This window comes from Sphingobacteriia bacterium (assembly GCA_017304685.1).
Classification (GTDB): domain Bacteria; phylum Pseudomonadota; class Alphaproteobacteria; order Rickettsiales; family 33-17; genus JAFKLR01.
The window spans coordinates 634,386-692,056 of the sequence record JAFKLR010000004.1 but is presented as its reverse complement, the minus strand read 5'-3'; the positions used below and the strand labels follow the sequence as shown (position 1 = coordinate 692,056).

The following is a 57,671-nucleotide window of genomic DNA, read 5'->3' as shown; positions in this document are numbered from 1 at the left end:
CAACAACCTGTACAACAACATTATGCACCACAACCCCAACCTGTAAATCAGGTTTCAGCTTACGCTCCCCAGTTGAATTCGCCAGCAATTAATATTAATAGCATTTCTAATAATAATCATACTGATGTTGTAAATGTAAAAGATCATTTAGGCAGAACTCCTATTTTCTACGCTGTAATGAGTCAAAATATTGATGCTGTTAAAGAGCTACTTAATAAAGGTGCTAAAATTGATCTGGAAGATGCTACAGGACTTAAACCTGCTAATTATGCTCGTGCTCTTAATAATGAAGAAATCATAAACGCTTTAGCTGAACATTCAATAAAGCAAGCTACTCAGAATATGGGTCAAAGCACAGCTAAACCTTTACCTCCTACTCCTCCTGCTAAGGCTCGCACTTCTACTACACCGCCAAAACCTGCACATATGGAAGCTCACCGAAATAAAGAAGTACCTACTTCTAGCTTAGGTAATTTAGCTCCTAAACCGTGCCCGACATTTAGATCGACAAATGAGGTAGGTAAAAAAAGTGGAAATGAACACGGTCATTAATTAAATATAACTGGGTAATATTCTTATTAAATATTACCCTTACCCTTCTCTTTTCTTCCATACAATTCTAATATTTCTTTAGTATCAAAAATCATTTTAATAACTTATAAATAATTCTATTGATTTAATGTTTTAACATGATTATTTATATAAAATACAACTTACAATTGATTACCTTGAGACTAAAATGCAAATTAGCGAAGAATTGAAAAATCAATATGAAAAGATTAGATTGAACAAATTAGATAAAGTAATAGTCAAATTTAAATTATTTTTAATATTAAGCGCAGTCCTTATTTTTAACTTATCTGTTATAAACTTTTACTTAGAACTCACGCATATTAATTATATTCATAATTTCTTTCTATATATAAGTTTTCTATGTTATCCCGCCATCTTTATACGATTAATTGAATTGAGTACTTTTGCGAACAGTAAGACTAAAATATTATGTTATCTAATTAATCATTTAATATTATTAACTATATATATCTTTAGTATTTTTAATTTATTCGCAATATTATTTGTTGACTCTACATCCATTGGAAATTCAAGTTTTCTAGAAAAGAAAAACCTGATTTTATTAATTCTAGTTTTACCTTTTGCTATATATTTTTTTATTAAACTATTAAATCATCTTTTTTATTTAATAAATCTATACAGAAAAGGGGAAATAACTTTAGCAAATATATTATCAATCTCAACTGATACTCAAAGAGACATTGCTGTAAAAGTTCAATATGAATTTATGGCAAAAGAAATAATATATAATCATTTAACTTACTTACCACATTCGCTTGTATCTCAATATATGACAGGCAAAAAAGAATGGTATATTGTGTACAATCCTTTAACCCCTACCCAACATCTATTAACTTAATAAAGTAGATTTAAATGAAAAAATATAAAAACCCTCAACATGCAGAACCCATTATTAACCCTATTTTTATTTGTCCCTTAGAAGAAAAATTTACTAATGAAATGTTTAAAGAGCAGGCAAAGGAACAAGGTTTATCAATAAACGTACCGAATGATTCAATCATGCATGGTATATTAGATATGAGTTTTGAAGCTTTAAAGGAAGCTCCTACAATAAAAGGTTTAAAAGGACTTGGAGTTGTATCTTATTCATTAGGCAGTTACTCATATTATTTAGATGAAAAAGATCTATATGGTCATGCTAATGCCGAAAGTATAGGGCATACTGTTACACAAGTTGCTTTTAATGCATCTGTTTCTACGGCAATAGGCACTGCTGTAAAACATTATGCTCCAAAATTATTTAAAATTACAAATGCAACCCCATATGGTATAGTAGCAGGTGTTGTAACCAGTGTAGGACTTGACGCAGTTATTAACGGCAAAAACGTATATGACAGATTGATAAGAGGGAAAATTGAATCAATTGGTGGCTTTTCTAAATTTTTTGCCTATAATCAAATTAAAACATTTTCCTCTGAAGACTTAGAATATATTTACTCTAAGAATATTACATTAGTTGATAAAACCCCTGTCCCATATAATTTTTATAAAAAAGGTATCTGCCCTGTACCAAAATTAATTGATGGTAGTTATTTATTAGGTAATTTATCGCATGACAAAAATGTAAGTAATAACTCCAACTTTGCTTATAAAATTATTTCGGATCCTACTTCCCCTTACTATCCTGATTATGTAAAACATGCATTTAATACTCCTTCAATTAGTTTATCAAGCTATGATAAGCTTTCATCTAGTGTAGGAAGTAATAACATCTGTACTTCATCCCAGCCTTCCGTTGTATGCGCTATGCCTAAAAATTTTGACTTTAGTAAAGCTGCATCTATTTCTAATTTAGGTGGTCATCAACATCATTCCTCTGCAAGTTCAAATAATAGCGCTTCAAAAGAATGTACCAAGTCTTCCTCAAGTATTCATTGCTCTTACGATAAATCTTTCGCAGGTTCATTTCACCACGAACATCACTCCTCCCATTCCTCTCACTCTTCACATTCTTCATCAACTTGTCACGATAGTTTTAGTGATAAATGTCATACAAATCATGATTGGGGTTTTTAAATGGGTCTTTGGTAATGATAAACTAATTATTAATCTTAATATTAATTAATATATAAAAAGGATATAAAATGAAAACCTTAATTACTTTAGTAACTATCTTAGTAGTATTATCTTTAGTTAGTTGCCAATCTTTAACTAACCATAATGAAATTACTGGTTATTTTAAAAAAAACTCTCAAGGTTGGGTATGGGTAGAGCAAACTAACCAACAAAAAATTGGTATGTTAGAAAATTATGAATCTTTGCCTACTGATCTTTTAGAAAAAAATAGCTATGCTCAAAATGAATTGAATAAAAAATTAAAAAATGTTTATGCTGACCCTACAGTTCAAAATATGCAAAATTACTTTTTATATGAAAAATATATAATTAATAACGGAGTAGATTTGAACACTAAAGAAGTTAATAATAAAGCAAAAGAATTTATAAGTCTTTTAAGTAAAGATCATGATTTTCTATATTTTACAATGAATAACTGCAAATTTTGTGTAAAATTTTATCCAACCGTTGAAAAGGTTGCAGCTAAACATGGTTTTAATATTGTAACTATTTCATCAAATGAAAGAACAAATAGTTATTTTAAAAACGCTGAATCAAATGTGGAATTATATAATCAACTAAATGTAAAAACAGTCCCGGCTTTATTTTTAATTGAACGTTCTACACAATCAATATATCCACTTACTCGTAGCAGTTCAGTTTCAAAAAATGATTTAGAAAAGAATATTATTTTAACTTTAAAAGGCAAAAAAATTAAAAGCGAATAATATATAATTTAATTATATAAAAGCTAGTGGCTGAGTTTATTAAATTTACTTTTGATTACCTAATTCCTGAGGTTTAAATAAATTCACTAAATCGTCTTTGAGGGTTTTAAAGGTATGAGTAGATATTGAGCTTTTTTCTGTAACAATATCTGCTCTTTTTTTAGCTTCAGTAATAATTTTGTTGCAGTTAGCAATCCTTTCTCTAACCTCTTTTATCATGCGTGGAATATCTTGTTCAGGAAACATTGTAGGAAGCCCATCAGTTTTTGGTATATATTTTTTACATTCTTTCGCAAATTCTTTTATTTCACTTTCAAAGCAATTTTCTTTAGATGCTAATTCTTTAAATTTATCTATAACTTCATCTGGCCATGCACGATTAACTTTTACAAACAAATCGTGAGTATAAGTATCAATTATTTTTTCCTTCAATGTCGCTGAAAATTTTCTATCAGCAATAAAATTTAAATTCTCTTCATTATTAAAGAAATGTTGAAGCTCATATTGCCTACCATTATAAACTCCAAGGCCTTTATTAATTTCATTAACAATTTTTTCGTAATCTTTTTTAATTTCAATATAAAAATTTATTTTACTATTAAAATCGCTAGAATCTTTAGAGCCATCTACTATAACTTTTAATGATGCTAGTGTAGAGCCAAAAGCCTCCGGGTTATTTTTCACAAATTCAGGATCAATTTTACTATTTTTTAATTCTAACTGATAAAATTCTTTTAATAATTCTATATCTTTCGTTCTTTTTATAAATTTTTGTAATTGAGGTTCTGATAGTTTTAAATTTGCTTTCTCAATTAATCCGGTAACATAACTCGCTAACCCTTTTGGATCAATAAAGTTTCTTACATTATCATATTCAATTTCGTTTTTTTTACTCATAAGAATATTAGCACCGATTGCAGTAGGTATGACTCCTAATAATCCTACTGCCGATAATATTCCAAATATTAGAGGTGAAGAAATAAAAGCAAAAGGTATGGAAATTGCACCTACTAAACCAAGTGCTACTGATAAAATTATTAAAGTAATTCCCCATCCTAAATATTTTTTTTCTTTAGGGGTCATATTACGACCAAGTCTTTTTTGATGCTTATTTAAATAGTCAATTGTAGCGGCTCTATATTCAAGTAATGGATCAATCAATTGATTCACAAATTGCTCATCACGATTAAATTTATACATTAAACTCTTTTTTAATTGTTGGATTTCTTGCTCATTCAATTCTTTTTTTATTGGATATTTATGCCCAAACAATAAAGTATCAAGGTTTTCAAGAAAATAATAATCTTTAACAGCAGTTATCGAGTTTAAAAAAGGTGCAAATTTACCTTCCGAATCTAATTCTTTTATTTTTTTACAAGCGTAATTTATTTGTTCATTAGATATTTCAGAGATTGAATTCAAATTTTCTGCTTTACTTAATTTAAACCAATTATTTGGATTACTATTAATATATTCGACATATTCATTATATGTGTCTACTATAGATTTATCATCATATTCAATTTTATTATAAAACTCATTTAATTGCTTTTTTGTTTGTGAATCAGCATACTTCGCACTATTCATAGCATTTTTATAACCTGCAAAAGCAATAAATTCGATAAGCTTTTTTATCTTTTTTTCTTTATCAGTAAGTTTTACTGTAACCATTATAATACCTAATATTTTTCTGTTGTATTAATATTTTAACATAATTTTAAAGCTATTTTTATAGAAATTTACAAGAAATTAGGCTTAAAATTAATTTTTATATAACAATCAAATGCTTATAATGATTTCGAATAATAAAAAAATATATTAAGACCTTACATGTATAGTTTGATACTCCCAAACTTTTATTTAAGATTAATATTATTTTTGATTATTTACTTCTTGTGATTTAGATAATGCTACAAGGTCTTTACTAAGCTCTTTGAATGCATAATCTGATATTAAGTTATTTCTATCTCTAGCATTCGCTCTTTGTTTAGCTTCAGCAATAATATTATTACAATTACCGATTCTTTCCCTAGCTTCTATTATTAAATTTGAGATATCATCAATATTCATATTACTAGACACATATTGTTCACATTCCTTAGCAAATTGCTTAATTTCATTCTCAGAATAGCTTTCTTTAGAAACTAGTTCTTTAAACTTATCTATTAAAGGATTTGGAAATTGATCACTCACTTTCATAAACTTATTATAAGTGTATGCGTCAACTATAATCTCTTTTAATGTTTCTTCTAATTTATTATTGGATATTAAATAGGCAATTTGTTCTTTGCTAAACGGCCCTTCGCCATCACCCCTTAACTTGAAAGGCTCTTCTAAACTTTTATTAATTTCCTCTACTATTTTTTGATAGTCTTTGATAACTTCAATATATAATTGTGATTTATTATTAAAATCTTTGGCATCTTTAGAACTATCAACAATTGTTTTTAACGCTACAATTACAGATTTATATATTTCCTGGTTATTTTTTATGAATTCCATATTGATTTCACTATTTTTGAAATGAACTTCATAAAATTCTTTTAATGAATTTATACCCTTCGTTTTTCTAATAAAATTCTGTAATTGCGATTCTGATAAATTTAAATTATTACTTTCTATTAAAGCGCTAATATATCTAGCCAAATTTTTAGGATTTATAAAAGCATTTACACTTCCTTCGTTAATTTCTCTAACTTTAATAAAGTAATGTTCAGGTCCTATTACAATAGTAGATATCCCTGAAAGTACACATGCAACACCTATTATCGCTCCTTTTTTTAGGCTAGCTGCTAACATTATATCAAGAGCTGAACCTGGAATTAATAAACCCGCTTTTAATGCTACTCCTATATTATAAACAGGAGTAAACATAATTACAGGAGCAATTATTAAAAGCACAATTGAAACTATTATACATACAATTCCTAATATATAATATTTTCTTTCTTCAGGCGTCATCTTATGCCCTAGTTTTCCTTTACGCTTATTTAAACAACCTACTGTTGCTGCTCTATATTCTAATATTGGTTCAATTAATTGATCAACAAACTGGTCATCACGCTTAAATATTTCTTTTAATCTTCCTTTTAATTCATCAATATCTTCTTGTTCTAATTTTTCTTTAATTGGGTACACATTACCAAATATTATTGCATCAAGATTTTCAAGGTGCTTAGGATTTTTGAAAGCTTTTATTGAATTTAAAAAAGGCTCAAAATTACCTTCACTATCTAACTGTTTAATTTTACTACAAGCAAAATCAAAACCATATTCTGTTAAGTGCCATTTTGAACATTTAGATATATCATTAACAGTATTTAATTTGTAACCTTCAGACTGGGGCTCATTGTTATAATATTTAACGAACTCATTATATATTCTTACTATTGAATTTTTATCAATTTCTATTTTATTATAAAAATCCTTTAGTAATTCTTTATGATTTTTATCTCGATTCTGCTCCATACATTCTATAAGTTCTAGATAAGCAACAAATTCAATAAGTTCTTTTATTTCTTTTTTATTTGCTGAATGCTTTTCCTTTGACATATCATAACCTAATTTTTACAAAAATATAAATGCATTAACATAATTTACAATTATTTTTATATAAATTTGTTAAAGTAGAACCTAAACTAGGATTTTGACAGTAAAGACAATTATTTATGACAAATTCATTAACCATTAAAAACCTTGACCAATTCACCTAGTTTTAATATCATAATTAACCAAATATTAAGGTATACCATGGTAGCTCTTCCTGAAATAAAACGTCACAAAACTCATAAAGTAAAAGTTGGCAATGTCTATGTTGGTGGCGACTCACCTATTGTGCTTCAAAGCATGACAAACACTGACACTGCAGATGTCGAATCATCTGTTAAACAAGTTATTGAACTTGCTGATGCAGGATCTGAAATTGTACGTTTAACCGTTAATAATGATGAAGCTGCTAAAGCAATACCTTTAATTAAAAATAAACTTTTATCTTTAGGTTATAATGTACCCCTTGCAGGATGTTTTCATTATAATGGCCATAAACTTCTTACCGATTACACAGAACTTGCTGAAAGTTTAGATAAATATCGTATTAATCCAGGAAATGTTGGATTTGGTGAAAAAAGAGACAAACAGTTTGAAGTTATAATTAACCTTGCAATTAAACACCAAAAAGCAGTTAGAATTGGCGTGAATTGGGGGAGCCTAGATCAGGCACTCTCTCAAAAATTAATGGACGACAATGCTAAAAGTAGTAATCCTGTTGATGCTGATAGTATACTTAGAGAAGCCTTAATTATGTCCGCTCTTACAAGCGCTGACAAAGCTATTGAATTAGGTTTAAAACCAGAACAGATTATTCTTTCTTGTAAAGTTAGCCGCCCGCAAGATTTAATAGCAGTTTATAGAGAACTTGCTAATCGTTCAAATTACGCTTTACATTTAGGCCTTACAGAAGCAGGAATGGGAGTTAAAGGTATTGTTGCAAGTACTGCAGCTTTATCGGTACTTTTGCAAGAAGGAATTGGGGATACAATTAGAGTTTCACTTACCCCTCGTCCTGGCGAACCAAGGTCACAAGAAGTTATAGTTTGTAGAGAAATATTACAATCATTAGGATTTAGAACCTTTACCCCGCAAGTAACAGCTTGCCCTGGTTGTGGCAGAACTACTAGCACATTTTTCCAAGACTTGGCCTTAAACATTCAAACCTTCTTAGATTCTTCGATGCCCATTTGGAAAGAACAATACAAAGGAGTTGAAAACTTAAAAGTAGCTGTAATGGGTTGTATTGTAAATGGCCCTGGTGAAAGTAAACATGCAGATATTGGTATAAGTTTACCTGGGACTGGTGAATCACCTACAGCACCGGTATTTATTGATGGTGAAAAGGCATATACCTTACGCGGCGAAACAATTGCCGAAGAATTTAAAACAATAGTAGAAAACTACGTTAAAGCTAAATATAGCCAATTAGAAACAGCCGATATTTAATAATTATTTTTTTATTATATCGTTCTTTTCTTTATTCTCTTTTAATTTAGCAGTGCTCATTGAAGTGCTTTTTGAGTTTTGCTGTGAATCATCTATTTTCATTTTATCATTTAAAGTTTTCATCGACTCTTTTAAAGCCTGTTTATCGTTAGTTTTATTTTGAGGCTTTTTATCATCAACTTCTTTTAAACCCTGAGATTTAAGAGATTGAGCTTTATCCATCACTTCTTCAATCCAATGAGGCTTTGCATTCTTCCTGTCGTTTTCTATTTTTTCAAAGGTAGCTTTTGTCTCTGTTCTAAGGTCTTCCATAAATTTTTTAGAATCTTCATGAAATTGTTGAATTTTTTCTTCCATTGTAGGTTGAGAAGCTTTATAAGCATTATATCTTTCAACCGATTTATTTACTCTATCTTTTAAAGCATTCATTTCAGCTTTTCTTTCATTAGTAAAACCTTCAGTTTGAGCGAGCCTATCATAAAAATTTGACTGTTCCTTTGGTTTATTACTTTGTTGTGGTTTAATTTGCTCAGGTAGCTTTGTAACTGTTTCTTGACTTTGAGATTTCTGAGGTTGAATATTTTTTTTAGGTTCAGTTAATTCAAGGGTTGTTATTGAATTTTCAATTTTACCACTTTTTACCTTAATTTCCGTACCTTTTCCTACACCTTCAATATTTTGTGCATTTGAAACTTCAACTTTTACATCCATCCCTAATGATTTAGTAATATTTTCTAATTGTTTTACTGTAGTTAAAGCTTCAGGTGTTTCAAGACCTTCAATCATTTTAGTTAGATTACTACCTTTAATAACATTATTCTCAACTGCTTTATGCACTTCATCAGTTTTACCCTGGTCAATTTTGTTTAGTAAACTATTCTTAGCGAATTTTTGAATAGAAGTCATTTGACTCATATGTTCATACATTGGTACTCCACGCGGAGGATTATTCATATTTTCAAGTTGATATTGTAATAATTTTGAAGCTGCCTGTTCATTTAATTTTGGTTGAATTTGAGTAAGCTTCCATATGGCTTCAGTATCTTTTTTATTAATTAAACTTTCCATAGCTTTACTTGCTACTTCTTCAGAAAGATATTCTTTCTTTTTATCATCAAAGTATTTTTTGTTATTCGGATCTAAAAAATCATTTAGAACAGCTTGACGATCTTTCATTCCTTTATTAGTTTGATCAACAGCTTCTAAAAATAATTTTTCTCTTTCCTTTTGGCTTAATTTTGTAACTTTCATAATATTACATCTATATTAAAATTTTTACTTATATATAATATTATAAACTATTTTTTATATAGTAACTAGTATTTTAAGTTACTGTTTTTTGATGATAAAAGAATTTAATGATAGGAAAAGGTAAGGGTCTAATACTAATTTAGACCCCGATCAAGGACTAACGTGTTAAATAACATATACTACTAATAATTATTAAACTTATCATGCTTACGCTAATAAACTTAAAATTAATTTTAGCTACTTTAACTTTACTGATTTTATTATTTCTCATTCTTATACTCCTTTTCACTTATAAAAACTTGATTAGGAACTTAAGTTTTGCGGTTAATGTGTCTTTAATATGTTTTGGGATGCAATTTGGAATTTAATAGTTATAATTTCTTGCCTACCCTTCCTAATTTTTTATACTAATATAATTCAGAATACTTACATAGTTTCTTATAATAATTTTAAAACTTTAAATTTATTCTAAACTTAATAATCTACGCTGATATTAAAATATTAACATAACTAAAATGTAAGGTGTATATAATTTTTAATTAAATTCATCTCACACTATTTAAACTACTGATTGACATAAATTAATAATTTCAACTTACCGTTTAGCTTTACTATTTTCTAAAATTTCTTTCATCTTATCTTTACTAACAGTAGAGTTTTTAGAGGTAGTTTTCTTTTTATCAACCTTTAATTTATCAATTGATTTAACCAGTTTTTCTCTACTTTTCTCACTTAAGCCACTTTTTAAATCCTCTAATATTCCTTCAAATTTTTTCTCATCTACTTTTTGGGAAGTTTTTACAAGGTTAGACGTAATTTTTTTAGCTTTACCCTTTTCAATATCTTTATCTAAAGATTCAATAGCAAGTCTTTGAATTTTTGAAATTTTGGCAATATTTTCTGCCGCGGTTAATGGATCAAGATCATTATTAGAAAACTTTTCTAAAGAATACTGAAGTAATTTAGTAGCAGTTTTTTCACTCAATTTAGGTTCAGCGTTCATAAGTTTAGTTAATAAATCTAAATTATCATTTTCTATTGCCATATTTATGGCTTTATCCATAATTTTAGGAGAAATAAATCCTTTCTTATTAAAATTAGCTACATTTTTTGGATCAAAAAATTTATTTAAAATATCGTGATCTTCTTGCCTAACTGCTTTTAAAAACACTTCCTGTCTTTTACTTTGTGATAATTTATTTATATCCAAACTATCATAACCTAAATCAACTAAATTTCTTAACCCTTCAGATAAACTAACTTTTTTTAAACAACCTGCTTTATCAAGTAATTTTTGTAATTTCTCTGGATGGATATTTTTAGTATTTACAGTTTTTTCAAAAGGAATTTTAATCGCATCTTTTACTCCATATCTTGCTTCGATTTGTTTGTTCATTTGAACAACTGTTGCAATTATTCCTTCTGCAACCATTTGCGAACAGAATTTTTTATCTTTTGTAGAAATATCTGAAAAATATTGTTCATGAATAGCTGCATCGTTTCTTTTATGTTTATAAGGATTTAATTTTCTAAAAGCTTTCACCACTCCTAAATCTTTGATGCCCGCCATAAATCGCATTTTATTACTGTTTTCAACTTCAGAAAAATTACTCTTTAATTGTTTGTGCATTTCATTTTGGTTATATTGAAATACATCATTTAATTCTTTTATATTCAAACCTTCTTTCTGAAGTTGATTTTTAATTTGTGGTGAAATTAAACTAGTTACATCAACTCTGTATACGTCACTTTCAACTAAATCTTTCATTGAAGCTTGAGTTTTTGCATATTCACTATAAATTTCGGAAACTTTTAAATTATCATCTTTTTTAACTATATTTGCAGCATGCTTATATTTTGATACAAATTTTTTAGTTAAACCAATTTCTGCTTCATAAGATGAACCAGGAATTCCTGGTTTAAATTTTTTATCTCTAAATTCTTCTGCTTTACTAATTTTAGTTAAAGTGACATCACCAGTATTTAATGATTTGGTATATTCCTGATTAACTTGAGCAATTGTTTCCTTAAAATTAATTATCATATCCATATATTTATTATTTATTGGTACATCTCTATCTTTAAATTCGTTTATAAGCTCACTCATATCATCTAAGCGATCGATATAACCTAAATCAGTAATTGTAAGCTTCTCATTATTTTTAATTTTATTAGCTATTGCTTCATATTTTTCTATTTTTTGTACTTTAAAACTAAATGATCTTGCTTTATCAATTCCACCTTTATATTTAGTTACAAAGTAATTATCTTTTTCTTTAAGTACTTTTGAAAGCCTGTTATTAAAATCTTTATCGCCTGCGATTTTATTTAGCATTTCACCTACTAATTCTTTTTCAGAGGAAGTTAAATAACGACCTTTATTTAAATGATGAAGGCATTTAATAAATTCTTTCTCTTTAGGTGATAATAACTCTCCTTTTCCTCTTTCATTGCTTAATTTTATTTCGCTATTTAATTCGTTTAACTTATTATCCGCTAATTCAGCAAGTTCCTTTATATCAAAAATTTTTTGAATTAAGGGATCAGCCATACTATTCGATCTAGCTACTTTTAATTGCGCTTTTAAATCTGATTCACGCGCATCAAAATATAGTTCGGCTATTTCTAATATTTCTCTATCGCTTTCTTGTAATGGCGCTTTAAGATTTTTAAAATATTCCTTATATTGAACAAATATTTGATCGCGTCCAACTACATCTTCAATACCTAGTTTTCCAACGTTTTTAACATCAATATTATAAGGCTCCTCTTCAGACGCTTCTAATACTTTAGTTACTTCTTTAAGAAATGTTTTGGTGTTTTGAGAATCATATTCTAAGAATTCACCACGTGAGGAAAAAAGATTTTGTTTAAATATTTCATATCGTGGAAGGTTTTTATAGTCATCTTGTTTTTGTTTTAATTCATAGTAGCTTTGCTCATCGAAGCCGTGCATTTTTATCAAAGCTTTTTTTAAATTATTTTCAATAATCTCTTTAGAGTCAGTATTTTTTAACCCCTGTTTAGAAAATGCTGAATGCAAATCCTCAGAGAGATGATTTATAATGACATCGATAGTTGCTACATTTCTAACAATTGAACCGCCAAGGCGCTTTAATTTATTTTGAACTAAATCTTCTGCTTTTTTCTGTATTTTAGAATTAAGCTCATTATTTAAAGTAGTAACCATTTCAATAACCTAAACTTATTACATTTATATTAATATTTTAACATATTTTATATATATGTAATAATTTATTATAGGCAATTATAGACTTATAAATTTAAGCTATTGATTTTTAGAGCTTTAAATTATTATTTATTCTCTTGGAAGCTTAACATTCCAAAGATCTTCAATTTTATAATGTTCTCTAATAGGTTGTTGAAATATATGTATAATTATATCAAAGCAATCCACTAACACCCATTCTGCTTCGTCTAATCCTTCAACGTTAACAATAGTTTTATAATTTGTTTTCATGTGCTGTGCTATTTTTTCACCAAGTGTTGCCACATGCTTTTTATTCAAACCTGTTGCTACAATCATAAAATCGGCAAAATCACTTTTTCCTTTTAAATCAACAACTAGGATCTCTTCTCCTTTTTCATTATCGAGTAAGTCTTTAAGTTCATTAGCTAAATTTAATGTATTATTTTTCATATTTTCCTCTTTATTTTTCTTTATAAGGTGATGGTATATTCTTTAAAGCTAATATTTTCTCTTCTAATCCTTCCATTATTAATGCATCTTCTTCTATTTCATGATCATAACCTAATAAATGTAAAGTCGAATGAACCATTAAATGGATAAAATGATTCTTTATAAGCTTATTCTCTTCCCTTGCTTCTTTTTTCAATGTATCGACTGATAGTATAATATCACCGAGTAATATATAGTTATTAAATATATATGAATCTACAGATTGCTTAAGTAAATCATGCGCAGGGAAAGAAAGCACATTTGTAGGTTTATCTTTGTTTCTATATTCCCTATTTAATTCCTGTATATATTTATCATCACATATCGTAATTGAAAGCTCAATTATATTAGCTTTTTTAAGTTTATTAGATGTTTTAATTGTAAGTTTTACAATATCATCTACTAACTTTTTGTAACCGCTAATTATATCAGAAATTTTAGTTTTACTAATATAATCAATACTTAGTTCAAGCATCTTCCTTAACCAATTCTGCTGCAAGTGAATTTGAAAACAATTCAGAGATTTTTACATCTAATATTTTGCCTATTAAATTAGTTTCAGATTTCACATGAACTGATTGCATATATGGAGTTTTTCCAACATATTGCCCGTCATATTTACCAGTTTTTTCAAATAATACTGGCATAATAAGACCTATAGAATTTTTATTAAACTCTGTTTGTTGGAAGCTTATAAGTTCTTGAAGTTTTGCAAGTCTTTCTGCTTTAATCCTTTCAGGAACTTGGTTATCCATTATAGCGGCAGGAGTTCCAGGACGTTTGCTATATTTAAATGAGTAGCTTTGAGCAAAATTTACATGGCGCACAAGATCCATTGTATCTTCAAAATCTTGGTCAGTTTCTCCAGGGTAACCTACTATGAAATCAGAAGAAAAGCTCAAATCTGGGCGTGCTTTTCTTAAATTTTCTATAGCATAAAAATATTGTTCTCTTGTATATTTTCTATTCATATCCTTTAAAATTTTATTTGAACCGGACTGAACAGGTAAATGTAAAAACGGCATTAATTTTGGTTCACTTCCATGAATTTCAAAAAATTCTTCATTAATGTCACTAGGATGCGAAGTAGTGTATCTAATACGTTCTAATCCACTGATTTTAGCAAGTATTTTTATAAGTTTTGGTAAGCTTATTTCGCCTTCAGTTGAAATTCCATGATAAGCCGATACATTTTGACCAAGTAATGTAATTTCTTTAGCCCCTTGCTCAACTAACCTATTTGCTTCCCTATAAATCTGTTCAACTGGACGAGAAAATTCTGCGCCACGAGTGTAAGGGACGATACAATATTTACAAAATACGTCACAACCTTCTTGTATAGTTAAAAATGCTGAAAATCCTTGAGGAGCTGCTTCTTCAGGAAGCGCATCAAATTTTGAGTCTGAAACAAAGTCAAGATTTATAGCGTGTTTATCGTGATCACGGATAATTTTTGTTACAAGTTCTGGTAAGGTTGCAAAAGATTGAGGACCTACTACAATATCAACAAAAGGTGCTCGTTTAAAAATTTCATCACCCTCAGCTTGGCTTACACAACCTGCTACAGCTATAAGCATGTTGTTGCCATTCGCTTTCTTCTTATCTTTAAACTGCTTAATTCTGCCAAGTTCTGAATAAACTTTTTCCGCTGCCTTTTCTCTAATATTGCAAGTATTTAAAATTACCATATCTGCTTCAGATACCTGTTCGGTTTGCTCATACCCAAATGGTCGCATTAAATCTGCCATTTTAATCGAATCATACACATTCATCTGACAGCCATAAGTAACTATCATTAATTTCTTTTTAGCTTGCATATCAGTAATAGCTTCTTTCATTTTTCCTCTTCTTCCAATGGGATACCATATAATTCAAGTCGATGATCGACTAATCTATAACCTAATTCTTTTGCTATAATAGCTTGTAATTTTTCAATTGCTTCGTTTTGAAATTCAATTACCTTACCTGTTTTTAGATCAATTAAATGATCATGATGAGATTCTTGAATTTCTTCATATCTCGCTCTACCGTCACGAAAATCATGTTTTTCAATAATTTCTTCCTCTTCAAATAGCTTCACAGCACGGTAAACTGTAGCAATGCTTATATTTCTATCTATTTGTGAGGCGCGCCTATATAATTCTTCAACATCTGGATGATCGCTAGATTCAGATATTACTTGAGCAATTATCTTTCTTTGCTCTGTAAGCTTAATACCTTTATTTACAAGCAATTTCTCAATTTTGTTAGGCATTATACTAATCTCGTGACATTTATTAAAGAAAAAAATATAAAATTTAGTTTGTAAACACCGTATTAATAACCTAGTATATTCCTTTTGGCAATAAATTAACCAATTAATAATAAAGAATGCAGAAAAATTACCCAAAATTTATTACTTTTGAAGGTATTGACGGAGTCGGTAAATCCACCCAAGCTGAATTATTGGGTAAATATCTTAATAATAAAGGAATTAATACTGTAAAGACTCGTGAACCTGGTGGCACACCTAATGCCGAAAATATTAGAAACCTTATTTTGCAAAACAATTTTGAAGCTTTGACAGAAGTCTTATTATTTCAAGCTGCAAGGGTTGAACATATTAATAATTTAATAAAACCTAGTATAAGCGAAGGTAAAATTGTTATTTCTGACCGTTATATAGATTCTACTATCGTATATCAGGGTTTAAATGGCGTAGCAATGGATGAGATATTAAATATTCATAAGATTACTACCGATAATTTTTTCCCAGATTTAACTTTTCTTCTTATAGCTGATATTAGTGAGACAATTAGTAGAATTGACGCTCGCCCTCAAAACAAAAATCGTTTTGATAAAATGACTAAGGAAGATTTTTTACTTATTCAAGAAAAATTCCTTCATTTAGCAACTATTTTTAAAGAAAGAATAGTGGTAATTAATGCGAATTTATCAGCAGAATATACCCATCAGCAAATAGTAAATTATTTGGAAAATGGAATATTACTCGATTCTTTCTAATACAAATTTATTATAGGTTTCAACATCTAAATCATTTGCTTTAACTAAGTCATTTTTAAAAAGCTCAATTTCTCCTAAATTTTTAAAAATGCTAGCTCTCTTCAGATAAATTAAAGAAGCTTCTTGATGGTAACTTTTATGCCTTGCCTCTAAATTTATAACTGCTTCTTTTAAATATTTAATAGCAATTTCAACATCTTCAATATTAAGGGCAATTAAAGCATCTGCTATATTTTTCCTGTGTGAATTAATTTTTAAAATATCTAATATTTTTTTAGCTTCAGTAAAAGTTTTTATTTCTACAAGCTTTATAGCCTTATCTAATAAATCTACTTCTTTATTTTGTACTAACACCTCAGAATTTAAAGTAGCAAATTTTATATATTCTCTTTCATATCGAAATTGAGGAGCATAACCTTTATTAGTACGAATTAGTAATAAATCGCTATTAAAATTTATTTCATAATTTTCATTAAGCTTACTTAACTGAGCTATATATTTTTGCTTACTATTTTCAGTATCAGACGCAAATATTAATGATTTTATAGCTATAGTATTTAAGTGATCTTGAAATATGGCTTTCTCATAAATTTCTATTGCTTTTTGTTTATCTTGTAAAAGAAAGTAACAATCTGCCAATAAATTATAAGCATAAGATTGTTCAAAATGAAAATAACTATGGAATCTATTTACTAGCTTTATTGCTTCATTTACAGAAATTAAATTTTCAATTTCCGTGTTTGTTAAATATTCTATGTTTTTATTATAATCAACAAAATCGCTTTCTTTTAAATTAAGCGCGGTAGTATTGATTTTACATTTTATATTTTTTAAATTCTTTAAAATCATGAATTACATATGTTGGTTTAGCTTTATATTTTACACATAATTTATTATAGTTTTGTAAGACCTGCTCATCACTGATATTACTCCCTACATCTTTTGCAAAAATTCCTTGCGTAACTAAACACGAATCAATGCCATAATTATTAGCTCCAAGAATATCCGTATAAAAACTATCTCCAACAGCTAAAACTTTATTTAAAGGAAACTTATACTCAGTTACAATATATTCATAAATTTCTTTATAAGGCTTGCCGAAATATTGAACTTTTCCACCTAGCTCTATGTATTTTTCGGCCAATTTACCTGCACAATCGATAACCTCTCCCGTTTGTTTCACTACGACTAAATCTGGATTTACGCAAATCATTATTTTTTGATCTTTTATCGCAGGTTTAAAAACTTCTTCTTCAATATTTCTATCTCTTTCATCAAAAAATGGGCCATGATTAAGAATAAAATTTGCTTCATTTATATTTTCAATTTTTTGATAGCCTAAATCATCTATCATTCCTAAATCTTTTGTAGTACCAATAAAGTAATAATTTTTATCTTTTGGGTTTATTATATGAGTTAATAAATTCTTTTTTAAATATTGATAAAAAGTTTCACCAGATGTAGTTAAAGCGTTGTATAAGTTGGACGAAACATTAAGGTTTTGAAGAGTAACAATTGCTTTTTCGCTTCGTCTTGGTCCATTTGAAATAAAATGCACTTTTTTATTATTTTCTTTTAAAAAATATAAAAATTCTATAACACCTGGATATAAATTAGTTCCATCATGAATAACACCCCATAGATCTAATAAAAATAGATCGTAATTTTTTGAAATGTCTTCAAATGAACTTATTTTCATTTTATTTTCTCCTAAAAATAGTTCCTTCTGCGGTATCTTCTAATGAAACACCCTGTGCTAATAAATCATTTCTAATATTATCAGCTAAGGAATAATTTTTAGCCTTTTTAGCTTCAGATCTTTTATGAATTAATTCTAATATTTGTATATCCGTAAGGGTTGAGATTTGCTGTTTAGTTGAATAATCAATGCCTATAAATTCAATTGCACCTTTAAGCTTTTCTGCTGCCTCTTTATTTGTCCTAGCTTCTTTTTCAATTCTATGCATCCACGCTAAAGCTTCAGAAATATTTAAATCATCAGCAAGAAGTCTAATAAATTCCTCATCTAATTTACTTATCTGAACATTTTCAGTAGTTCTTCTAAAATGACTTAGTGTTTTTTCTGCATCGCTTAAAGTTTTTTCATTAAAATCTAAAGGCTTACGATAATGAGTTGAAAGTAGTGCAAGTCTTAAAGCTGCCCCATCAATATTTTTATTACGCAAATCATATACGGTTAAAAAATTACCTAATGACTTGCTCATTTTTTCGCCATTTACTGTAACAAAACCGTTATGTACCCAATATTTTGCAAATTCACTTCCAGGAAATGCGCATGTACTTTGTGCTATTTCATTTGTGTGATGTGGGAACATTAAATCAGCACCTCCACCATGAAGGTCGAAATTCTGTCCTAAATATCTCATACTCATAGCTGAACATTCAATATGCCAGCCAGGCCTACCTTTCCCATATGGGCTATCAAATACTGAGTCTTCACTATCCTCTTCATCCATTGGTTTCCAAAGCACAAAATCACCAGGATGTTTTTTATTTTCACTTACTTCAATTCTTACGCCTGCAATCATTTCATCTAAAGTTCTACCGGCAAGTTCTCCATAATTTTTATCACTTGTTACATCAAAATATACATGTCCATTTGCAGTATATGCATGACCATTTTCAATTAATTTCTCAATAACTTGAATCATTTCTTTAATATGTTCAGTCGCTTTAGGCTCAACACTTGGACGTAGGCACCCTAAATAATCTAAATCATCATGAAAATCTTTAGTAATAATTTTAGTTAGGTCATTAATATGAATATTCCTTTCTTTTGAAGCTACAATTATTTTATCATCTACATCTGTAATATTCCTTACAAATAATACATCTTCGTATATATATTTTAATAACCTAAATATAAGATCATAAACTAGACTTGAACGAGCATTTCCAATGTGTGGCCTATCATAAACTGTTGGACCGCATACATACATTTTTGCTTGGCTAGGATTAAGAGGAATAAATTCTTCTAACTTACGAGTAAGGCTATTATAAAATTTCAACGTTAACATAATTTCACTTTTGTTTTATTGGAGAGATATTTCAAATAATTATAATATATGACTAATCAGTTATTTTTTAAAAGTTATAAAATATAATTAATTAAGCGTTTATAATAAGCTTTTTACTTAAATTTTCAATATAAGAATCAAAAACACTTATGAGTGATACCAATTAGAACTAATTTCCCCTTCATTAACATAGGTATTTAAGTTTTCTTTATTAACTAAATTATCTATTTTTAATGAAAATCCGTCTATTTCTTTATCATTTTCTATATCAAATCCATATTTTTTAGCATATGTTTGATAAAAAACTTCATTGCTATCAATCTTAGTATATTCAACTTTTTCTTTTAATTCTGCTAATGCATTTTTAAATGTAGTCTTATTTTGTGTAGATATATAATCTTTTATACCTTTATAAAAATTACTTCCCTTATTAATTGGCTTATCATTATTATAATATGCAACTTCTATCGCAAATCGCTCGTTTAATTTTAGCTTAAACCAGTCTTCACCAAATAGTTCTAAAAGCTCTATTTCTTTGATTTTAATAAGTCCTGTATGAAGTTTTTTTACATCAATAAAACTTAACATCATATTTCCATTATAAACGTTATCAAAGGAAACTTGATTTCCATCCGTATTAAATATTTCATCCCATATTTTTTTAGCATTGGGCATATTCATATTAAAATCGCACCCTATCATTATATCACCTTTAATTGGTAAATAATTATTAGGTGGTATTGATTTGCCTGTTTTACTATCATAAACAGAACACCTTTCCTCTTTATTACCTATAATTAATTTATAAAGATAATTATCATACTGCTGCTCTAAGGAGCTATTTAAATCTTTATTTTCTTTAAACCATGGTGTTTCGTAAGTTTTTAACATTTCTGATTCAACGTTACGACGATTTTGGATTCCTTCTTTTAAATTAGAGTCTTGTTCTGGGTTTGATCTTTTTTCTAATTCATAGACTGCAGCTTCTAAGAAATCTTTCTTACCACTGTTTATATAATTTTTTATATGTTTATAAAATCTTGTTTTTTCATAAACTAATTTAGGACTGTTATAGTAAGCATCCTCTATTGCAAGCCTTTCATTAGGTTTAAGCTTGTACCAATCATTACCATATTTTTGAATTAATTCATCTCTTCTTATATTTACTGAATAGTTATATAGTGCTTTAATCTCATTTTCGTTTAATTCTCTTTTATTATTATACACATCGTCAAAAGAAACTTCTATCCCAGCTTTTTTAAAAGCTCTTATCCAGTTTACCCTAGATGCAGCATCACTCATATTAAAACCTATTCCAACGGTAATTTTCCCTTTACCATCGTCATAAGCTAATCGTTCTACCCCTTCATTTGCTTTAATAAATTCAAATAAAATATCTTCATATTCCTGGTCGGATAATTCATTTTTTACTAATAAATTTCTCTTTTCTTGTGTCCATTTTATTTTAGCGGCCATAATTTTTTCCTTAATTATTCTGAGGTAAAGGTACTATATCATTGTTGATATAAAATATTTTTATTACCGAACATTCTTCATGTGAGATTTTAGAAAAGTCGCAATCTTTTGAAATTACAATATCCCCGTATTGATAATGTAAATGCAAAACATTTTTAAAAATGAGTAAATCCTGATATCTCTGATTTTTAAGCGCCCATTTCAAATTTTTTGTAAATATAAAATCATATTTTTTGATAAATTCTTCTTCATCTTTAATTTCTATTTTTTCCAGTTTTCTTGGCCAGTCATCTTCGGTTGCATCTTTACTCGGATAAAAAAGCGTAAATGGATATTCCATCATTTTAGATAAGGATTTTTTATCATTGTTTTTAACAAAGACTTGAAGATCAAAATAAAATTGCTTCATTTCTTTCCAGTATTTACCAATATTTTTTTCTAATTCAATATCTTGGCATCTTTCATTCCATATGCCTTTTAGTTTAGAACATTTTACTTCCTTGCTTTCTGCACAAGCTATGCTCGTGAATATTAATGAGAAAATGAGAAGATATTTAATAAACATTTCTGCCCTCAATATTTAAATAACTTGAATTTTCATTTAATATAATATATATACATTAATATGAAAGAATTTAATTTTAAAACCTCAGTTTTTACCCTCCTTATCCTTGCGGCTTAGCCGCATAATATATACCCCTACCCTTCACATTTTTTTTTATTTTATTCAACATGTTTATAGGTAAACTTATGTTTCCAAACAAATCGGTAGCTATAATTAATAAGGACTTGGAACCTGGAAGAGCATTAAATGCAGTCGCTCATATGAGCGTTGCGTTAGGAGCAGAAATTGGAGAAAATGATTTATTGCTTGATGATTATATAGACAACAATGGATTTATTTATCCAAAAATTTCTCGCATACCATTTATTATTTTAAGAGCTAAATCTAGTGAAATTAGAAAAATTTATGATCTTGCTAAAGAACATGATATTAAACATAGAGCATTCCTTGATACTATGATCGCAGGAACATTCGTTCAACAAATTGAAAGAACTGCAGAAACTAACCAAGAAAATTTGGTGTTTTTTGGCTTAAATCTATTTGGTGATTGGTCAAAAGTAAGTGAACTTACTAAAAAATTATCTTTATACAAATAAAGTATCTATAGTGGGTAAAGTTTAAACTTTACCTGCTATTTAACTATAATCTCTTAGAATAACAATTTCATTTTTAGAATTGAATTCAAAAATTGAAACACCAAGTAATTGAACTTTTCCACCATTCTTATTACTTCCTTGTATTTTTAAGCTGTATTCAGACGCAAGCTTCCCTCTAAATTCAACTTCAATACAAGCCTTATTTTCAGATATTATATAATTTCTAATGATTTGTTCCCTGACTTCAAAATATTTTGCAGACGTTGTAGCAAGTTCCTTTAAATTATTTTTACCTGTAACTTTTACTGGTTTATCAGAATTAGTTACAGTTTCAAAAATACAATTTTCAGCAAATAAGATTAACATTCCATCTATGTTAAAAGAATTATAAGCATTAATATATTGATTTATAATATCTAATTTTTGTACATCCATAACTAAAAAACCTAAATTAAAAATATAAGTATTTTTATAATATTATAATTTTCAATATGTTACAGCAAAATTAATTTTAAAAATAATTTCATTAGGAAACTTAAAACTTAAACTTGTTACTGAGAAGATGAGTATTTTATCAATTTTACTACATATAGTATTAGGTAGTTCTAAATTACTAACAACAAATCCGAGGGCTATAGTAAAATTTGATAAGTTTTTGATTTTGCTTTTTAAATATAAGATTTTATAAATTTTCTAACATCTTTTATAAACATTCTTATTTCACAATTTAAATTTAGTAATTTATAATTATTAAATAGCTAAGAGCATAATAAAAAAGGGCTTATTATTATAAGCCCTTTTTTATTAAAATATATAAATAAATTAGAAAAGTTTATTCTTCGGTATTTTCTTCTTTATTCGCATTAAGTTCTGCTTCTTCTAATGATCTTGCGACATTAATGTTAATGCTTGAAATAACTTCTGGATGAAGGATAACATTTGCTTGGTATTGACCAATAAATTTTACAACTGTTGTAAGAGAAATATGAGTCTTACTTATTTCAACTTTAGAAGATTCATTAATTGCAGCGGCGATATCACGCGCATTAACAGATCCAAATAACCTTCCATCTTCACCTGCTTGTCTGATAATTATTACAGACTTAGGTAATTGCTGAATACTTTTTTCAGCTTCAGATTTTCTTTGAGAATTTTCAGCAGCAATTTTAGCTTTTCCTGCTTCAAATAACTTAACATTATCTTCAGTAGCTCTAATAGCTTTTCCACGTGGGATTAAAAAGTTACGGCCAAAACCATTTTTAACTTTAACGGTATCACCAATATTTCCTAACTTGTTAACTTTTTCTAATAAAATAACTTCCATAATAAACCTTTAATCTATTTCTTTACAAATGGTAAAAGCCCTAGAATTCTTGCTCTTTTAATAGCAACTTTTAATTCACGTTGCTTCTTAGCTGATACAGAAGTAATCCTACTTGGTAAAATTCTTCCACGCTCAGATATAAAGCGACTTAATAAACCAATATCTTTATAGTCGATTTTTGGTGCGCCACGGCCTGAAAGCGGGCAAGTTTTACGACGACGGAAGAAAGGCTTACGTACTGCGTAATTAGCCATTTGAGCACTTTGATTATCACTCATCTTATTCCTCAATTTCTGATTCTATTTCATTATTAGCACCAGTATATGGGCTAGCATCTTTTGAAGTTTGGTTCATAATCACTGAAGGCTCATCAGTAATTTCTTCAACTCTTACAGTCATTTCACGAATAATGTCTTCATTAATTGATATTAAACGTTGAACTTCTTTAATTGCTTCAAATGGTGCATCGATTCCAAGCATTATATAATGACCCTTACGAGACTTTTTAATGATATATGCTAAGCTTCTTAATCCCCAATATTCTCTTTTTACCACTTTACCACCCATTTCACCAATAATATTGGTGTAGTGATCTGCAAGCTTGTCAACTTCGCTTGGCGCTATATCTTGGCGAGCTATAAAGGTTGTTTCGTATAATGGCATTAATTATTTCTCCAAACAAATTTTGCAATATATTCAATTTTAAGTGTAGTTTTCCTAAAATTAACAATTTTTAACGCTGTTATCATACAAATTAATTAAGTTTTTACAAGATAAATTTTAATTTTTCTATCTTTTATTTAAATGGTGGGTCTGGGAGGAGTTGAACCTCCGACCTCACGCTTATCAGGCGTGCGCTCTAACCACCTGAGCTACAAACCCATTTAAATTGACAAAGTTGCGGAGAGTTTAACCATAATTACAAGCGTATGTCAATAATATTTTATATCTAATAATATTTTATATTTAATAATATTTAACACTAAAGAATTATTGAGCCTTAAAAACCCACAATATTAAAAAAATTATTAATTAATATACTTTCTTATTGACTAAATTTATCTACTTGCACAGAATTAGCAGTAATTTATAAGATAAAAATATTATATATTATAATCTAATGGTAAAAAGCTTATGTTAATTAATAAACACAAATTGTATAAATCTTTGTTAACCAGTATATCTTTAGCTGCTTTTTATACCACTGCTTTCGCTGATAATGCTAATACAGAATTAAAAATTGATTTTTCAGTATTAAACAATTTACGCATCAAGATTAAAGAAGAAAAAACTAGAAAAGCTATTGAATTAAAAGAAAAAATCGCTTTACGTCATAAAAAATTCCCTACTTTCCCAAACCATAAAACTGAAGAAGCTGAGGAGAAAATAGTAATCAAGGAAATTAAAGAGCGTAAAATACCTATTATTTTAGAAGATAATAAACCTTATATAAAAGAAGAAAGCCTTACAAAACAAGAAGTTGAAGAACCAGTACAAATTGAAGAAGAAATTTCTTTTGCAGAAAGAAAACCAAAACATCTACCTTTACTTATTGAAAAAGAAGCAAAATTAGAAGAAGAAAAAAATAAAATTGAGCATAATAAACGAGTTAAACATAAAGAAAAAAAATCTCGTAAAAAATACCCACTTCCAGTAGCGCCTTTAAAGCCTAGTGAAAAACTTGATGCTAAGATTAAGATCCCTAATAAAATAGAAAAACAGGAAAGCGTTGTAACTCATGAAAAATTTATTACTCCTATAATAAAAGAGCCACAACCAACCTCACCTCAACCATATGTTGAAGAAAAAGCTCCTGTAACATTAAATAAAACTCCTGCACCTATCGAATTAAAAACTGAACCTAAGGAAAAAACTTTAATACCTGAGCACTTAACCTTAGAGAAAACTCCAGAAATTAAAAAAGAAGAAATTATTAAAGAAGAGCCTAAACCTGTTGAAAAAACTTTAATAGAAGATAAAACATTACAAAAAGGCGAAAACAAAAAAGAAATAACAGAAATTAAAGAACAAGCGCCAGGCACAGAAGTAAAAAAAGAGGTTGCTGAAATAATTGAGGAACCAAAAAAACCTGAAGCACAACCTGAACCTTCAAAAATTGAAGAAGTAAAAATCACCCCTACTATTGTAAATAAAGAAAATATCATTACTTTCTCTCAAGCAGAAACGGGGTTAACTAAACAACAAACATCTCAAATTGATAAAATTTTACAAAAAATTTATCAAAACCCAAAAGCAAGAATTAGGGTTGTTGGTTATGCAAGTGAAAATGATAAAGAATTAAATCATAAAGGTAGCGCTAGAAGAATTTCTTTACAAAGGGTAATTGAAATACGTAAATATTTAATTAAAAATAATGTAGATCATGCTCTTATTACCGTTCAAGCCATGGGAGAAGATAAAACTAACCAAGGTTTACCTTTAGACCGAGTTGAAATAAATGTTGAGAGCTCTAATTAATCTCTTACTATTATTTTTTCTATTTATTAAAACTAGTATAGCTTATAATATAAAATATAACGGAAGTGAATATCACTTACGTTATATTTTTTTAAAAGACAGATATGTTATTGATAATTTTACTATTACCTCTTTAGATGTTACGGACGAAATTATAAATTTCGAAGGTTTAAAAAGCGGATTATTATATATAAATAATAACAATTTTTCTATACAGGAAGAATTGATTTGTAGTGGAAAAGCCATTTTCTACCCTGATAAATTTACGTCTGAAAAAATTATAAAAAAATTAGGAGATTGCGAAAAGCAAGCTATTAAAAATAATTTGGGTTTTTGGCAAAATAACTTTAAAATATATAATTATAAAGATCAACTTCCTGAATATAATTTTATAATTTACGAGGGTTATGTAAAAAATATTTTTAATGACAATGATTTTATAAAATTAAATTTAGACAACAAAAGACTATATTTAAAAGTTAGTAAAGAAATTTGGAAAAAGTTTTTACAATCTTACAAAAAAGATGATATATTAAGTAAAAAAATAAGTGTTAAGGGTTGGGTAACAAAAAATAAAATACCTTATATTGTACCCTTAAACCAGTTTATGATTAATATAGTGGAATAGGAATGTTATTAAATAATATATCAAAAGTAGCAGTTATTGGATCAGGTGTAATGGGGTCAGGAATAGCAGCTCACATTGCTAATTCTAATATACCAGTAATTTTATATGATATAGCTACTCCCGATAAAGATCATCCAAGTTCTCTTGCAAAGCAAGCTATTCAAAATTTACTTACTAATCCTCTAAAACCCTTAATGAGTAAAAATTTAGTAAGTTTAATTACACCTGCAAACTTACGCGATGATTTAGACTTACTTAAGGATGTTGATTGGGTTATTGAAGCTGTAACTGAAAAACTTGACATCAAACGTGAATTATATAAAAAAATATCTGCTCACAAACGTTATGATACTATTGTATCGTCAAATACTTCTACTATACCTCTTACTAGCCTTATTGAAGGTTTCGATAAAGATTTTTGTGAAAATTTTTTAATTACCCACTTTTTTAATCCTCCTCGTTACTTAACTCTTTTAGAATTAGTTGTGGGAACACATACCAAAAGTGAAGTAGTCCATACTATACAGGAGTTTTGTGAAATTAAACTTGGCAAAGAAATTGTAAATTGCAAAGATACTCCTGGATTTATTGCTAATAGAATCGGATGTTATTGGCTAGAAGTTGCTCTAAGAAAAGCAATTCAAGAAAATATACCTATTAATATTGCAGATAAAATTCTTGCTGATTATTTTGGCATTCCTAAAACAGGGGTATTTGGATTATGGGATTTAATAGGCATTGATCTAATGCCATTAATTACACAGTCAATTATACAAAATTTAGATAAAGAAGACGATTATACTAAATTATGTAATGAGGAAATTTCGATAATCCCTAAGATGATAAATGAAGGTTTATTAGGAAGAAAAGCTAAAGCAGGATTTTATAAGATTATAAAAAATCAGGATAAAACCGTTACACAATATGCTATGAATTTAAAAACTGGTGAATATGAACTTTTGGATCAAAAAAGTGAATTACCAAAATTTAATTCATTAAAAGAATTATTAGAATATCCTGCAAATTATGCTAGGTTTGCATGGCGCACAATGGCCTCAACTTTAAACTATGCAGCTTCACTAATCCCACAAGCAGCTTTTAGCATTTACGATATTGATATGGCTATGAAAAATGGCTACGGGTGGAAATATGGTCCTTTTGAGCTTATTGATTTACTTTCAGAAGGCGAGCAAAATGGTGGGGAATGGTTAAAAATAAAATTAGAATTAGCTAACAGATCTACTGCTAATATTTTTAGACAGATTGGCAATAAAAAATTCTATACAATGAATCACGGTAAAAAAGAATTTTTTTATAGCGATGATACTTATATTCCAATTAAAACCTCTCCAAACATTTTAAAGCTAGAAAATATAAAACAAAACAATTCTCCTCTTTTTAGTAATAAATCTGCTAATATCTGGGATGTTGGTGATAATATTTTATGTCTTGAATTAACAAAAAAAATGCATGTATTAGACATTGAAGCTTTTAATGCGATAGAAAAAATTGTTGATATTGCTTCTAATAACAATAAAGGCATTATTATTGGTAATGATGATAATAATTTCTGTGCCGGCGCAGATGTGAATTTGTTTTTACAATATATAGAACAAAAAGAATTTGATAAAATAGAAGAATTAATTACTCATGGCCAAAAAGCCATGCTAGCATTAAAACATTCTAAAGCACCTGTTGTTTCGGCAATTTGTGGCGCAACTTTAGGCGGAGGATGTGAGCTAGTTTTACATTCCGATGCTGTTCAAGCATTTGCTGAAGTAAAAATTGGATTAGTGGAAACTAATATTGGACTTATTCCAGGTTGGGGAGGATGTAAAGAAACAGTACTTAAAACATTTAGTAGCACTAGTACTAAACGTCCAACAGACGAAATAATTAGTAACTTTAATTTAATACGTAATGCTATTACAAGTGACTCTGCCATTAGTGGAATAGAATTAGGTATTTTACCAAAAAACACACGTATTACTATGAATAAAAATAGATTACTATCTGATGCAAAAAATTATGCAATTGAATTATTAAATACATCGAAAGCTAATAAACTTACTTACGTCCATATTGATACACAATTAATTAAAGATAATATTCTTAAAGCTCTTCAAAATGAAAATTTAAAAGCACATGAGAAGAAAATTGCAAATTGCTTAAGCAAAATTTTTACTAATAATGATAATTCTGCTATAACAGAAAAAACTTTGCTAGATTTAGAAAAAGAATGCTTTATGGAACTTATAAAATCACCTGAAACAATGGAACGTATTGAATCTTTAATTAAACATAAGAAGGTAATTATTAATTAATATGCCTCAGTTAACTAGAGATCAAAAACAATCAGTTCTAGAATTCGTTCAAAAATACCTTATTCAAATGGTTAATACTGTATTTGCAGCTATTGACCATCCACGTGAAGCTGTAAGCTTTTTATATGAAAGGCTTTATTTTGCATATGCTTCTGAAAAGCAAACAGTAATTAATAACGTACGGTGGATGGAAAAAACCTATCAGAATGAAAATACCAATGAATTTAAAATGAAAACAATTTTAAAAATAACACGTCCTATTATTAAAATTTCTTTCTTACTTCATGGTGATAAAGCAGTAATTAGCCTAATAAAATTTAATTCATTTGTAGATATTGAAAATCAGAATAATGTTCAACATATAATTAATTTTGCTGATGACCTTTTTTCCGATTTCATTCGCGCTTTGTTTGAATATAAAAACAATGCGCCAAATAATCGCGATGAAGTAACAGAATATGTAAGTCGTTGCATGGATAAAATAGCGCGTAAAGTTGAAGAGTAAAATAATCTTCAGATATTTACAGAAATTGCTTGGCTTTCTGTAAACATTCTTTTCAAACTTTCTACATCTCGAAAAGAATTAACATTCCAAATCTCAAAATTAAAACCACAATCTTCTTTAAATTTAGTAATGTTATCAGTAGTAAAATGTTGGGTAAATATTATTTTAATCCCTTTTTCTTTTGCAAATCTAGCTAATTCTTTAATAATTTCTTTTTGTGTTGTAAAATCAATTTGCTCTAAGCTTTCATCTAAAATTATTACCTTATAGTCTAGTAATAAAGCTCTGGCTAATTTTAATTTGGCTTTTTCTCCACCACTTAAAATATCATTTGCTTCATTATGAGTAAAATATCGAATCTGAATATTACCATCTTTTCCGTCCCTAACAATTCTTCTTGCAGAAGTAAGTAATGTAATAGCACTCTCAAAAATTGCTGGATATCTTTCTTTCAATTCATTTAATTCATTCTCTTTTTCTTTTAAACACATCCATTCATAGATTGAAACATTCACATTACCTGAGGAATATCCTATTCCCATATCTTGTGAAAGTTTAATAACACTATTTGAATTATTTGCATATGAACAATTAAATAATACATTCAAAAGCGTGGTTTTACCTGAACCAGTAGAACCTTCTATATACATTAATTTTCCAGGAGAATTTTCAAAATTTAATTCATCACTAAGATTTTTGTCATTTATAATCTTACCATTCTTTAAAATATTTAGTACTTTAAAGTCGTCTTTAAGTGTACTTATTACAGATCTGTCGCATATAGCGTATTTATTATAAGCATCAATCGTATCATTAATTTTATTCATTAAAAATTTTATTACTAATTCAGCTTTATCGTTGGAAGTTTTATACATCACAAGAAAATTTATTAAATTTGAAGTTACTGAAATTATAATATTTATTACCCCTGTTATTTCTTTAACCATTACTGAATTTAATGAAATTTTTTCTATTTGTTTTTGAAGGATTAATAATTTACTTTTGAAATAACTGACTTCTTGTGATTGAATTAGTTTATTAACTTGAATTTTATTAGGTAGTCCACTGACCAAATCTTTATTTAATTTATCATATGTATTAGTAAACTTATCTATTATATATGAAGATATCATTATAAATAGTTTTGATAAAACAGAAATTATTTTATCTGATTGTGAAAAAAGCACTATATTAATATTAGTTCCTGAAGCTAAATAAAATATTGGTACAATAATTTCAGTTAGGGAATGAATATTTGTTATATAACTTTCAAAGCAGTTTTCTATATCTTTTTCATCTAAATTATGACTTATGTTAAGATTTTCTATTCGGAAACGACTAAACCTTTGTTTAGTTTTTTCCTTATTAAACGTTAGAATAAAATTATTAATTCCTAATAATAAAATATTAGATAATAAAAATATACAGCCAAACCGCAAATCTCGATGACCTAAAAATGTTTTTGAATTAATAATAGGAGAATTATTGAATAAAGAGCTTCGTAAAAAACTAGAAAAGTGGTTTTTAATTTTATTGCTAAAATGAGCACTAATTACATTATAGGCAATATTTGAACCTAACATACATGCGATACCCGACGTGCTAAGAATATCTTGTAATTTAATGTTTGAACTAGTACTTAATTTCATATAAATTAATACCATAATACATAATTGTTAAAAATTAGTTGATAATATAACTTATATTTACCAATTTGTCAAGTAAGATTTATTTTTATGTATTTTGTTAATATTAATTATTATTTAGTAGTGATTTAATAGCTATAATTCCACCCTTTTTAACCTAATAGCATTAAGAATTACTGAAACTGAGCTAAAGGCCATAGCAAGGCTTGCTATAATTGGGCTTAGTAAAATACCAAACCATGGGTAAAGCAATCCGGCAGCTACTGGAACTCCAAGAAAATTATATATAAACGCAAAAAATAAGTTTTGTTTAATATTAAGAATAGTTGCTTTACTTAATTTATAAGCCTTTAAAACTCCACTCATATCACCTTTAAGTAAAGTAATACTTGCACTTTCAATAGCTACATCCGTTCCTGTACCCATCGATATACCAACATCAGCTTGCGCAAGGGCTACTGCATCATTAATACCATCCCCTACCATCACAACTTTTTTGCCTTTTATTTGTAACTCTCTTATTACATTTGATTTATCCTTAGGACTTACATTTGCAAATATTTCTGTTATCCCTAATTGAGTAGCTATCTTTAATGCCGCGTTGTGCTCATCCCCTGTAAGCATTATAATATTTATAGAAAGATTTTTTAAATCATGTATAAGCTTAAAACTTGAGGTTTTAATTTGATCTGTTGCAACCAAAATTCCTTCTATTTTATCATTAATACCAAGATACATTGTTGTTTGTCCTATATCCTGAATACTTTTTAACATTTCTTCTAGTGATGAAAAATTATTTAAATTTGGATCAAATAACTTTAAATTACCAAACGAAATACTCAAATCGTCTACTTGCCCCCTTACACCTTGGCCTATAATAGCTTTAAAATTCTCTACTTCTCCTAAATTAATACCATTATCTTTAGCTTTGTTAATTATAGCTTTTGCAAGAGGATGTTCACTACTTTGTTCTATAGTTCCTGCATAATAAATTAATTGATCTTCACTAAAATTACCTAAAGATTTAACTAATGTTATTTTTGGCTTACCTTCGGTCAAAGTACCAGTTTTATCCATTACTATAGTATCAATTTTACCCATCATTTCTAACGTTGCGGCATCTTTGATAATTATGCCAGCTTTTGCTCCTTGACTGGTTGCTGCAATAATTGACATTGGTGTGGCAAGGCCTAATGCACAAGGGCAAGCGATTATTAAAACCGCTATACTATTTAATAAACTAAATGTTAATTTAGGCTCAGGGCCAAAAATATACCATCCACAATATGTAATTATGGCGATTAAAATTATTATTGAAACAAGATACGAAGATGCTATATCAGCTATTTTTTGTATAGGAGCTTTACTGCGTTGAGCTTTTGATACCATTTCAATAATTTGTGATAAAATTGTTGATTTTCCCACATGTAAAGCTTTTATTATTAAACTTCCGTTTGTGTTTAAAGTGCCACCAATAACCTTATCATTAAGCGCTTTACTTACAGGCATAAACTCTCCGGTAAGCATTGATTCATCTATTAAACTTTCCCCAGCAGTTACTATTCCATCAACTGGAATTTTTTCACCAGGGTGAATTTTAATTAAATTACCTACCTTAATATCTTCTAATGCTACTTCACTTTCAGTATTATCTTCTTCAATAATTTTAGCTGTTTTTGGAACTAACTTAAAAAGCTCTTGTATGGCTTTACTATTATATTTTCTAGCTTTTAGCTCTAAAAATTGGCCTAGCAGTGCGAGAGTTGTTATAACACCAGCTGCCTCAAAATATACATTTTGATGATTTAAAGAAGTAAACCTATCTCCAAATAAAGTTACTACTAAACTATATAAGTAGGAAACTCCAATGCCTAAACCTAAAAGGGTAAACATATTTAAATTTCGATTTGTGATAGATTGAACGAATCTGGTAAAAAACGGCCAAGCGCCCCATAATACTACTGGAGTAGAAAAAATTAATTGAAGTAAAGCAGACAATTTATTTGAGATTGAAATTAAATGGCCACCCATTGCGACTAATGTCAGAGGAAGTGAAAAAATAATGCAAACTATTAAACGCTTTGTCATCAAAATTAATTCATCATCAGGTAATTCATTGGTCATCGTTTCAGGTTCAAGACTCATACCGCATTTTGGGCAATTACCTGGACCCATTTGCCTAATTTCCGGATGCATAGGACAGGTAAATACTGTACTTAATTGTTCATTATCTAAAGAATTTGCTGTATGCGCTTTTTTAACTTCGCAACAATTATGATTTTTATGGTGAGTAGAAGCTGGATGTTTATCTTGACTCATAAATAACTCCTTTAATTACTTATCTTCAAATCTTTTAATTAAATCTTTGATCTCGGATATTTTTCTTTTATCATCTTCATAATTTTTGGAATCAAATGCTTTAACTAAGCAATTATCTAAATGCTTTTCTAAAATATTTAGCTCAACATTTTTTATTGCAGATCTAACAGCCTTTAATTGAATGATAATGTCAGGGCAATACCTGCCCTCTTCTATCATTTTTTTTATTCCTTCAATTTGACCTTTTATCTTATTTATCCTTAGTAATTCGTCCTTATGAGAAGGATGGTGAGAAACAATATCATTCATAAACATTTCCTTAAATTCTTTAATTTAACATATCATAGCATACCCCCTATGGGTATGCAAACTAAAATATATTTTTACCAAATTATTGTTTTTTTATAAAATTTTTTATGTTTGGCACGTTTTTTGCTTATATTAATTATGTTATATTTTTGAAGGAATTTTATGGCATTTGATAATACTAACTATGTACTTTTAACACGACAAAACGGATTATTCCGTAAAGTAGAAGTATTATCTAATAATGTTGCTAACGCAAATACACCAGGATTTAAATCTGAGAAAGTTGTATTTGATAAATATTTACACAATGCAACTCATAATAACATTATTAGCTTTAGCCAAGATGTAGCAAGCGTTGTTAAACTTCATAGAGCAGGACAATATACTAAAACTGAAAATACTTTAGATGTAGCGGTTAAAGGTAGAGGATTTTACTTTAGAGTAAACACTCCAATGGGTGAAAGATTTACAAGAGCTGGTAATTTTACCTTAAATGCTACAGGTCAAATAGTTACTTCACAAGGTTATCCAGTATTAAATAATGGCGGTGAAGCGATCACTTTAAATTTAGAAGAAATGAAATTAGAAGATATCGTAATAAGAGAGGATGGTTCAGTAACATTTAGAGAAGAGCAGCTTGGGCAACTTGGTATAGCGTATTTTGAAAACGAACATTTGTTAGAAAAAGTTGGAAACAATTTATATGAAGCATTAGTTCCTCCAACACCAAATGAAACATACGCAGTGTATCAAGGAATGCTAGAATTATCCAACGTTGATTCAATAACCGAAATGACTTCACTAGTTGATGCTCAAAACGATGTAAGAACATTAGCTAACCTTGTGAATTCATTAGATGATATGGAAAAAAATGCAATTAAAGTTTTTGGTAAACAACAATAAGAAAGGTAGAAATATATGATTAATTTGGATATAGCATCATCGGGAATGCAAGCATATGCGCAACACATTGAAGTGCTTTCCAATAATATAGCAAACAGCCAAACTATTGGTTACAAAGAACAGCGTATTGAATTTCAGGATTTAATGTATGATCACGTAAAACGCGTTGGTTTAATTTCTTCTGATGTGGGAACTACAATACCTACAGGGATGCAAGTTGGTCACGGCGTTAATAGTGGTAACATCTACCGTATTAATACTCAAGGTGAATTACAAGAAACAGCGAATGATACTGATATGGCAATTCGCGGGCGCGGTTTATTTAGAATTGAAATGCCTGACGGAGAATTTGCTTATACAAGAGCAGGTGCTTTTAACGTAAACCAAAATGGTGAAATCGTTACTTCATCTGGATATATTGTAAGCCCTGGTATTATTGTTCCGGATCAAACAATTTCTTTAGAAATAAACGAATCAGGTCAAGTATTTGCTAAGTTACCTAATCAGGAAGATCCTCAATTATTAGGTCAATTTCAATTATACAGATTTATTAACGAAAAAGGTTTAGAGTCAATTGGTGATAACTTATTAAAACAAAGTCCATCTTCAGGCGAAGCAGTTGCCGCTTTTCCAGGAACAGAAGGTATGGGAACAATTAAACAAAAATGGTTAGAATTTTCTAACGTAAATATAGTTACTCAAATCACAAGCTTAATTAGAGCACAAAGAGCATATGAATTTTGTTCAACATTCATTCAGGCTGCAAGTGAAATGATGAGAACAGCAAATCAAGTAAAAGGTTAAATAACCTAATAAAAATATTACTAACAATTAAATTGCAATTGTTAGTAATATTTTTAAAATAAGCTTTCAATTAAAAGTAAAGTTCTCTAGTATTATAAAAAAGGATATAATTTTATAATATTTTAATATGAAACTTTTACTTTTAACTTTTTTATTTTTATCATTACTTTTTAAAATTTCACGTGCTGATGATTCGTGTTTAATGATTGTTAGTGATGTAAAACAATTAAATAGTTTGATTGCGGAAGAAGTTCAAAAAGTATTTCCTCAAGCTATAGATATTTATTTAGACAGATTAGGAAATTATAGTGAAGACACATCAAATATTTGTGTAAAAAATATTATAATCGATCAAAAATCTTATGGTTTTAGAGCGCTAACTAGCATTAATGAAAAAAACTTTCTTTATCAAGGTAGATTTAATTTTAGAGTATTGCTTCCAACTCTTACTCGAGATATACAAAAAGATGAAATTATAAGATCTGAAGATATTACCTTAATAGACTTCCCATCTAACAAAGTACATGGAAATATCATTACTGAAAAATCTCATATAATAGGTAAATCGGCTAAAATTAATATTAAAAATGGCAAAACAATTTATTATAGAGAATTATATACGCCCACTGCAATTCGTAAAAATGAATTAATAAATGTTTTATATAACCGAAATGGTTTAGTTATAAAAATGTCTGGCATCGCTCTTGAAAATGGAGCTGTTAACGATGTTATAAAAGTTAAAAATAATCGTAGTGGAATAGTAATAAGTGCTATTGTCCAAGATAACAAAACAGCGGTATTACAATGAGAATAAAATATAGTTTAAAATTTACTTTATTAACTCTAATAACTTTGACTATTGTCAATTGTACTGACACCCGTGAACGATTAAAAAGAATTGGTAAAGCGCCTGAATTACATCACACTGACATGCCGTTAAACTCACCTAATTATAAAAAAGTAGAATATCCAAATAACAGTGACACAAATGATTTAGCAAGCTTCGCTCCTAGGAATCATAATTCTCTTTGGGAATCTGGTAGTAGATCTTTCTTTAGAGATCAAAGAGCTAGAAGAGTTGGAGACATTGTAAAAATTAATATAAAAATTGAAGATAAAGCAAATCTTGATAATAAAACCGAACAAAAAAGAAATACTAATGAGAATTTAGGAATGCCTAATATTTTCGGTTTTGAAAAAGCAGTAAGAAGTGTTCTTCCTAAACCAGGAGATCAACCCGTTGATTTAAATACTGCTACAAGTATTGCAGGATCAAACAATCATAGTGGAGAAGGAAAAATTGCTAGGAAAGAAACTATACAAACCCAAATAGCCGCTATGATTACACAAATTCTTCCTAATGGAAATTTAGTAATTAATGGTAAACAAGAGATAAGAGTTAACTATGAACTTAGAGAAATTGGAGTTGAAGGTATAGCTCGACCTGAAGATATTAGCCTTGATAATTCCATCTCTTCTGATCAAATAGCAGAATTAAGAATTTCATATGGTGGTAGAGGCCGCATTAGTGAAATTCAACAGCCACGTTATGGAACTCAAGTGTTAGAAATTTTATCGCCTTTCTAAAAAAGAAATAAAAAATAGTTATTTAAATGTGGCGTAATTAATTAATTTTAACTAGACTTGCTTTTTCAAAAAATGATGCGTATTTAATTATATCTATTCATTACAGAATAACGGAAACAAGTATGAAGAAAAATGGTATCAATTTTAATATAAATGCTATTAGCATTACTGTTTTAATGCATATAATTATTGGTGCAATCTTCTTCTTTAAAAAAATAATAATAATAAATTCTAATTCTGCTAGTAACTTAAATAATTATATTATTTTATTTTGCATTGCTTTCTTAGGAGTTATCAACTGCCTTATAATATATTTTATAACTTCTAAACAAAATCTACTGAAAATTAAAAATGATGTTATTACAAATTTTATTCAAGACAATTACGAATTAGTTTTATTTATAACACCTACATTAGATGTTTTATTTACATATCCTGAAACGGAATATAAACTTCTTGAACTAAACAATATTTTAGACATTTATAATATTGATATAAACGACTTTGAAAAATTAAAAAAATTTATTAAGAATGAAGAAGCAAATACTTTAAATTTCAAATCAGAAAATGATACTTACTATCTATCTCTAAAAAAAATAAATTATAATAATAATCTCATAATATTAATTTCATTAAGTAAAAACCTTTACATGTCGGCAGTTCATTTACTTAATGAAATACAGTTACCTGTAGTTAAATTTAATAAAGATAAAGAAATAACATTTACTAATAAATTTTGCCAAGATTTTAGTTATTTTAATTCATTAAATTCAGAAGAAATTGCTGAGAATAATAAATTTAAACCTCTTTTTTCATCTTCTGTAGAAGATATAAATAATTATTATGTTTATAAAGAGCAATATAATTCAGAAAAATTACTACATGCAATAATTGAAAATAATAAAGAAGCTGTTTGTATTATTGATATAAATTTAAATATTATACTCGCAAATTCATTCTTTAAACAAAATATTACCGAAAAAAATGATTTAACAAGTTTATTTTCCAAAGAAGTAAAAGAAAAATTATCTAGCTTAATTAATTCAAAAATTAATAATATTAAAAATATTTTAATTACTATTAATAGTAAAAATTATAATTGCTTTATAGTAAAACCGAGCGTTCAAGAAGAAATTATAAGAATAGAAAATAAAGAAGTATTTATTGTATATTTAAATAAAATAGAAAATATTTTAGTAGACCAACAAACTGCTCATTCACAAAAGTTACAAGCAATTGGGCAATTAGCAGGTGGCGTTGCTCATGACTTCAATAACCTACTTACCGCTATGATAGGTTTTTGTGATCTTTTATTACTAAAACATGGACCAGGTGATACCTCTTTTCCCGAAATTATGCAAATTCGTCAAAACGTAAATAGAGCAGCAGGACTTGTACGCCAGTTACTAGCGTTTTCTCGTAAGCAAACATTACAAACTGAAATAATTGATATCACCGAACCACTTGACGAAATAGCGAGCCTTATTAATCGTTTAATGAGTGATAACGTAAAACTTGAAATTTATCATGGAAGAAATTTATGGCTTACTAAAGTAGACGTAGGACAATTTGAACAGGTTATTATTAATCTTGCTGTGAATGCTCGTGATGCTATGAGTAAAAATGGTGGTACTTTATTAATTAAAACTGAAAATGCTACTTTAGATAAAGAACACCCTATTCCCGATGATTTTATTCCTCCAAGTGATGATGAAATAATTGAAAATGGAGATTACGTAAGAATTATTATTAAAGATGCAGGGTGTGGAATATCAAAAAGTAAAATACAAAAAATATTTGAGCCATTTTATTCTACTAAAGAAGTCGGATCAGGCACTGGTCTTGGGCTTGCAACGGTGTATGGAATAATTAGACAAACAAATGGCTATATATACGTTAAAAGCGAAGAAAATATTGGTACTGAATTTCACATCTATTTACCTAGATATATACCAGAAAAAGGTGAACAAGTTCTTCATTTAAAAGAAGACGAAAAACTTGCTCCACCTGATTTAACAGGTACTGGTCAAATTTTAATTATTGAAGATGAAGATGCAGTTAGAATGTTTGCCGCACAAGCTCTTACAAGTAAAGGATATGAAGTACTTGAAGCTGCTTCTGGAATTGAGGGAAGAGAGAAATTAATTGAGCTTAATGGTCAAATTGATTTAGTAATAACTGATGTAATGATGCCAGGCATAAATGGGCCTTCAATGATTAAAGAAGTCACTAGACAATTCCCTGATATTAAGGTAATATTTATATCTGGATATGGCGAAGATGCCTTTGTTGAAACATATGGCGAAAATAACCGTAATTTCCATTTTCTAGCTAAGCCATTTAATCTAAAACAATTGGCGCAAAAAGTTAAAGATGTTCTTGAAAGTAAATAATTAGGAAAATATTATGGATAAACAGAAAGCACTAGACGCGGCTTTAAGTCAAATTGAAAAAGCCTTTGGTAAAGGTTCAGTAATGAAACTGGGCCAGCGCGAACATATTGAAGTTGAAGCTATTCCAACTGGTTCATTAGGGTTAGATATAGCCCTTGGAGTTGGCGGGATACCTAAAGGAAGAATTATTGAAATTTTTGGACCAGAAAGCTCTGGTAAAACAACATTAACATTACACGTTATTGCTGAAGCACAAAAGTTAGGTGGAACATGCGCATTTATTGACGCTGAACATGCTCTTGATCCAGTATATGCTAGAAAGCTTGGCGTTGATATTGATCAATTGGTAATTTCACAACCTGATACAGGTGAACAAGCATTAGAAATAGCTGATACACTTGTACGTTCAGGCGCTGTAGATTTGATTATTATAGATAGTGTTGCTGCACTTGTTCCTAAAGCAGAAATTGAAGGTGAAATGGGTGATTCACATATGGGTCTTCAAGCAAGACTTATGAGCCAAGCACTACGTAAACTTACCGGTTCTATTTCTAAATCTAATTGTACCATTATTTTCATTAACCAAATAAGAATGAAAATTGGCGTAATGTTTGGAAACCCAGAAACTACAACTGGTGGTAATGCGTTAAAATTCTACGCTTCGGTTCGTATGGATATTAGAAGAGTTGGTGCGATAAAAGATAAAGAAGAAATTACTGGTAACCAAACCCGTGTTAAAATTGTTAAAAATAAAGTTGCACCTCCATTTAAAACCGTAGATTTTGATATCATGTATGGAGAAGGTATTTCTAAACTTGGAGAAATTATAGATATTGGCGTCAAATTAGGTATTATGGAGAAGGCAGGTTCTTGGTTCTCATATAACGGCGAGAAAATAGGTCAAGGTCGTGAGAATGTAAAAGTTTATTTAAAAGAACATCCAGATCTTTTAGAGAAAATAGAAACACAAATTAGACAACAATCTACCGCTTCAAGTATCTTTACTGATACTGATGCCTCATTAGCAGAGGTAGACGCTTAAATCCTTATTTTATAGGGATTTTATTCAATAAAATCCCTATATTTTTTATTAAAATACAAAAGCTTATATTTTATTGCCTCACCTACACATTATAATAAATTTAAAAATCGTAAGCGACACATTGACAAATTTACTATGAATTAATACAATACACAAAAAATATTAAGAAAGTAGTAAATGCATGATTGAAACACTTAATAATAATAATGTAATATTAAATGAAGATATTATAGATTTCAGTGATTTAACCTCACAAACTGAAATAAAACATATAAAAAATCTTACTGAAAGACTAAACATCAAATCACTTAAGATTCAAAATGATAACCGACAAAGTGAAAATCCTTTAAATTTAAAACTTAATAATACTTCTGAAATCTTTAAAGATATTCCAAGAGATGAAGAAAATTTATTACCTCAAGTTTCAAAACAAAACACTAAACCTTTAATTTTTAATAATTTATTAGAAAATTTGATACATCGCATTACAACTATATTAGAAAGAAATTCTGATAAAAATTTTGAGATTACAAAAACCTCAACTCCAATGATTTATCAAGCAATGGTAAACATTTTACATTACAAAGCTAAAGTAGAGCTTAATGAATCTTTAAAATCTTTTGTTGATGATCCTAATAAGTATTACGAATTAGATTTTAACCAATATACTAGAGTTCATAAATTACCAAACCAGCTAGCAAAAATAAAAAATAATCAATATATAAAATCGCTAATCTATTTTGGCGCAAATAAAGCTGCTTCAAATGAATTTATAAAAATAGATTCAAAGTTTAAGTTATCGGATGTTGAGCAAAAAAACGTAAAAGAAGCTTTAGAAAATATATTTAAAAACACATTACTAAAAAGCAATGAAAGTGAAATTATTTCTTCTGCTAAACAATTAAGAGAAACTCTAATTTTAAACCGTATTAAAAAATATTTTTCTAAAGATGAACTAATAAAACTATATCAAAATAAAGAAAATTTTTCTTCTATTTTAGAAAATTATAATAAAGAAGAATTTGAAGCACATTTAAAACAAAATTTTCACTTAGACGAAGTTAAACTTGCACGTCTTTGTAAAATTGTGGAAAGATTTAAATTAGCTGAAAATGACTTATCGTCTATTGAATATAAAGTAGATGATTTAATATGCGCTTCCCTTCATAATGAAATAGCGAATGAAATAAAATTATTTAATAACGTTGAAGAAATTACCTTTAATGGCAATGAAGTGTTATGGCGTGGATTATTATTACCTGAAGATTTTGATATAAATAATATATTTAATACCACCCACAGGCCCATTAAAGGACATGGCAGCTTTTTAGATTTTCACGTAGTCAATAAATTTTCAGGTAATATTACAACTGATTATAATGCAGTTACTTCAACTAGCTATCATTTAGGAGTTGCTCTTAGATTTAGCGTTAATAATCCATATGAAAGGTCGGGTGAATCTTATATTTTAGAAATTCATCCAAAAACAGGTCAGCAGGGAATTGCTATGCTAAGTTATGATGCGTTAACTGCAGGAGAGCATGAATTTGCTTTAGACCAAATATCGTCTCATGACATATATGGAGCTTATAAAATTCAAGCATTAAATTCTAACTCTTATAAAGTTATTCAATTTTATAAAAACCCTACTTATATAAAAAGAGAATTAGATAAAAATTATTCTAGTGAAATAAAAGTAGATTCTAAAATAGTTCTGAATCCTTTAACAGGAAAAATGGTTATCTGGAATGATAATACAAAACATGAATACAACCCTTTTAAACCAGAAATTATAACCCATTTAAAGGATTTTGAGGAATTAGATAATGGTAAGGAATTATCCGATAATAGTACTTCAACACCTCAAATAGCAGTTACTAAAGAAAAATTAGCTGAATATCATCAAAATCAAAAAGATGAGCTTTTATTTGATATGTTTAAAGAAGAAGAACCCTCAACTAGTATATTAAATTTTTATACTTCAACTTTAGAAAATTATGATGAAATTGCATTAGAAAACTCTAACACTCAAGAATTTCAGTTAGAGAATAATAACATTAATCTTACTTATGAGGGTTCAAATGCAGAGTTAGTTGATATTAATAACACTTTACCCTCTTTAGCTGAATATTTACCCGAAAATAATGATGTAATTCTAGTTGGATAAGAGTATAATTATAATTATCCCACTAATTTTATATTATCAGTAATTCTTACTATTTATATAGTGACAAAGGAGTAATTATTATGACTCAAATAAAAAATATATTATTCGATTTTGGCAATATTTTATTTTTATGGAATCCGAAAAATTTTATTAAAGAATATTTTTTTGATGACCCTCGCGGTATGGATCTTCATTTTTCCGATAAAGGAAGTGAGCTTTGGCGTGGATATAATCGAGGCATAATAACCTTTAAAGAATTAATTGATAGTTACAATGAAATTACTGGAATTAATAAGACAAAATTAAAAATTTATATAAAAGAATTTTTACCTAAAAAGATTGCACCCCTTGACGGAGCTTTTGAACTTATAAACCAATTAAAAGATAATAATTATAAACTTTACGGTTTAACCGATAATTTTCCAAATTTTATAGAATATTTTTATAAAAATTATAAGGATATTAGCAGTAAATTTTCTGATATAATTATTTCCTATAATGCTAAAAGTCTAAAACCTGAAAAAGTGATTTATCAATATTTGCTTACGACAAATAATATTATCCCAGAAGAAACCATTTTTTTTGATGATATTGAAAAAAATATATCTACTGCCAAAGAATTTGGTATTAATGCTTATCAAGCAAATGGTCCTAAAGAAGTAAAGGATATTTTACTAAAATTAAACCTTATAAAATAATTTATATAGCTGGAGTTGGCCTACTTCCTGGTTTAATAGCTGGAATATTTTTAAGATGTTCTGGCAAATTATTTGGATCGTAAGTCGCCACCTCAAGCTGCATTAAAGAGATTAAAGGTACACCTAGATTTGCCTTACCATTACTTCTATCAATTAAACAAGCTTCTGCTACAACTTCTCCACCATTTTGCTTTATGCATTCAAATGTTTCAATTGAAGATTTACCAGTAGTAACTACATCTTCTACTACTAAAATTTTTGCTCCTTTTGGTATATTAAAACCTCTGCGTAAATTAAACACTCCATCTACTCTTTCACAAAAAAGCGACTCTACATTTAACTGCCTTGCCAATTCAAATCCAACAACTACTCCACCCATTGCAGGTGAAACTACCATATCAATAGTTAAATTAGACAATTGAGATTTTATTTTTTCAGCTAATGCCTTACAAAGCCTTTCAGCTCTATTAGGGTTCATAAGAACGCGTGCACATTGTAAATAAGTATCACTTCTTAATCCTGAAGAAAGAATAAAGTGTCCTTTTAAAATAGCTTCTGCATCTTCAAATTCTTTTAGTATTTGAGCATTATTCATTATATTTCCAAAATATCAATTGCTTATATTTAACAAAAAGTTTTTATTAAGTTAATTCAAATTAAGCTTGAAAATATTTTATAAATAAATCAGTGTCAATTATAAGATTTAAAAATTTGTTTTTAGTGACTCAATTCTAAAAAACGGATCGCTTCAAGCGCTGCCATACAACCTGTCCCTGCGGCAGTAATCGCCTGACGATATGTTTTATCTTGCACATCGCCTGCTGCAAAAACACCTTCTATATTTGTAGAAGCAGTTCCTGGTTTCGTAATAATATAACCTTCAGAATCCATATTAACTTGGTTAGAGAACATATTTGTACTTGGTTTATGTCCTATTGCGATAAAAATTCCATCAGCTTTAATATCTGTTATTTGATTATTTTTTATATTTTTAATCTTAGCGCCTGTAACTGATTTAGGCTCATGTGTGCCTACTATTTCCTCAATTACATTATCCCAAATTACTTCTACTTTTGGATGATTAAACATTCTATCTTGTAATATTTTTTCAGCTCTTAAACTATCACGTCGGTGAATTAAGGTAACTTTACTTGCGAAATTAGTTAGATATAAAGCCTCTTCTACTGCAGTATTACCACCGCCTACAACTAACACTTCTTTACCTTTAAAAAAGAACCCATCACAAGTAGCACAGCCGGACACACCAAAACCTTGAAAATAACTTTCGCTTTCAAGACCTAACCATTTAGCTTGAGCACCTGTACATATAATTACTGTTTCAGCCTCATACGTATAACCAAATTCACTTAAGCAGATAAAAGGACGTTTACTAAAATCTACTGATTTAATATGATCTTCTACAAGAGTTGCTCCTACATGAATTGCTTGTTTTTCCATTTGTTCCATAAGCCATGGACCTTGAATAACATCAGCAAATCCAGGATAATTTTCTACATCAGTTGTAATAGTCAACTGCCCACCCGGCTGCATACCTTTTACTAAAATTGGTTTTAAATTTGCTCTAGCTGCATAAATTGCCGCTGAATAACCAGCAGGTCCTGATCCGATTATAAGAACTTTAGTTTTGTGATGTTGGCTCATATTTCCCTCAAATATTTATGGAATATTTATATAAGAAATAAGCTTTAAAAACAATTGTTATATTAAGAAATTATTGGTTTATTATTATTAACAATAAGTTAACTTTATTGACTTAAGGTAAATTTATGTTAATAGTAAAGACTTAATTTTTATGGAGTTTATATGAGAATATTATTATCATACGTCAACAATTATGAAAGATTTATCAATAGAAATCTTGATAAAGTTTCTTATGCTAATCTTTTTTCAGTTAGCCGATATTTACTTGCATTTGCTGCATTTTTATCAACAGCAGTAACGCTAAAAAATATGCTTTATGAAAAACACAACACTAGTATTAAAAAGGATGAAGATAAAACTCAATTAATTGATGCTGCAGGCATAAATCTTGCTAAATCTTTTGCTTTAATTCCTGGTGTGGGTAGTATTTACAATTTATTAAACTCAGGTTTTTTAAATGTAACTGTAGGTTTACTTTCTTTATCATTACTTTACGCTTTTCCTGAATATAGATTTTTCAATTTAACAGCTACTTCTATATTTCAAGTAACCAGTGATTTACTTAGTAACAATAAACATACTGCTCCAGTACCTTTTAATATTTCTTTATTTAAAGATTACAACAAAGCTATTCATACAGATCCTTCAAAAGCTGAAACAAGAATTGAGCTTCCATCAAAAACAGAAAAAGCTTTAAGCTTAATTTCTTTTATTGGTTCGTTATTGCCTGCATATACATTTTATCTTGTCGGAAAAAGAGTTAACCCAGTTAGACTTGCTATAGGTACTGTTGTAGGTACATTAGCAGTTAAGCAATTTACTAATAGTGATAAAATACGTAAAGGAATTGATGAAACTACAAAAGCTTTAACAAATCTTGTAAGGTTTTAATATAAAAAGGCCCTTCTTCAGGGCCTTTTTTACTAAACTAAAGTTTCTCTGCGTTACTAGCTAAGAAATCAGCCACACCTTCCGGTGTTGCCTTCATACCTTCAGCACCTTTATTCCAACCAGCTGGGCAAACTTCACCATGTTCTTCAAAGAATGTTAAAGCATCAATCATACGAATTGCTTCTTCAATATTTCTTCCAAGCGGAAGATCATTAATTAATTGATGTCTAACAATACCTTTTTTATCAATTAAAAAAGTACCACGAAGAGCTACTTCTTCATTAATAAGAACATCATAATCTCTTGCAATTTGTTTTTTTAAGTCAGCAACGAGAGGGAATTGAACATCACCAATACCACCTTTATTAACTGGTGTCTTTTTCCACGCTAAATGAGAGAAGTGAGAATCAATACTTATTCCAACAACCGCAGCTCTACGAGATGTAAATTCGCCAAGACGGTTATTAAAAGCAATAATTTCCGATGGACATACAAAGGTAAAATCAAGCGGATAGAAGAATAAAATTCCCATTCTACCGTTTAAATATGAATGTAAGTTAAAATTATCGTGAATTTCGTTATTTGGCATAACCGCTTTCGCTGTGAAATCAGGCGCTGGTTTACCTACTAAAACTGCCATATAAATCTCCTTAAAATGACTTAAAATTAGTTTAACATAACTTCTGGTGATTAATAAAGTCTAAATCACTCCTTTTTTACACCAGTATTGTGGAAAGTTTTTCGTAAATTGCAAGTAAGAGTTTTCTAAATCTTCTAAATTTTTAAAAATCCCAAAGCAAGTTGAACCACTTCCTGTCATACTGGCATAGACACAACCAGGAAGAGCTTCAATATCTTTAATTATTCTTTTTATTTCCTTAATATTTGAATTATCAATATTTAAAAAATCGTTTCCATAGACCTTTAGATAATTTACTAACATCTCAAGGTTATCAATATCCATTTTCGTTTCTATTTTATTAAAATCCTTAATTAAATCATACATTTTCTGCGTAGAAATATATATTCCTGGATTTATAAGCATTATATATAATTTAAAACCTAATTGAATAGGCGTTATTTTCTCTCCTATTCCTTCAGCTATAAGAGGAGAATTAGTAAAACACATTGGCACATCTGCCCCAATTGATGCCATTTCTTCATGAGAAAATATTTGTTTATAAGCACTGCTTATATATCTTAAAATAGCCCCAGCATCAGCAGTTCCGCCTCCTAAACCTGCACCAACTGGAATATTTTTCTTTAGAGTAATGTTATAGGGGGTAATTTCTGCACCTTTTTTTTTAGCTAAGTTTAAACATTTTGTAATTATATTTTCATCTGAAATTTGATAAGCAAATTGACCTTCAACTTTAAGTTCATTTTTATTAGAAGGTAGAATAATAATTTCATCACTTACAACACCAAATACAACTATTGAATGAAGCTCGTGATAACCATTTTTACGCTTACCAGTTATATTTAAGCTTAAATTAATTTTCGCAGGCGCAACTAGCCTTGTTTCCATAAACATTTTTGTTTTTATTATAGCTTAAATGAACCTTACATCTTTATAAAATAAATTCAAAGGTTTTTATTTTTAAGGGTAAAAAATATTGCAAATAATTAATGAACGATCTAATGTTTAGACAAAATTAATATGTAGCTTTAAACTTATCTAATTAATAACATAAAAACCCATATTACAATGATAACATCTTCAATCGAATTAGATACACAACAAACAATTACTTACGAATGGTTTGTAAATATTAGAAATGAAATAAGAGAATCTCTTGAGAAATTAGAGGAAGAATTCTCAGTAGCTAACAATCTTATACCAGGTAAATTTCAAGTTAAGCCTTGGGAACGTAATGAAGGTGGTGGTGGTGAAATATCAATTATAAAGGGTAACCTCTTTGAAAAAGGCGGGGTAAATGTATCGGCAGTATGGGGAGAATTCTCGCCAGAATTTAGGAAACAAATACCAGGAGCAGAAATTAATCCAAAATTTTTTGCAACCGGCGTATCTTTAGTTATTCACCCTAAATCTCCAATGATTCCTATTGTGCATATGAATACACGATATATTAGCACTACTAAAACTTGGTTTGGTGGGGGAGCTGATTTAACCCCTATTTTTATAGATGTAGAAGATAAAAATAATTTTCACGCTACTTTTAAGGAAGTATGCGACAAATATAACCCCGATTATTATCCTAATTTTAAAAAACAATGTGACGAATATTTTTTTCTCCCAAACCGCAATGAACCAAGAGGAATAGGTGGAATATTTTATGACTATTTAAACACAGGTAATTTTGAAAATGATTTTAATTTTACTAAAGAAGTTGCAATTGGGTTTAAAGAAATTTATCCTAAAATTGTTAAAAAACATATGTTTGATCCTTATGGTTCTGAAGAAAAGAAGAAACAATTAATTAAACGCGGCCGTTACGTTGAGTTTAATTTAATTTATGATCGGGGAACAAAATTTGGGTTGATGACAGGTGGTAATACAGAAGCAATTTTAATGTCGCTTCCACCAGAAGCGCACTGGGATTAGTAATAGGTGAGGATTAATGGTAAAGAAAGTTTTAGAAAACAATCAAACATTACATGATGTTTTATTTAATCTACCGGACAATTTAACTTTAAGTGAAATAATTGCTTATACTGTAAGAATTCTTGATCGTATCTGGCATTATCCATTAATAAATGTCTCCGATAATCAAACAATTTCTTTATCAAATATAATCATTGCAACTGCACTGTTATTTTTTGGTATTAGAGTTGCGGAGTCACTAAGCCGACTTGTAAGAAAACGTTTTGTAAGAATGCTTCATATTGAAAGGAACGTAGCACAAGTCATTGAAAAAATTAGTTATTATATATTTATTCTCATAATATCTTTTTTAGTACTGGATATAGCAAATGTTCCTCTAAAAGCCTTTACATTTGTTGGAGGCGCACTTGCAATTGGTCTTGGTTTTGGTTCTAAGCAAGTCTTAGAAAATTTCATTAGCGGTCTTATAATAATGATTGAACAGCCAATTAGAATTGGCGACATAATTGAATTGCAAAAACCAGTTTCAATAATAGGAACAGTAGTAAATATTGGAGCTAGATGTACTCATGTTCTAACTGGCGATAATATAGATATTATTGTACCAAATAGTGATTTACTACAGGAAACTATTGTCAATCTTACATTAACAGAAGAAGGAAAGGTAAGGCATGCTATGGAGTTTCGCTTACCAAACGATAACGACCCTAAAAAAGTTGAAGATTTATTATTTGATATAATATACGCTAACCAAAATATTTTAAAAACACCTCTTCCTCAAGTATTTTTATCATCATTAAATGATGGCGTTCTTACATATAAAGCTCAGTTTTGGGTAAATATTACAGGACCAATGTCAAGAAGCGCTATTGTAAGTCAGATCCATTATGACTTTTATAGAGCTATAAAAGAAAATAACTTAAATTTAGGAAACCCATATTATAACTATGGATTCCCTACATCATCAAGCTAGTTTATGCTACTTGATTATAATTTTGATGAATTTCTTGAAGACCTAAATCTTCCATTGCTACGTATTCAGCAACTGTAAATTTATTCTCATTAAATATAATCTCCCTTTGTATTAAGAGATTGTAAAGTTCAACCTCACGGTAATAATCTGCATCTGATAAATTATCAATTTTATGATACAGTTCATTTTCACTATCTTCTGATTTTTTATCTAATCTCATATTTACTTGCATATTTTCAAATAAGTCAGGTTCTTCATCTTCATAATTTTCTTTAAAATCTTTAGTAAATTCCTCTCGATTAAGACTGAGATTAGGTTTCAATAAAGTTTTGTAGACTTCAGGATATTCAAATGAAGTTATAGTACCTTCTAATTGTTTTTTAAAAATTTCTTCCTTTTCGTTAAGAGGTAACTCACCATCTTTTTTATTATGAGCTTGTCTTTCCTCAATAATGCTTTCTATTTTTTCAATCGATTGCCTTGCCTTATAAGCCTCTGGTTGAGTTATAGGATCAATTTCTTTATCACCTAAAAATATATCTTTTACTTCTTTGTTTAAGTCGTGGATTTCTGAATTATTTGATGAATATATTATAGGCAAAGATCCAAACGCTTTTTTAACTAAATAATCTAAATTTTCATTATTTTCATATAGCGATTCATTCATTCCAAGCTTACGAATGTACTCTAAAACAGATTTATTAAAATCAAATTCAAACTCTACTAAATCTTTGGTAGGGCTTCCTGTGTCATCTGATTTTTCTTCTAGCATTTTAGGTAAACCGCTTTGTAAATAATCTATTAATGCTAATTTATAAAAATATGCACCAAAATCTGTAGCTTCATTCTCTTCTTCCGATGAAAGAATAATAACATTCCCTTTAAAAGGTGAAGTAAGATTAGATAATTCTTTTGTTAAAATATGACTGTAGCATGATGAAAGCACTATATTATAGTTGTATCCTGTAAAGGCCTCATGAAGTATTTTTAACAGAGCACTAGAAGATAAAGATTCTTTTTCACTTGTTTGTACACTATGCTTATCGTTTGTAACGCTACCATGTGCCGAAACAAAAATTGTAAAGTCACTTTGCTGACCTTTAACTACTCTTAAGAACTTCAGCATTTGACTAAAAGTAAAACCCTTACTTTCATTTCCAAGGAAATAAGCACTTACATTTGAGTAGTTACTAATATTTTCTTTTAACTTATTATTTAGTTCAGTTGAAGAAATCCTTGCTTCAAGTCCATAAATATCTGCACTATCTTCTATGTCATAACCATTAAAAAAAAGAAATGTATGTTTTTTCATACCTAAACCTATTAAATATTAATTTTATGTTATAATTTAACTAAGCTTTAACTTTTGTCAAATAATCCAGATTAAGCGAATAAAATTTATTCACTATAAAAAATTACGCTACTTGTAGATTATAGTCCTGATAAATATTTGGAATTCCTAAATCTTCCATTGCCACATACTCACCTATTTTTACTCTGTTTTCAGTAAATATAATACTTTGTTGTTGTAGCAATTCAAATTTAGTAACGTGGTAGTAATAATCTGAATTGGAAAATTTATCGATATTGTCGTAAACAAATTTTTCTTGTAATTGTTCTTTGTTATATATGCTTGTATTTGCGTTTATAACTTTATCAATAAAATCTGAATCTTCGTCATCTTCAAAATCTTCCTTTATTTTTACAGTAAATTCTTCACGATTAAACGCTTTATCAATTTCAAGATACTCTCTTACCCCTTCTGGATATTTAAAAGAATTTATCGCACTTTCAAGTTCTTTTTTAAGAAGATTCTCTCTATCTTCTTCAGATAAAAGAAAGGATTTCATATATACAGATTCATTATGCTCCAAATGATCGTCTATATGCTTTAATGTTAATTTTATTTTTTCTACTTCTGCCTGGTAATTTTTTAAATTTATCTTTCCTAATAATGCATCTTTAACTTCTTTATTAACATCATGAATAGGTTTACCTGATTCATATATGATCGGTAAAGATCCTAAAATATTTTTTACCAGAAAATTATCGATAGGACTCCCGCCAGTATGTTCTGTAGTATCAGCAAGCTTATGAATATAGCTAAGCGTTGATTTTTTAAAATCAAAATCTAAATTTTCGGAAAGATTATATGTTTTACAATAATCTATTAAACTAGCTTTATAAAAATATGCGCCTGCATTATTTGCAAATCCCTCTTCTTCTGAAGCAAGTATTAACACGTTACCTTTGTTAGGGAAAATTTGCGCTAAATCTTTTGCTAAATGTGGGCTATGGCATGAAGAAATTACTATATTAAAATCCCTTTCTCCGAATTGCTCTTTTATATAATCCAATACTGCTTTAGTTCTAATAATGTAATTTTCTTCTAATTGAATGCAATGATGGCCATCAATAACCGTTCCATGAGCTGAAAGAAAAAATGTCACTTCTCCTGCCTCTTTGGCAAGTTTTTCAATTAATGAGTATAGGTCATTAGGCTTAATGCCATTTTCTTTATCACCCAAAAAATAAGTATCAACATTCTTATATTTATTTAATGTGGCTTTTAAATCATTCGCTAGTTTATCTCCTGAAAATTTAAAAGCATCCGTTTCTACACCATCACTTACATCATAACCATTCGTAAAAACAAAATTATGTTTTTTCATCTTTTACCCATAATTATTAAAATTGTGTTATATACTAACATAATCTTAACCTTATGTAAATTAATTATTTAACTTATACGCAACTATAGTTAAATCAATAGTTTACAAATTATTAAAACTAATCTTATTAGTTACTAGCCAATAAGGATTATTTGTGATATATAACTATAAAATTTGCTGTTTCTTGGAGTAATTATGAAGTTAATGCACGAAATAACGTTCACTAACTCACCTTTAAAATATCTAATACATGATAGGGTACTAATCGATGTTAAGCTCCTAACAATATCTAATTATATGTTTTTTAAGAAATTTTATATTCCAAAAATAGTTATTCGCTCTAGCTTATATGAGTATGGAAGTAACCCTAAAATTCTGTTAAAATTATATATAGGGGAGATAAAAGTATTGTTTAGTCTTGAGAAATTAGTAGACTGCCTTAAAAGGTACGTAATAACAATAACTAAATCCCTAATTTCCATAAACGTAAAAGGAGATAGATAAAATGACTAGTGTTTTAATAATTGCAGCTGAGTCTTATCAAAATATAACTGAAATGTTAGTGGAAGGAGCAATAGAATATCTTAAAAAACAAGAAAATATAAAATACGATATTATAAAAGTTCCTGGTGAATTTGAAATTCCTGCCGCAATCTCTATGGTTCTTGCAAGTAAATATAAATATGATGGATTTATTACTTTAGGATGCGTTGTAAGAGGTGAAACATCTCACTATGACTACATTACTGAAGAAAGTGCAAAAGGGATAAATGAAATAGCTATTAAAAACAATATCCCAATAGGTTACGGTATAATTACCGTTGAAAATGAAGCACAAGCTCTAATGAGAGTAGATAAAGGCAAAAAAGATAAAGGCGGTTGGGCAGCTAATTCTTGTATTGCAATGATTAATTTGAAACGAAAACTTGAACTAATTTAAGAGGATTTAATTTGAGTACCGAAGAAGATAAAAAACTACCTGTAAAAAAATCAGTAGCAAGACTTGCCGCTGTTCAATATTTATTTGCTACATTAATTGATGAAAATGCTTTAACTCCATTAAAACTTTTAAGCCTTTATCAAAACAATGAAATTGAAAACGATTTAAATATTAATATAGGTTATTTTAACAAATTAATTGAAGCTTTAACTCTTAATTTAACAAGTCAAAAACTTATTATTGAAGATTATTTACCTAAGAAAAAACTAGAACAACAGAATTTAATTTCTCAAGCAATAATACTTACAGCTTTATGTGAATATTCATTTATAGAAAATATTCCAAGAAAAGTTTTAATAAATGAATATACTAATATCGCCTCTTCATTTTTAAATAATAATGATGAAATAGGTTTTATAAACGCTGTTCTGGATAAAGTTTTAAAATAAACCCTATCTTATCTTTCTTGAATTGGTTTTATAATATTTTTTGGATTAATATTAGTCGGAAGTTTATCACCCTCTTTAGCTACTGAACCATCAATTTTTATATTAGATTTTTGCACTATTTGTTCTAAAACCTTATCATGCTCATTTTTAATAATTTTGTTTTCATCCTTTAACCGATCTTGGTGTCTTGTATTCATAAGCATGTTATCTAAAATGAAAGTTGACTCTTGTTGAAGCATTTCAGATTGTTTTTCCATTTCTTGCAATTCTTTATTATTAGCGTAAATATTTTGCAATTCCTTTTTTACATTTTCCTCAGTTGATTCAATCAAATTCTCATTCTCAACTTTATTACCATTATTTTTTATTATTTTTTTAAGTGTATTTTTACTCTTTATTCTAAATATAGCACTAATAGCTGCAAAAATAGGCGCTATTGGAGCCAGAATAAATGTTTTCAGCATAAAACTTGCAATATTAAGCATTTTATCAGCTTTTTTTACATCAGCATCGTAAGATTCACGCAATTTATCTACTTTCGTTGTATCTTTAAGGTTAGTTTTTAAATATTCGCTTTTTACACTTTCTGCATATTTTTCATCGCCACTTTTTATATTCTCTATCTCTTTTCTTTTCGCAGCCATTTGATTGTTAATTGATTCATATTTCTTACCTAACTCTTCATTTTCTTGTTTAAGCTTTGCAATGTGCATGTTATTTTGTTCTACCAACTGCATATATTCATTAGCTTTTATAGCTAATTCGTTATTTTCTTCTTTATTATCTGAACCCTTCATAATTTAACCCTTATTTGTAATTGAAATTTGTGATTTTTCTTGTAGCTTCTCTGAATTAACATTTACCGGTGGTTTATCTAAACCTCCACTTTTAATTTCTATACCTTTCTCGCTTGCTACTCGCGCGGCTTCTTTTGCTTGTTCAAGAGCACTTGGTTTTGAGGAAAGCTTTGGTAAGTCGTCATTTAAATCTTGCTTTTGAGGCTTTTCACTTTTGTGTTCTTCTATATCTTTTTTAGCAGTTATTTCTCTTTCTTCTGAATTAATAAGTTTTTGAGCGCCAGTTTCAAAATTATGCTCTGTGGTATTGTATTGATCTCTTTCAATATATTTCTCTGAAATTTGATTTACTTCTTTTTTCTCTTCTTTATTATTTTGAACTTCTTTATCTAATTCTATTCCTTTAAAAGCGTTGTTTTGTTTTTCATCGATATTACTTTCAATATGTTTATCTTGTTTTTTATCTAAATTTTTTAATTGAGATGATTTGTCTAGATTATTTTGAGATTCTATGTCATGTAATGGCTTTATAGGCTCAAGAATATTTTTATTTATTTCAGTTAATTGATCATTTAAATTTTCGAGAGTTTTATCTATTCCCTTTTCTAAATTACCAATGTTACTTACTTCAAACTCATTTTTTAAAATATTATCATTGATTTTTTTTATTTCGGTTTCAATATTTGCTTCAAGTTTCAATTCATTGTTATTTTTTATAACTCGATTGACACCATATGATGTTGCTATTAATCCCGCTATACCCACAGGTGGGAAAGCAAATGACAGCACTGTAAACACTGCGCCTATACTTAAGCTTCGTTTAATATTACGAATACTTTTTTCTTTTTCATCTTTTATAAGAGAAAGCTTTTGAGAATTACTCTCGCGCTCTTTGACCAAACCATTGTTTTTTTCTGTTAAACTTTTCTTTTCAGTTTCTAATATACGTTTTTGCTGCTTTAACTCCTTAATATTAGCCTTCAAATTATTTATTTCTTTTTCTTTAGATTCTTCTAAAGGTTTTTTATTAGTGTTTTCAAAGGTTTTATTATCCTGAATTTCAAGTATTTTATTATCTTGGAGATGTAAATTATTCAAATCTAAAGAATTCTTAACTTCTTTAGATTTAAAATTCAAATTATTATTTAGCTTATCTACCATATATTTTCTGTATGATATTAGTACAATAATATTCTAATATTTTTTTATATAACGATAAAGTTAATTTTTTAAAACTTTATTTAATATTTTTTTGCTGATATATTTTTAAAAATTAAAAGACTGATTTTTAAGTAAAAACAAAATATTTTAATAAAATGTAACGTACAATCTGTATAGTTGCACAAAAACAACATAGTACTTTATTTTTGCATAAAATTGTAGTATAATGAGGCTATAAATTTTTCTATTATGGAGTAGCTCTATGGCAATAGCCTTTAATATTAATGATATGGTTGTATACCCAGCACATGGAGTTGGTCAAGTTATAGCCCGTGAAACACAAAAAATTGGTGGAATTGAATTAGATGTTTTTGTGGTATTCTTTGGCAAGGAAAAAATGACTTTACGCGTACCTGTAAATCGTGCCATTGCTTGTGGATTAAGACCAATTGCAAATACTGAAGAAATGAATAAAGTTATTAGTATTATTCAAAGCAAACCTAAAAGTAATCGTGGTATGTGGAGTAGAAGAGCAAAAGAATACGACACTAAGATTAATTCTGGGAATTTAATCGATATTGCTGAAGTTTTACGTGATTTACATAAAAACGTTACTGACAATCCTGATTGCTCATATAGTGAAAGAACAGTTTTTGAACTAGCCTTACAAAGACTTGCTGCTGAATATGCAGCTATTAAATCCTTAGCTGTCCAAGAAGCAATGGAAGAAATCTTATCTATTCTACGCGAAAGAATTTACGCATAATAAATTTTTAGTTGCAAATTTTCTAAATTACTTTCAATATACTAAATAAAATATTTTATCTCAGTTGAAAGTAATTTAGAATGACCACAAAAGTCCTACTTATAGATGACGAACAAATTTGTATTGATAGTGTATTAATGATGCTAGAAGGCACAGATTATGAATTATTACATGCCTTTGATGGCGCTTCTGGGCTAGAACTTTTACGTCAAAATCCTGAAACAAACTTATTGCTACTCGATCTTATGCTTACAGATATGCATGGTGTAGATATATTAAAAACTATTAAATCTAGTGAAAAATTATCTCATATACCTGTTATCATTCAAACAGGCTGCAATAACGAAAAGGATATTGCCAAATGTTTAGAATTCGGTGCTTACTCTTGTATATTTAAGCCTTATAAAAAACATACTTTACTTGAGACACTTAACAAATTAGCTGCTACATCACATTAATTCTTGTTTCTAAATGCACCAATTTTATTTGTTTCATAAATATCGGCTTCATTTCTAAAAACTTTTTCTGATGAATTTTGATGAGTTTTAGAAGTATAAAGAGAAAATTCTTTTTTATACATTTCAAAACTTTCAATTAATCTTTTATCATTTTTTTTAATAAAATCTAACGCTATTACTGTAACCACTTTATCCCCTCGATTCATTTTATATTTATACAAATTTTCTACAGAGAATTCAGGAGCAATATCATTAGGTATATTATCTATTTTAGTATTAAAGGTTTTATTCAAAGTTTCCTCAAATTCATTTAGATCTCTTCCTATCTTGCCCGCTAAGGTTTTATCTTCTCCAACTGCTGCGAGACTATAGAAATTAAGAAAATAACTATCGTTATTATATCGTGAAGTAGAATCTGATAAAAAATCTTCTTTACCGAAATATTGAGAAAATAATAATATTTGTTTGCCCGATTCTATAATTTGATTTAGTGAGGGGTAAACTTCTTCAAATGATTTATTTTTAAAATTTGGATTTTTAGAATTATTTTTATAGAATTCTAATTTGTCATTATTAGTATATACTTTATTACCAAATACTTTTACAAATTCATTCCTGTATTGTTCGGCTTGTTCCTTAGTATAGCCTGAAAATTGCTCTTCTAAATGAATCATCACAACTTCGGTTGGATTTTTATCTAACCAAGCTCTGATTTCCATTAACTCTTCCTGCAAAGTTCTAACTTTTATGCCAAGAGGTTCAGAAAGTTTATCTAATTTCATATTATTAACGTCCCATTTTGAATGGGTCATATAAAACTCTTTTTTAACACCGTCATAATAAGCATCTAAAGAAAGTAATCTTACTGGAGTATCGTTTAAAATTTCAGTTATAGTAAGTTTTTGATTAACTGCTGGGAAGAATATGCCATTTTTTATAGTTGAATAAGTGTTATGAGCTTCTATCCAAATTGTATCGTTAAGAGGTAGAGTTTTAGAAGGTAACCAAAACTCACGATATGTATTATATTTTCCCATAAAATGCCTATTAAAATATTATAAAACAAATGTATAACATTTTAATAAGCATTACAAGTTCGATAAAGAAATTTATTTTTAGTAACAACCAGTTAAATTTAAAATTTCATTATTAAAATAATATTTTTATTTATAAAGGAAAGCACTTTTATCTTTATCTCTTACACTCTC

General features: G+C 28.4%; 56 protein-coding genes and 1 tRNA gene (2 of these 57 cut by a window edge). 26 read left to right on the top strand and 31 right to left on the bottom strand.

Annotated elements, in window-relative coordinates; translation table 11 throughout:
• From J0H68_08775 to traF, 4 genes are all read left to right on the top strand, one after another.
• Positions 1–552: part of an ankyrin repeat domain-containing protein coding region (locus tag J0H68_08775; GenBank protein MBN8828786.1), annotated on the top strand (this coding region is incomplete at its 5' end). Its footprint begins 240 nt before the window's first position; the window shows 552 of its 792 annotated nt.
• 187 nt (positions 553–739) lie between these two features.
• Positions 740–1,432, top strand: coding sequence for a hypothetical protein (locus tag J0H68_08770; protein MBN8828785.1), 693 nt, complete (start codon positions 740–742; stop codon positions 1,430–1,432).
• A gap of 14 nt (positions 1,433–1,446) precedes the next feature.
• Entirely contained in the window at positions 1,447–2,610 is a 1,164-nt protein-coding gene (locus J0H68_08765; GenBank protein MBN8828784.1) for a hypothetical protein, read from the top strand.
• A gap of 68 nt (positions 2,611–2,678) precedes the next feature.
• Positions 2,679–3,377, top strand: a complete 699-nt coding sequence (traF, locus tag J0H68_08760) for a conjugal transfer protein TraF (protein MBN8828783.1) — start codon at positions 2,679–2,681, stop codon at positions 3,375–3,377.
• Positions 3,378–3,422: 45 nt separating this feature from the next.
• Here traF and J0H68_08755 read toward each other — a convergent pair whose 3' ends face one another.
• Together J0H68_08755 and J0H68_08750 are read right to left on the bottom strand one after the other, a co-directional pair.
• On the bottom strand, positions 3,423–5,048 hold the full coding sequence (locus J0H68_08755; protein MBN8828782.1) for a hypothetical protein: 1,626 nt from the start codon (positions 5,046–5,048) through the stop codon (positions 3,423–3,425).
• Between the two features lie 201 nt (positions 5,049–5,249).
• The gene (locus J0H68_08750) at positions 5,250–6,929 is read right to left on the bottom strand and encodes a hypothetical protein (protein MBN8828781.1); all 1,680 of its coding nucleotides are present in this window, start codon (positions 6,927–6,929) and stop codon (positions 5,250–5,252) included.
• A gap of 198 nt (positions 6,930–7,127) precedes the next feature.
• On the opposite strand from J0H68_08750, the gene ispG reads away from it, so the two are divergent.
• Positions 7,128–8,372 (top strand): flavodoxin-dependent (E)-4-hydroxy-3-methylbut-2-enyl-diphosphate synthase, encoded by a 1,245-nt coding sequence (ispG, locus tag J0H68_08745; protein MBN8828780.1) that lies wholly within the window; start codon positions 7,128–7,130, stop codon positions 8,370–8,372.
• A 3-nt stretch (positions 8,373–8,375) separates the two neighbouring features.
• Here ispG and J0H68_08740 read toward each other — a convergent pair whose 3' ends face one another.
• The 6 genes from J0H68_08740 to J0H68_08715 all read right to left on the bottom strand — a co-directional run bounded on the left by J0H68_08740 (position 8,376) and on the right by J0H68_08715 (position 15,577).
• Positions 8,376–9,623 carry a hypothetical protein gene (locus J0H68_08740; protein ID MBN8828779.1) on the bottom strand — a complete coding sequence of 416 codons (1,248 nt, stop codon included), beginning with the start codon at positions 9,621–9,623 and terminating at the stop codon, positions 8,376–8,378.
• Positions 9,624–10,218: 595 nt separating this feature from the next.
• Positions 10,219–12,813 carry a hypothetical protein gene (locus J0H68_08735; GenBank protein MBN8828778.1) on the bottom strand — a complete coding sequence of 865 codons (2,595 nt, stop codon included), beginning with the start codon at positions 12,811–12,813 and terminating at the stop codon, positions 10,219–10,221.
• A gap of 129 nt (positions 12,814–12,942) precedes the next feature.
• Positions 12,943–13,284: a ribosome silencing factor gene (gene rsfS / locus J0H68_08730; GenBank protein ID MBN8828777.1), complete on the bottom strand. Its 342-nt coding sequence runs from the start codon at positions 13,282–13,284 to the stop codon at positions 12,943–12,945.
• Between the two features lie 10 nt (positions 13,285–13,294).
• Positions 13,295–13,798, bottom strand: a complete 504-nt coding sequence (gene ybeY / locus J0H68_08725) for an rRNA maturation RNase YbeY (protein ID MBN8828776.1) — start codon at positions 13,796–13,798, stop codon at positions 13,295–13,297.
• The gene (gene miaB / locus J0H68_08720) at positions 13,791–15,140 is read right to left on the bottom strand and encodes a tRNA (N6-isopentenyl adenosine(37)-C2)-methylthiotransferase MiaB (GenBank protein ID MBN8828775.1); all 1,350 of its coding nucleotides are present in this window, start codon (positions 15,138–15,140) and stop codon (positions 13,791–13,793) included. Before miaB ends, ybeY begins: the two co-directional genes overlap by 8 nt.
• Positions 15,141–15,157: 17 nt before the next feature.
• The gene (locus J0H68_08715; GenBank protein MBN8828774.1) at positions 15,158–15,577 is read right to left on the bottom strand and encodes a transcriptional repressor; all 420 of its coding nucleotides are present in this window, start codon (positions 15,575–15,577) and stop codon (positions 15,158–15,160) included.
• Positions 15,578–15,693: 116 nt separating this feature from the next.
• Between J0H68_08715 and tmk the strand changes: the two genes are divergently transcribed.
• The gene (tmk, locus tag J0H68_08710; protein MBN8828773.1) at positions 15,694–16,326 is read left to right on the top strand and encodes a dTMP kinase; all 633 of its coding nucleotides are present in this window, start codon (positions 15,694–15,696) and stop codon (positions 16,324–16,326) included.
• Here tmk and J0H68_08705 read toward each other — a convergent pair.
• The 5 genes from J0H68_08705 to J0H68_08685 form a co-directional block, all read right to left on the bottom strand.
• The gene (locus J0H68_08705; protein ID MBN8828772.1) at positions 16,309–17,175 is read right to left on the bottom strand and encodes a hypothetical protein; all 867 of its coding nucleotides are present in this window, start codon (positions 17,173–17,175) and stop codon (positions 16,309–16,311) included. The two genes, tmk and J0H68_08705, sit on opposite strands and share 18 nt — an antisense overlap.
• Positions 17,141–18,025: a TIGR01459 family HAD-type hydrolase gene (locus tag J0H68_08700; GenBank protein MBN8828771.1), complete on the bottom strand. Its 885-nt coding sequence runs from the start codon at positions 18,023–18,025 to the stop codon at positions 17,141–17,143. The genes J0H68_08705 and J0H68_08700 overlap by 35 nt, the downstream gene beginning before the upstream one ends.
• Position 18,026: 1 nt before the next feature.
• Positions 18,027–19,364, bottom strand: a complete 1,338-nt coding sequence (locus J0H68_08695; GenBank protein MBN8828770.1) for a cysteine--tRNA ligase — start codon at positions 19,362–19,364, stop codon at positions 18,027–18,029.
• 147 nt (positions 19,365–19,511) lie between these two features.
• On the bottom strand, positions 19,512–20,840 hold the full coding sequence (locus tag J0H68_08690; protein ID MBN8828769.1) for a hypothetical protein: 1,329 nt from the start codon (positions 20,838–20,840) through the stop codon (positions 19,512–19,514).
• Between the two features lie 10 nt (positions 20,841–20,850).
• Positions 20,851–21,405, bottom strand: a complete 555-nt coding sequence (locus tag J0H68_08685; protein MBN8828768.1) for a hypothetical protein — start codon at positions 21,403–21,405, stop codon at positions 20,851–20,853.
• Between the two features lie 185 nt (positions 21,406–21,590).
• On the opposite strand from J0H68_08685, the gene J0H68_08680 reads away from it, so the two are divergent.
• Positions 21,591–22,001 (top strand): DUF2000 domain-containing protein, encoded by a 411-nt coding sequence (locus J0H68_08680; protein ID MBN8828767.1) that lies wholly within the window; start codon positions 21,591–21,593, stop codon positions 21,999–22,001.
• Between the two features lie 39 nt (positions 22,002–22,040).
• Here the strand turns inward: J0H68_08680 and J0H68_08675 are convergent, their stop codons facing one another.
• The 5 genes from J0H68_08675 to J0H68_08655 all read right to left on the bottom strand — a co-directional run bounded on the left by J0H68_08675 (position 22,041) and on the right by J0H68_08655 (position 24,207).
• Positions 22,041–22,436, bottom strand: a complete 396-nt coding sequence (locus J0H68_08675; protein MBN8828766.1) for a nuclear transport factor 2 family protein — start codon at positions 22,434–22,436, stop codon at positions 22,041–22,043.
• A gap of 397 nt (positions 22,437–22,833) precedes the next feature.
• Positions 22,834–23,325 (bottom strand): 50S ribosomal protein L9, encoded by a 492-nt coding sequence (gene rplI, locus J0H68_08670; GenBank protein MBN8828765.1) that lies wholly within the window; start codon positions 23,323–23,325, stop codon positions 22,834–22,836.
• Positions 23,326–23,339: 14 nt separating this feature from the next.
• Entirely contained in the window at positions 23,340–23,579 is a 240-nt protein-coding gene (locus J0H68_08665; GenBank protein ID MBN8828764.1) for a 30S ribosomal protein S18, read from the bottom strand.
• A gap of 25 nt (positions 23,580–23,604) precedes the next feature.
• Positions 23,605–23,988, bottom strand: a complete 384-nt coding sequence (gene rpsF, locus J0H68_08660; GenBank protein ID MBN8828763.1) for a 30S ribosomal protein S6 — start codon at positions 23,986–23,988, stop codon at positions 23,605–23,607.
• 142 nt (positions 23,989–24,130) lie between these two features.
• Positions 24,131–24,207, bottom strand: a tRNA-Ile gene (locus J0H68_08655).
• Positions 24,208–24,459: 252 nt separating this feature from the next.
• Here J0H68_08655 and J0H68_08650 point away from each other — a divergent pair.
• From J0H68_08650 to J0H68_08635, 4 genes are read left to right on the top strand one after another with little or no spacing between them, the layout of a single operon-like run.
• Positions 24,460–25,803, top strand: a complete 1,344-nt coding sequence (locus tag J0H68_08650; GenBank protein MBN8828762.1) for an OmpA family protein — start codon at positions 24,460–24,462, stop codon at positions 25,801–25,803.
• The gene (locus tag J0H68_08645; GenBank protein MBN8828761.1) at positions 25,784–26,431 is read left to right on the top strand and encodes a hypothetical protein; all 648 of its coding nucleotides are present in this window, start codon (positions 25,784–25,786) and stop codon (positions 26,429–26,431) included. The genes J0H68_08650 and J0H68_08645 overlap by 20 nt, the downstream gene beginning before the upstream one ends.
• Positions 26,432–26,433: 2 nt before the next feature.
• Entirely contained in the window at positions 26,434–28,755 is a 2,322-nt protein-coding gene (locus J0H68_08640) for an enoyl-CoA hydratase/isomerase family protein (GenBank protein ID MBN8828760.1), read from the top strand.
• Position 28,756: 1 nt separating this feature from the next.
• Entirely contained in the window at positions 28,757–29,260 is a 504-nt protein-coding gene (locus J0H68_08635; GenBank protein ID MBN8828759.1) for a hypothetical protein, read from the top strand.
• Between the two features lie 8 nt (positions 29,261–29,268).
• Here the strand turns inward: J0H68_08635 and J0H68_08630 are convergent, their stop codons facing one another.
• The 3 genes from J0H68_08630 to J0H68_08620 all read right to left on the bottom strand — a co-directional run bounded on the left by J0H68_08630 (position 29,269) and on the right by J0H68_08620 (position 33,534).
• Positions 29,269–30,909, bottom strand: a complete 1,641-nt coding sequence (locus tag J0H68_08630) for an ATP-binding cassette domain-containing protein (protein ID MBN8828758.1) — start codon at positions 30,907–30,909, stop codon at positions 29,269–29,271.
• 132 nt (positions 30,910–31,041) lie between these two features.
• Complete coding sequence (locus J0H68_08625; GenBank protein ID MBN8828757.1) at positions 31,042–33,102, bottom strand: copper-translocating P-type ATPase; 2,061 nt, start codon at positions 33,100–33,102, stop codon at positions 31,042–31,044.
• A 138-nt stretch (positions 33,103–33,240) separates the two neighbouring features.
• Positions 33,241–33,534: a metal-sensitive transcriptional regulator gene (locus J0H68_08620; GenBank protein MBN8828756.1), complete on the bottom strand. Its 294-nt coding sequence runs from the start codon at positions 33,532–33,534 to the stop codon at positions 33,241–33,243.
• A gap of 162 nt (positions 33,535–33,696) precedes the next feature.
• On the opposite strand from J0H68_08620, the gene J0H68_08615 reads away from it, so the two are divergent.
• The 8 genes from J0H68_08615 (at position 33,697) to J0H68_08580 (ending at position 43,128) form a co-directional block, all read left to right on the top strand.
• Positions 33,697–34,437, top strand: a complete 741-nt coding sequence (locus J0H68_08615) for a flagellar hook-basal body complex protein (protein ID MBN8828755.1) — start codon at positions 33,697–33,699, stop codon at positions 34,435–34,437.
• A gap of 15 nt (positions 34,438–34,452) precedes the next feature.
• Positions 34,453–35,241: a flagellar basal-body rod protein FlgG gene (gene flgG, locus J0H68_08610; protein ID MBN8828754.1), complete on the top strand. Its 789-nt coding sequence runs from the start codon at positions 34,453–34,455 to the stop codon at positions 35,239–35,241.
• Positions 35,242–35,368: 127 nt separating this feature from the next.
• The gene (gene flgA, locus J0H68_08605) at positions 35,369–36,049 is read left to right on the top strand and encodes a flagellar basal body P-ring formation protein FlgA (GenBank protein MBN8828753.1); all 681 of its coding nucleotides are present in this window, start codon (positions 35,369–35,371) and stop codon (positions 36,047–36,049) included.
• Positions 36,046–36,828: a flagellar basal body L-ring protein FlgH gene (locus J0H68_08600; GenBank protein MBN8828752.1), complete on the top strand. Its 783-nt coding sequence runs from the start codon at positions 36,046–36,048 to the stop codon at positions 36,826–36,828. Before flgA ends, J0H68_08600 begins: the two co-directional genes overlap by 4 nt.
• Positions 36,829–36,950: 122 nt before the next feature.
• Positions 36,951–39,221, top strand: coding sequence for a response regulator (locus tag J0H68_08595; GenBank protein MBN8828751.1), 2,271 nt, complete (start codon positions 36,951–36,953; stop codon positions 39,219–39,221).
• Positions 39,222–39,234: 13 nt separating this feature from the next.
• Positions 39,235–40,263: a recombinase RecA gene (gene recA, locus J0H68_08590; protein MBN8828750.1), complete on the top strand. Its 1,029-nt coding sequence runs from the start codon at positions 39,235–39,237 to the stop codon at positions 40,261–40,263.
• A gap of 181 nt (positions 40,264–40,444) precedes the next feature.
• Positions 40,445–42,430 (top strand): hypothetical protein, encoded by a 1,986-nt coding sequence (locus tag J0H68_08585; protein MBN8828749.1) that lies wholly within the window; start codon positions 40,445–40,447, stop codon positions 42,428–42,430.
• Positions 42,431–42,510: 80 nt separating this feature from the next.
• Positions 42,511–43,128, top strand: a complete 618-nt coding sequence (locus tag J0H68_08580) for an HAD family phosphatase (GenBank protein ID MBN8828748.1) — start codon at positions 42,511–42,513, stop codon at positions 43,126–43,128.
• 1 nt (position 43,129) lies between these two features.
• Here J0H68_08580 and J0H68_08575 read toward each other — a convergent pair whose 3' ends face one another.
• Together J0H68_08575 and trxB are read right to left on the bottom strand one after the other, a co-directional pair.
• The gene (locus J0H68_08575; protein MBN8828747.1) at positions 43,130–43,723 is read right to left on the bottom strand and encodes an orotate phosphoribosyltransferase; all 594 of its coding nucleotides are present in this window, start codon (positions 43,721–43,723) and stop codon (positions 43,130–43,132) included.
• A gap of 122 nt (positions 43,724–43,845) precedes the next feature.
• Entirely contained in the window at positions 43,846–44,790 is a 945-nt protein-coding gene (gene trxB, locus J0H68_08570; GenBank protein ID MBN8828746.1) for a thioredoxin-disulfide reductase, read from the bottom strand.
• Positions 44,791–44,952: 162 nt separating this feature from the next.
• Here trxB and J0H68_08565 point away from each other — a divergent pair, with 162 nt between their 5' ends.
• Complete coding sequence (locus tag J0H68_08565) at positions 44,953–45,681, top strand: hypothetical protein (GenBank protein MBN8828745.1); 729 nt, start codon at positions 44,953–44,955, stop codon at positions 45,679–45,681.
• A 37-nt stretch (positions 45,682–45,718) separates the two neighbouring features.
• On the opposite strand, the gene J0H68_08560 is transcribed toward J0H68_08565, so the two are convergent.
• A complete protein-coding gene (locus tag J0H68_08560) occupies positions 45,719–46,321 on the bottom strand; it encodes a peroxiredoxin (GenBank protein ID MBN8828744.1) in 603 nt (200 codons plus the stop codon).
• A gap of 60 nt (positions 46,322–46,381) precedes the next feature.
• On the bottom strand, positions 46,382–47,209 hold the full coding sequence (locus J0H68_08555) for a 4-(cytidine 5'-diphospho)-2-C-methyl-D-erythritol kinase (GenBank protein ID MBN8828743.1): 828 nt from the start codon (positions 47,207–47,209) through the stop codon (positions 46,382–46,384).
• 195 nt (positions 47,210–47,404) lie between these two features.
• Between J0H68_08555 and hemF the strand changes: the two genes are divergently transcribed.
• Positions 47,405–48,247 (top strand): oxygen-dependent coproporphyrinogen oxidase, encoded by an 843-nt coding sequence (gene hemF / locus J0H68_08550; protein ID MBN8828742.1) that lies wholly within the window; start codon positions 47,405–47,407, stop codon positions 48,245–48,247.
• 16 nt (positions 48,248–48,263) lie between these two features.
• Positions 48,264–49,220 (top strand): mechanosensitive ion channel, encoded by a 957-nt coding sequence (locus tag J0H68_08545; protein ID MBN8828741.1) that lies wholly within the window; start codon positions 48,264–48,266, stop codon positions 49,218–49,220.
• A 1-nt stretch (position 49,221) separates the two neighbouring features.
• On the opposite strand, the gene J0H68_08540 is transcribed toward J0H68_08545, so the two are convergent.
• Positions 49,222–50,532: a hypothetical protein gene (locus tag J0H68_08540; protein ID MBN8828740.1), complete on the bottom strand. Its 1,311-nt coding sequence runs from the start codon at positions 50,530–50,532 to the stop codon at positions 49,222–49,224.
• A gap of 103 nt (positions 50,533–50,635) precedes the next feature.
• On the bottom strand, positions 50,636–51,892 hold the full coding sequence (locus J0H68_08535) for a hypothetical protein (GenBank protein ID MBN8828739.1): 1,257 nt from the start codon (positions 51,890–51,892) through the stop codon (positions 50,636–50,638).
• Between the two features lie 505 nt (positions 51,893–52,397).
• Between J0H68_08535 and J0H68_08530 the strand changes: the two genes are divergently transcribed.
• Positions 52,398–52,832 (top strand): 6,7-dimethyl-8-ribityllumazine synthase, encoded by a 435-nt coding sequence (locus J0H68_08530; protein MBN8828738.1) that lies wholly within the window; start codon positions 52,398–52,400, stop codon positions 52,830–52,832.
• 11 nt (positions 52,833–52,843) lie between these two features.
• Complete coding sequence (locus J0H68_08525; GenBank protein ID MBN8828737.1) at positions 52,844–53,281, top strand: hypothetical protein; 438 nt, start codon at positions 52,844–52,846, stop codon at positions 53,279–53,281.
• Positions 53,282–53,289: 8 nt separating this feature from the next.
• On the opposite strand, the gene J0H68_08520 is transcribed toward J0H68_08525, so the two are convergent.
• Together J0H68_08520 and J0H68_08515 are read right to left on the bottom strand one after the other, a co-directional pair.
• A complete protein-coding gene (locus tag J0H68_08520; GenBank protein MBN8828736.1) occupies positions 53,290–54,078 on the bottom strand; it encodes a hypothetical protein in 789 nt (262 codons plus the stop codon).
• A 3-nt stretch (positions 54,079–54,081) separates the two neighbouring features.
• Positions 54,082–55,239, bottom strand: coding sequence for a hypothetical protein (locus J0H68_08515; GenBank protein MBN8828735.1), 1,158 nt, complete (start codon positions 55,237–55,239; stop codon positions 54,082–54,084).
• Positions 55,240–55,501: 262 nt separating this feature from the next.
• Here J0H68_08515 and J0H68_08510 point away from each other — a divergent pair, with 262 nt between their 5' ends.
• Both J0H68_08510 and J0H68_08505 read left to right on the top strand, forming a co-directional pair.
• Positions 55,502–56,005, top strand: a complete 504-nt coding sequence (locus tag J0H68_08510; protein ID MBN8828734.1) for a CarD family transcriptional regulator — start codon at positions 55,502–55,504, stop codon at positions 56,003–56,005.
• An 80-nt stretch (positions 56,006–56,085) separates the two neighbouring features.
• A complete protein-coding gene (locus J0H68_08505; GenBank protein MBN8828733.1) occupies positions 56,086–56,463 on the top strand; it encodes a response regulator in 378 nt (125 codons plus the stop codon).
• On the opposite strand, the gene J0H68_08500 is transcribed toward J0H68_08505, so the two are convergent.
• The gene (locus J0H68_08500; protein ID MBN8828732.1) at positions 56,460–57,500 is read right to left on the bottom strand and encodes a hypothetical protein; all 1,041 of its coding nucleotides are present in this window, start codon (positions 57,498–57,500) and stop codon (positions 56,460–56,462) included. The genes J0H68_08505 and J0H68_08500 overlap by 4 nt on opposite strands.
• 126 nt (positions 57,501–57,626) lie before the next feature.
• Positions 57,627–57,671 carry the 3' end of a hypothetical protein gene (locus J0H68_08495; protein MBN8828731.1) on the bottom strand. The gene runs 1,143 nt beyond the window's last position, so 45 of the gene's 1,188 nt are visible here — the last part of the coding sequence; its start codon lies off the right edge, out of view; its stop codon occupies positions 57,627–57,629.

What these genes read in the sequence shown, in the direction of transcription:
- J0H68_08770 (MBN8828785.1), top strand. Translation starts at nt 740, where the DNA reads ATGCAAATTAGCGAAGAATTGAAAAATCAATATGAAAAGATTAGATTG.
- J0H68_08765 (MBN8828784.1), top strand. Translation starts at nt 1,447, where the DNA reads ATGAAAAAATATAAAAACCCTCAACATGCAGAACCCATTATTAACCCT.
- traF (MBN8828783.1), top strand. Translation starts at nt 2,679, where the DNA reads ATGAAAACCTTAATTACTTTAGTAACTATCTTAGTAGTATTATCTTTA.
- J0H68_08755 (MBN8828782.1), bottom strand. Translation starts at nt 5,048, where the DNA reads ATGGTTACAGTAAAACTTACTGATAAAGAAAAAAAGATAAAAAAGCTT.
- J0H68_08750 (MBN8828781.1), bottom strand. Translation starts at nt 6,929, where the DNA reads ATGTCAAAGGAAAAGCATTCAGCAAATAAAAAAGAAATAAAAGAACTT.
- ispG (MBN8828780.1), top strand. Translation starts at nt 7,128, where the DNA reads ATGGTAGCTCTTCCTGAAATAAAACGTCACAAAACTCATAAAGTAAAA.
- J0H68_08740 (MBN8828779.1), bottom strand. Translation starts at nt 9,623, where the DNA reads ATGAAAGTTACAAAATTAAGCCAAAAGGAAAGAGAAAAATTATTTTTA.
- J0H68_08735 (MBN8828778.1), bottom strand. Translation starts at nt 12,813, where the DNA reads ATGGTTACTACTTTAAATAATGAGCTTAATTCTAAAATACAGAAAAAA.
- rsfS (MBN8828777.1), bottom strand. Translation starts at nt 13,284, where the DNA reads ATGAAAAATAATACATTAAATTTAGCTAATGAACTTAAAGACTTACTC.
- ybeY (MBN8828776.1), bottom strand. Translation starts at nt 13,798, where the DNA reads ATGCTTGAACTAAGTATTGATTATATTAGTAAAACTAAAATTTCTGAT.
- miaB (MBN8828775.1), bottom strand. Translation starts at nt 15,140, where the DNA reads ATGCAAGCTAAAAAGAAATTAATGATAGTTACTTATGGCTGTCAGATG.
- J0H68_08715 (MBN8828774.1), bottom strand. Translation starts at nt 15,577, where the DNA reads ATGCCTAACAAAATTGAGAAATTGCTTGTAAATAAAGGTATTAAGCTT.
- tmk (MBN8828773.1), top strand. Translation starts at nt 15,694, where the DNA reads ATGCAGAAAAATTACCCAAAATTTATTACTTTTGAAGGTATTGACGGA.
- J0H68_08705 (MBN8828772.1), bottom strand. Translation starts at nt 17,175, where the DNA reads ATGATTTTAAAGAATTTAAAAAATATAAAATGTAAAATCAATACTACC.
- J0H68_08700 (MBN8828771.1), bottom strand. Translation starts at nt 18,025, where the DNA reads ATGAAAATAAGTTCATTTGAAGACATTTCAAAAAATTACGATCTATTT.
- J0H68_08695 (MBN8828770.1), bottom strand. Translation starts at nt 19,364, where the DNA reads ATGTTAACGTTGAAATTTTATAATAGCCTTACTCGTAAGTTAGAAGAA.
- J0H68_08690 (MBN8828769.1), bottom strand. Translation starts at nt 20,840, where the DNA reads ATGGCCGCTAAAATAAAATGGACACAAGAAAAGAGAAATTTATTAGTA.
- J0H68_08685 (MBN8828768.1), bottom strand. Translation starts at nt 21,405, where the DNA reads ATGTTTATTAAATATCTTCTCATTTTCTCATTAATATTCACGAGCATA.
- J0H68_08680 (MBN8828767.1), top strand. Translation starts at nt 21,591, where the DNA reads ATGTTTCCAAACAAATCGGTAGCTATAATTAATAAGGACTTGGAACCT.
- J0H68_08675 (MBN8828766.1), bottom strand. Translation starts at nt 22,436, where the DNA reads ATGGATGTACAAAAATTAGATATTATAAATCAATATATTAATGCTTAT.
- rplI (MBN8828765.1), bottom strand. Translation starts at nt 23,325, where the DNA reads ATGGAAGTTATTTTATTAGAAAAAGTTAACAAGTTAGGAAATATTGGT.
- J0H68_08665 (MBN8828764.1), bottom strand. Translation starts at nt 23,579, where the DNA reads ATGGCTAATTACGCAGTACGTAAGCCTTTCTTCCGTCGTCGTAAAACT.
- rpsF (MBN8828763.1), bottom strand. Translation starts at nt 23,988, where the DNA reads ATGCCATTATACGAAACAACCTTTATAGCTCGCCAAGATATAGCGCCA.
- J0H68_08650 (MBN8828762.1), top strand. Translation starts at nt 24,460, where the DNA reads ATGTTAATTAATAAACACAAATTGTATAAATCTTTGTTAACCAGTATA.
- J0H68_08645 (MBN8828761.1), top strand. Translation starts at nt 25,784, where the DNA reads ATGTTGAGAGCTCTAATTAATCTCTTACTATTATTTTTTCTATTTATT.
- J0H68_08640 (MBN8828760.1), top strand. Translation starts at nt 26,434, where the DNA reads ATGTTATTAAATAATATATCAAAAGTAGCAGTTATTGGATCAGGTGTA.
- J0H68_08635 (MBN8828759.1), top strand. Translation starts at nt 28,757, where the DNA reads ATGCCTCAGTTAACTAGAGATCAAAAACAATCAGTTCTAGAATTCGTT.
- J0H68_08630 (MBN8828758.1), bottom strand. Translation starts at nt 30,909, where the DNA reads ATGAAATTAAGTACTAGTTCAAACATTAAATTACAAGATATTCTTAGC.
- J0H68_08625 (MBN8828757.1), bottom strand. Translation starts at nt 33,102, where the DNA reads ATGCATCCGGAAATTAGGCAAATGGGTCCAGGTAATTGCCCAAAATGC.
- J0H68_08620 (MBN8828756.1), bottom strand. Translation starts at nt 33,534, where the DNA reads ATGAATGATATTGTTTCTCACCATCCTTCTCATAAGGACGAATTACTA.
- J0H68_08615 (MBN8828755.1), top strand. Translation starts at nt 33,697, where the DNA reads ATGGCATTTGATAATACTAACTATGTACTTTTAACACGACAAAACGGA.
- flgG (MBN8828754.1), top strand. Translation starts at nt 34,453, where the DNA reads ATGATTAATTTGGATATAGCATCATCGGGAATGCAAGCATATGCGCAA.
- flgA (MBN8828753.1), top strand. Translation starts at nt 35,369, where the DNA reads ATGAAACTTTTACTTTTAACTTTTTTATTTTTATCATTACTTTTTAAA.
- J0H68_08600 (MBN8828752.1), top strand. Translation starts at nt 36,046, where the DNA reads ATGAGAATAAAATATAGTTTAAAATTTACTTTATTAACTCTAATAACT.
- J0H68_08595 (MBN8828751.1), top strand. Translation starts at nt 36,951, where the DNA reads ATGAAGAAAAATGGTATCAATTTTAATATAAATGCTATTAGCATTACT.
- recA (MBN8828750.1), top strand. Translation starts at nt 39,235, where the DNA reads ATGGATAAACAGAAAGCACTAGACGCGGCTTTAAGTCAAATTGAAAAA.
- J0H68_08585 (MBN8828749.1), top strand. Translation starts at nt 40,445, where the DNA reads ATGATTGAAACACTTAATAATAATAATGTAATATTAAATGAAGATATT.
- J0H68_08580 (MBN8828748.1), top strand. Translation starts at nt 42,511, where the DNA reads ATGACTCAAATAAAAAATATATTATTCGATTTTGGCAATATTTTATTT.
- J0H68_08575 (MBN8828747.1), bottom strand. Translation starts at nt 43,723, where the DNA reads ATGAATAATGCTCAAATACTAAAAGAATTTGAAGATGCAGAAGCTATT.
- trxB (MBN8828746.1), bottom strand. Translation starts at nt 44,790, where the DNA reads ATGAGCCAACATCACAAAACTAAAGTTCTTATAATCGGATCAGGACCT.
- J0H68_08565 (MBN8828745.1), top strand. Translation starts at nt 44,953, where the DNA reads ATGAGAATATTATTATCATACGTCAACAATTATGAAAGATTTATCAAT.
- J0H68_08560 (MBN8828744.1), bottom strand. Translation starts at nt 46,321, where the DNA reads ATGGCAGTTTTAGTAGGTAAACCAGCGCCTGATTTCACAGCGAAAGCG.
- J0H68_08555 (MBN8828743.1), bottom strand. Translation starts at nt 47,209, where the DNA reads ATGGAAACAAGGCTAGTTGCGCCTGCGAAAATTAATTTAAGCTTAAAT.
- J0H68_08545 (MBN8828741.1), top strand. Translation starts at nt 48,264, where the DNA reads ATGGTAAAGAAAGTTTTAGAAAACAATCAAACATTACATGATGTTTTA.
- J0H68_08540 (MBN8828740.1), bottom strand. Translation starts at nt 50,532, where the DNA reads ATGAAAAAACATACATTTCTTTTTTTTAATGGTTATGACATAGAAGAT.
- J0H68_08535 (MBN8828739.1), bottom strand. Translation starts at nt 51,892, where the DNA reads ATGAAAAAACATAATTTTGTTTTTACGAATGGTTATGATGTAAGTGAT.
- J0H68_08530 (MBN8828738.1), top strand. Translation starts at nt 52,398, where the DNA reads ATGACTAGTGTTTTAATAATTGCAGCTGAGTCTTATCAAAATATAACT.
- J0H68_08520 (MBN8828736.1), bottom strand. Translation starts at nt 54,078, where the DNA reads ATGAAGGGTTCAGATAATAAAGAAGAAAATAACGAATTAGCTATAAAA.
- J0H68_08515 (MBN8828735.1), bottom strand. Translation starts at nt 55,239, where the DNA reads ATGGTAGATAAGCTAAATAATAATTTGAATTTTAAATCTAAAGAAGTT.
- J0H68_08510 (MBN8828734.1), top strand. Translation starts at nt 55,502, where the DNA reads ATGGCAATAGCCTTTAATATTAATGATATGGTTGTATACCCAGCACAT.
- J0H68_08505 (MBN8828733.1), top strand. Translation starts at nt 56,086, where the DNA reads ATGACCACAAAAGTCCTACTTATAGATGACGAACAAATTTGTATTGAT.
- J0H68_08500 (MBN8828732.1), bottom strand. Translation starts at nt 57,500, where the DNA reads ATGGGAAAATATAATACATATCGTGAGTTTTGGTTACCTTCTAAAACT.